We start from the raw sequence: 55,366 nt of genomic DNA, 5'->3' as shown, positions 1-55,366 counted from the left end.
TGCCTGCCCTCGACCAGCACATAGGCGCGGTCGCCGATGGCGAGCGCCGCCCTGGCATTCTGCTCGACCAGCAGGATGGTCATGCCCGCTTGGCGAATCTCGCTCAGCATCGCGAAGACCATGGACACCAGCTTTGGTGAGAGGCCTGCCGAGGGCTCGTCCAGCACCAGCAGCTTCGGCTCGACGATCAGGGCACGGGCGACGGCGAGCATCTGCCGCTGGCCACCCGACAGATTGCCGGCGCTGGTGCGGCGGAAGCTCCTCAGGTCGGGGAACGTCTCGTACATGCGCTCGATACGCTCAGCGGCGATCTTCGGCTTCAGGATTCCGCCGGCCGTGCGGAGATTGTCCTCGACGCTCATCTGCGGAAAGATGTTTTCGGTCTGCGGCACGAACGCAAGGCCCCGGCGCACCATCTGGTGGGCGGGCAACGTGGTGATGTCATCGCCATCGAGAAGGACCGTGCCGCCAGAGACCGGAACGAGGCCGGCGATCGCCTTGATGAAGCTCGATTTGCCGGCGCCGTTCGGGCCAAGCACGACGACGATCTCGCCGCTTTCAACACGGATCGACGCGCCGCGCACGATCGGCACGCCCGGCTCGTAGCCGGCGACCAGGTTGGAGACTTCGAGGACGGGCCTGGTCATGCCGCGCCTCCGAGATAGGCCTCGATGACGCGCGGGTCGCGGGCGACCTCGCTCGCCGTCCCCTCGCAGATCAATTGCCCGCTCGCCATGACCAGCACGCGGTGGCAGAGGCGTGTGACCATGTCGATATTGTGCTCGATGAGAAGGAAGGTGACGCCGCGGGCATTGATCTCGCGGATGCGGTCGATGATCACTTCGAGCAGCGTGGCGTTGACGCCCGCCGCGGGCTCGTCGAGAAGGATGATATCAGGGTCGGCCATCATCACGCGCGCCAGTTCAAGCAGCTTACGCTGCCCGCCGGAGAGCACACGCGCCGGCTCGTGGGCGAGACGCGAAAGCAACAGGAGATCGAGCAGTTCCATCGCCTTCTGCTCGGCCGCCCGCTCTTCGGCGGCGACGCGGAAGGGGTTGAGGAAATTGGCGAGCAGTTTCTCCCCGGCCTGGTTCTGCGCGGCAAGCATGACATTTTCGACCAGTGTCAGATTGGGAAGAGGCCGCGGGATCTGGAATGTCCGTCCAAGCCCGCGGCCGATCCGGCGGTGTGGCATCTCGCGCGACACGTCGACGCCGTTGAGTGCAATATGGCCCGATGTCGGCGGCAGGCTGCCGGCGAGCAGGTCGAACATCGTGGTCTTACCAGCACCGTTGGGGCCGATCAGGCCGAGGATTTCGCCCTGGCGGACATCGAAGCTGACGTCGTTGACGGCGTGAAGACCGCCGAATCGCTTCACGACGTTCCTTGCGCTCAGCACGGCGGAAGCCGGCGGCTCCACCTTGGTCGCTTGCCCTGACCTCATCTAACCCTCTGTCCGAAGCGTTGGTCGCTTCGTGATTTTTGATTTGTGATCACACTTGCATTGATCACAATATTAAGCTTAAAATAATTGGCAAGGGAAAAATCGCGAGGGACAAGGGACGCGATGCGAACAGCCGCAGCCGACAAGGGACACGACCTCTCCTCCGCGCAGTTGATGCCGGTGGGGCGCGAGACCGTGCAGGACCGCGTCTATTCCGAGCTGCGTCGCGCGCTGATCGGCGGGATGTTCGAGCCGAGCCAGGTGCTGACGATTCGTGGCCTCGCCGATGCGCTCGCCACCAGCACCATGCCGGTGCGCGAGGCCGTCGGCCGGCTGATCACCGAAAAGGCGCTGGAGGCTCTACCGAACCGCTCCGCCCGCGTGCCGCCGATCACGATCGAGCGCATGGCCGATCTTCTGCGCACCCGCATCCTGATCGAGGGTGAAGCGATCGCGCTCGCGACCGAACGCATGACCGGCCCGGATTTCGCCCGCATCGAGGCGATCCTGCATGAATGGGACGAGATGCGCGCGCTGAAGCAGCCCAAGGACGTCGACCGCGAAGTGACGCTGAACCAGAAGTTCCACTTCGAGATCTACAACTCCTGCGGCTCGTCGGTGCTGATGCCGATGATCGAGAGCCTGTGGCTGCAATCCGGCCCCTGCATCCGCGTGGCGATCTATGCCTTCTCGGAGGCGGGCGAGGTCGATACCGCGCAATATCATCGCCGCATCGTCAGCGCGCTCGCCACCAAGGATGTCGATGCCGCGCGCGAGGCACTGGCCGGCGATATTTCCCGGCCGTTCGAATATCTGCGCACCAAGATGCTCGCCGAAGAGACGGCAGGGAAGGAAGGAAAGTCATGACCCGCGCGATTCTGATCGAGGAATCGAGATCCGGCCTCTCTGTCAAGGCGCAGCTGCTCGACGGCAAGGCGCCCGACAATGCCGCCTTCCTGTGGGACTATCTCGCCGAACCTCGCATCGTCGGCGGCATCCATGCGATGTGGACCGGCCCCGAAATATCCTGCCCGATCCCGCCTGACCATCTCGAGGGCGCGGGTTATGCCAAGCCGCTGCCACCAGAGAACGCGACACTCAATCCGCAGCCCGGCGATATCGTGCTCGCCTATGTGCCGCCGCGCATGTGGGGCGGCAATCCGAACCCGATCTTCGATATCGGCCTCTTCTATGGCGCGGGCGCGCGGATGCTGTTTCCAATCGGCTGGCTTGCGGGCAGCGTGGTTGCCCAGGTGCCGCCGGATGAGCGAGACCATTTCGCCACGGCCTGCGGTGTGATCCGCCGCAACGGCGCCTGCGAGGTCACCTTCAGCCGGACGGAGGCATGAGATGAGTGCTGTCGATGACGCATTCGAGCTCTACGACCTCAGGGTCGAGGCGGTGATCCCCGACGGCAAGCCGATCTATTGCGGCGCCAAGCCGGGCGACCATTTCGAGCTGCGCGGCGAGATGCTGTCGATGCCACCTGGCCAGGGCTTCTCCATCTATTCGATCTCGGCGGTGCTGCCGCTCCTCGCCGCCAAGCAGCGCGAGACGCATCCGAACGACTGGATGACCTCGGATGCCGAGATCGCCTGCCCGGACCCCAATTGCGCCAGCCGCCTCCGGATCGTGCGGCTGGGCAAACGGCGGTTCAGCCATGCCGAGACAACGGCGGTGCCATTGCCCAGTGAAAGCAAATGACATGACTAAAATTGGGACCAGGACCTTCGAACTCTCCCCCGGCTATTCGATTTCCCGCGTCATTCGCGGCGGGTGGCAGCTTGCGGGCGGACACGGCGCGATCGACCGGGCGCAGGCCGTGGATGACCTCATCGCCGCCTTCGATGCCGGGATCAGGACCTATGACTGCGCCGACATCTATACCGGCGTCGAGGAACTGATCGGCGCGGCGCGGCTCAAGCTCGCCTCCGAACGCGGGCTGGATGTCGCCGCCCACATGAAGGTGCATACCAAGCTGGTGCCGGATCTCGAAATCCTGCCACGCATCAGCCGCGACTATATCAGGGGTATCGTCGAACAGTCGCTGCGGCGCTTGAAGACCGAGCGGCTCGACCTCGTCCAGTTTCATTGGTGGGATTACACCTACAACGGCTATGTCGATGCCATGGGCTGGCTCGACGAGATGCGCACTGAGGGCAAGGTGCGCAATCTCGGGACCACCAATTTCGATGCGCCGCGACTGGCCGAGATCGTCGGGGCGGGCGTGCCGCTGGTGAGCCAGCAGCTGCAATATTCGGTGCTCGATCAGCGGCCCACGCGCCACGTGGCTGCGCTCGCTGCCCGCCACGGTTTCAAGTTCCTGTGCTACGGCTCGGTTGCCGGCGGCTTCCTCAGCGACCGGTGGCTCGGCCAACCGGAGCCGGAGATGAATCTCGAGAACCGTTCGCTCGTCAAATATAAGCTCATCATCGACGATTTCGGCGGTTGGGAGCTCTTCCAGGAACTGCTGCGGACGCTCCGAGGCGTGGCCGACCATCACGGCGTCGACGTCGCTACGATCGCCAGCGCCTGGGTGCTGACCCGCGAGCATGTCGCCGCCGTCATCGTCGGCGCCCGCAACCAGAGCCATGCGCTGGCCAATGCCGGCATCATGGACATCGGGCTGTCCGCCGAGGATCTCGCCGATATCGACGCCATCATCGACCGGAGCATCGGGCCGGAAGGCGACGTCTATACGCTCGAGCGAGACCGCACCGGCCGCCACGGCTCAATCATGCACTACAACCTCAATGCGGGGAAGAAATGAGCCCGTCACCCCTCTTCATCCGCGCCCGCGACGAGGTCGTGTCGCTGCATGAATTCTTCGTCGCCTGGTACGACAGGAACACTGCTGACGCTGTGGATTTCGACCGTTTCGACAAGGTCATGGGACCAGGCGTGCAGATGATCCCGCCGAGCGGCGACATGCTCGATCGTGAGGCGGTCGTCTCCTATGTCCGCAACAACCGCGCGACCTTCGATGGCGATTACGCGATCGAGATCGCCGATGTCAGGCCCGCCTGGGAATCCGGCAACGCTGTCGTCGTCACCTATATCGAAAAACAGGAGCGCCGTGGCGTGAAGACCGCGCGGCGTGCCTCGGCACTTTTCGTCAAAAGTTCATCGGCGCCCAACGGCGTCGAATGGCGCCATCTGCATGAAACCTGGATGCAGACGGCTGAATAGAACGGGTTTGAAGACTGGGAATAAATCAAACAAAGAGGGAACCACGATGAAGAAGACACTGATCCAACTGACTGCCGCATTGCTACTGTCAGGCACTGCCGGCATCGCCAACGCCGCCGACTGCAAGGTCACCGTCGGTCTGGTGATGGAACTGACGGGTCCTGCCGGCGAATATGGCCAGGCCGGCGCCAAGTCCGTCGAGATGGCCTTCCGCGACATCAACGATGCCGGCGGCGTGCTGGGCTGCGATCTCATTACCGACACGCGCGACAGCCAGAGCGCGGGCAACATCGCGGTCGATGCCGCGACGCAGCTGGTCCAGGTCAAGAAGGTGCCGCTCCTGATCGGGGGTATTATCTCGTCCGTGTCGATCCCGATCCTGACATCGGTCACCGGGCCTGCCAAGATCGTGCAGATCTCGCCGGCCTCGTCCTCGCCGACGCTGACCGCGCTGGCCCGCGACGGCAAGACCAACGGCATCTTCTTCCGCACGATCACGTCGGATGCGCTGCAGGGCGTGGCCGCTGCAAAATACGCCATCGACAGCGGCTTCAAGAAGCTTGCTATCGTCCATGTCAACAACGACTTCGGCGTCAACATGGTCGCCGAGTTCTCGAGGGCTTACAAGGCGCTTGGGGGCACGATCGTCTCGGTCACACCCTATAACGAGAAGCAGTCGAGCTATGCTTCGGAAGTCACCGCCGCGATGGGCGGCGAGCCTGACGGTCTCTACCTCGTCAGCACACCGGTCGACGGCGCGACCATCGCGCGGACCTGGATCTCGCAGGGCGGGGTACAGAAATTCCTGCTCAATGACGGCATGAACAGCCCTGACTTCATCGAATCGGTCGGCGCCGAATACCTCAACGAGGCGCACGGCACGTCGTCGGGCACCAACCCGACGAAGTCGACCGACTATTTCATGAAGAACTACAAGGAGTTTTCGGGCATCGAACCGTCGAATCCGGCGGCCGACCGCTCCTATGATGCGGGCGCCATCGCCGGCCTGGCGATCGCCATTGCCGGCTCGCAGGACCCGGCCAAGATCAAGGACGCCGTCTCCAAGGTGGTCGATCCCGCGGGCACACCGATCTTCGCCGGCAAGGAGGAGTTCGCCAAGGCGCTCAAGCTGATCAGCGAAGGCAAGCCGATCAAGTATGAAGGCGTTATCGGCCCGGTCAGCTTTGACCAGTACGGCGACATCACCGGCCCGTTCCGCCTCTGGAAGATCAAGGACGGCAAGGTCGAGACCACAGGCGAAATGACCACCGAGCAGGTTGACGAACTGATGAAGAAGGTCAATTAAAACTGCATCGATATCGAGGGGTGCCCAGCGCCCCTCGATTTTTCAGCTGAAGACCCTGTCCGGGCCAGGTCGCATCGCTCTCCGAGCGTGGATTTCCCCACAGCGATGCAGTTTTTCGCGAGAGGTCGTCGACTCGCACGACGATCGCATTGATCGCGATTTCGTGAAGTTCGGTGGAAAGCAAACGCGTCGCCGGGCGCCTATATTGACCATGGAGTGGGGCCAAGGCGGTTTCCCAACTCCAAGTCAGATTTGGGCCGGGTTATTCGGTCTCAGCCAACCGCAGGAAAACGACATGAAAAAGGCACTGATCGCCCTTGTGGCCCTTGTCCTCGCAAGCCCAGCGCTCGCGCTTGAGCCTGTCCCCGGGAGCATCACCTACGGTGGTGGCCCCCACGCGAAACTTCAAAAGAGCCCCGTCGGAAGTACGCTGGTTCACCGGTTCCGTAGCGGCGGCGACGAATATGAAGAAAGGTATGTTCTCCAGCCTGATCGCAGCCTCAAGCTCATTTCCCGCGGCCGGCGGAGCGGTCGGTAGTCCTGGCAGATGACCAAGCGGCTTGCTGTGTGGTTCGCATGAGAGCGATCACTCGGCCGCAGCACGCATGGCGCAAGGCCCGGAGCGTCCGGGCCTTGGCATCGCGATCTGGTCAGGCCGTGCTCGGTTCCTTCTTCTCGATGCCGTCAAGCAGGGCGGAGACGGCGTTGTCGCCTTCGAAGCCGGCTTCCTTGAGAAGGCGGTCGACAATCGGCTTGTTGGCCTGATAGGCGAGAAGCTGGCCGGCAAGACCTTCGCCCATGCCGACGCCGCCGCCGCCTTCGCCCGAGCCACCACCGCGCCCGAGCATTCCGCCGGTGTCGAAGATGCGGATGTCGGAGATCTTCTCGATCGGCCTGACCGCCTCGGCCAGCGCCTGCGGGATAACGCGAATGCGCTCGCGGAGAATCTCGAACTCGATCATCGCCGTCGACAGCTTGTTGCGCGCCTCGTTCAGCAAGGCCTCGCTCTCGGCTGCGGCGCGGCCGCTTTCGAGAATGCCCTTGGCCTTGATGATCGCGGCATCCGCCTCGGCATTGGCCAGCGTCTTGATCGCATCGGCCTGGTCGGCCGCTGCCTGCTTTTCGGCCTCGGCGCCCACGGTGATGGCGGTCGCTTCGGTCTCGGCCCGCTTGCGGGCATCGATCACGGCGATCTGGCGCTCGCGTTCGGCGATTTCGACCGCCTTGGCAGTTCCGACCTTTTCCTCAGCCGCGATGGCGAGAGCGCGCGCGGCTTCGGCCTTGGCGCGGGCCTCGGATTCCTCCTGGCTCTTGGTCGCAACGGCGATGGCGCTGGCCTGGGCGACGATCTGTAGGTCGCGCTTGGCTTCGGTGTCACGCTGCTGCACGGCGCGGGCCGATTCGATATTGGCGCTTTCGCGCGCCTGCTTGGCCGCCGCTTCGCGCTCGGCGATCGCCTGTTCGGCGGTGATGCGGGCTTCTTCCTCGGCGCGCTTGGCCGCCTGTTCCTGCTGGGCGGCTTCGGCGCGGGTCGCGGCCGTCTTGTTGACGATGTCGCGTTCCTGGTTCAGTTCCGCCTCGCGCTTGGTGCGTTCGATCGCGAGCGATTGTTCGCGGGCCTCGAGGTCCTTCTTGGCGATCGCGACTTCGGTGTCGCGAACGATCTCGTTGCGCTCCTTCTTGCGCGCCTCGGTGATGCGGGTCAGCGTGGCAAGACCTTGGGCGTCGAAGAAATTGTTGGCGTTGAAATGCTTGATGTCGGTCTGGTCGAGACGGGTCAGCGACACCGATTCAAGTTCCAGACCGTTGGACTGCAAGTCGGCGCCGACGGCTTCCTGCACCCCTTTGACGAAATCCATGCGCTGTTCCTGAAGCGCATCGAGATTCATCGTGGCGGCGACAGAGCGCAAGCCGTCGACGAATTTCGCCTCGATCAGGATACGCAACTGCTCGGCATCGTTGGTGCGGTCGCCGAGCGTCTGGGCGGCGAGCGCAATCGAGGAGGCGTCGGGTTTGACGCGGACGTAGAATTCGGCGCCGATATCGACGCGCATGCGGTCCTTGGTGATCAGCGCGTCACCTTCGCCGCGGCGGACCTCGAGACGAAGCGTCTTCAGGTTGACGCGGGCGATCGACTGGAAGATCGGCAGCACGACTGAGCCGCCGTCGAGCACGACCTTCTGGCCGCCGAGGCCGGTGCGGACATAGGCCTCGTCGCGGCTCGAGCGCGTATAGAGCGAAGCGAGCACGAAGCCGATGCCGAAGATGAGGACAAGGCCAATGCCAACGGGCAAGAGGAGATCGTAAATCATGGCTGCTCCTGGGAAGAGGGATTGTCGAAAATGTCTGGGGATACCGGAATCGCGACGAAGATATCGCCTTGGTGGTCGACGATGAGCGCGGCGGCGCCGATGGCGATCGGTGGCTGGTCGGGCGCAGCCCGCGCCCTCAGCGTATGCCAGTTGCCGTGCTGGTCCTTGACCTTCAGGCGCCCGGGCAGTCCCTGATCGAGAGGGCCGACGGTCACTTCGCCGGTCCGGCCGACGAAATCGGACAGTTCGACCGCATAGGTCTCGTCCTTCGGCACGATGCGGGCCACGAATTCACTCGAGATCCGTACGGCCGGCAGCGAGACGACAAAGGCCGCAAAAGAAGCCGGCGCTGCGGGAATGAGCTTCCAGACGGTTTGGGCCACGCCCTGGATCACAAAGCCGGAAATGGCGAACATGCCGAGGGAAATCAGCAGGAGCACAAGAATCGGCACGCCACCGGCATTGAGCCAGTTGAACAGGCCTGTGCCGTCGTTGTGGCCGTCATATCCGCTCGCCTTGTCGATCGCCTCGCCGAGCGAGAAGCCGACCAGCAGGCACAGCATCTCGATCGCCGTCAGCGCGGCAAGCAGCGAGGCCGATATGGCGAAGGCGAGGCATTCCGGAGCGAGAAACAGCCCCATCGGTGCTAACCCCCCTCCGACTTGAAGCGGGCGAGCCGGGCGGCGATCGCCTGTTCGCGATGCAGCCGGTCGAGTTCATCGAGATCGGCGCTGGCGGCATTGCGGCCGGAGGGCACGCCGGTGACGCGTGTAACGGCGGCCGCGGCACGATTGGCATGCGCGGTGGCGCTGCCATGCTTGCGCCGCGAGGCGGGATCGTCCGGATGGTAATCGAGGCTCTTCTTGAGTTCCAGAAGGCGTGCCTCGGCCTCGCGGCGCGCGCCGAGAACCGCATGCAGCGCTTGCTGGCCTTCTTCTAGGTGCGAACGGGCATCGGCGAGAGCTTTGTCGAGCGCGGCAATCTGTGCTTCGAGATCGAGCTGACGCGCGACGCCGGCCTTGGCGAGATCATCACGGCCGGAGTCCAGCGCTGTGCGGATCTTCTCGTCGAGTTCGTTGATGCTGCGGCCGATTTCGTCGCGGCGCGTGGTGATGCGGTATTCCTCCGCGCGCGAGCGGCCGATATCGGCGCGTGCTTCTTCAGCGGCAGCGTCGATTTCGCGCAGCGCCTGCTCGACGACGGCAACCTTGTTGGTGTCCTCGATCCGGTCGATCGCGGCATTGGCGGCACCAGCGATCAGGCGGCCCATCCGCGAGAGTATGCCTTCCTGCGTCATCATCATGCTGTCCTCCATTCGATCCGAAACCTGGTTTACCGAGACATGCAATTCGTATTGGCCGTGATCAGAGACGAGTTCGGCGGCGAAGACATCGACCGTGCCGCGGCTGTAGCCCGCCACCTCGTAGGGCACAGAGACTCGGCCATGGATGGTGGCGATCGTGAGATCCGAAGGCCCCTTGATCGCGAAAAGCTTGTCATCGAGCGGCAGACGCCGAAGCTTGTCCGGATGGCTGCGGTTCGATGCATAGTGGCGAAGGCCGAGCGTCACGAGCCGCGCCGGCAGGCCGGTCCGCGACCTGACGGCCTCATAGGCAAGGTCATGCAGCGTGACGAGATTGGCCCCGCGCTTCTCGGCCAGGATTTCATCCATCAAGGCGAACATTGAATCGTAGGCCTGAAACGTCTCTTCCAAAGCAAGCCTCGCTTGCTCCGAAGGAGCGAGGCGATAGCAGATCACCGAATTCACGTTTCTGTTTGACATGTGCAAGATATAAAGCACTTCCTTAGTGCTTTCAAGAGGTGATTTCACCTGCCCGCCAAAAATCTCAACCATTGTCAAAAAGCGCGTGTCGGCGCGCAGGAAGATGCGCTGTGAAAAACCTTAGCGCAACAAAGCTGGAGGCCGGCAATTCAGCCTGATAGAACACCGGCGATGATCGCCCTCACAGAAATACGCAAACTCGAGATCTCTGCCGACGCTCGCGGCACGAAGCCTTCCCATTTGAGCGCTGCCAGCGGACTCATATGCGTCGGCTCAACGGCCTACGTCGTGGCCGATGACGAACTTCACCTGGGTGTGTTTTCCTCTTCCGGACTTGCGCCCGGCCATCTGATCCGCCTGTTCGATGGCGCGTTGCCCGACGACAAGGTTGAGCGAAAGCGGCAGAAGCCGGACCTCGAAGCCCTCGCCCTCGTTCCGGCTTTTGCGGATTTTCCGCATGGCGCCCTGCTGGCTCTCGGATCGGGATCGAGGCCGAACCGCAGACGCGGGGCTATTCTCGGCCTTGACTCGGTTGGCGCGATGCGCGGTTCGCCGCATGCGCTGGATATGTCACCCATTCTCGGGCCACTTCACGATGCGTTTGCCGAACTCAACATCGAGGGCGCGGTGATTGTCGGCGATGAATTGCGCCTGTTCCAGCGTGGCAACGGCAGCCGCCCCGATAATGCGATCATCCGCTACCCGCTTTCCCCCGTTCTCGACGCCATGCGCAGCGCGTGCGCCGATATCATCGCGCCAACAGCCATCGATCGGCTCGATCTTGGTTCGATCGACGACGTCCCCTTGTGCTTCACCGACGCATCGGCCTTGCCCAGCGGTGACATGGTGTTCTGCGCTGTCGCGGAAGACACTGACGACCCCTACCGCGACGGCCCCTGCGTCGGGGCGGCCATCGGGATCGTCGACAATAGGGGACATCTCGGCGCCTTGCAGCGACTTGAGCGGCCCTACAAGGTTGAGGGCATCAGTGCCCGGCAGGACGGCGATCGACTCGATCTGCTGCTGGTCACCGACGCCGACGACCCCTCGGTACCGGCGATGCTGCTGTCTGCATCGATTTCGAAGTAGGTCGGGCTTTCGGAGTTCCTGACCGACTTCGCCCGGATCTCAAAGACCGTCCAACACGTGCTCAAGCCGGATTGGGAATTGCCGCACCCGTTTTCCCGTCGCATGCCAGACGGCATTGGCGATCGCTCCCACGGTTCCGGTAATGCCGATCTCGCCGACGCCCTTCACCCCGATCGGATTGACATAGGGGTCGTCCTCCGGAATGAGCAAGGCCTCGAGCGGCGGTATGTCGGCATTGACGGGCACGTGGTACTCGGCAAGGTCGGCGTTCATGATCCGACCCGACCGGCGGTCTGCGATCGCCTCTTCATGCAGGGCAAACGAAACGCCCCAGATCATGCCGCCGAAATACTGGCTGCGGACCAGGCGCGGATTGATGATGCGGCCGGCGGCAAAGGAACCGACCAGACGCGTGGTCCGGATCTGGCCGAGATCAGGGTCGATCTTCACTTCGGCGAAGACGGCGCCATGGGAGTACATGGCATGGGCGGCCGCTACCGCCGGGTCACGGGCGGCCTTGGCTGTGCCGATCAATTCCGCTCTGCCGGCGCGGGCGAGGATATCAGTGTAGCTTTCGCTGCGTCCTTCGTCGTCCCGACGATGGAGCCAGCCACCCCGCGCCACCACGCCGACATTGCCGGCACCATAGAGCGGCGACGACGGATCGTTGGTGGCGAGGTCGGAAAGCTGCGCGATGACATCCTTGCCGGCATTGTTGAGCGCCAGACCGGCACTTGCCGTATGGCCGGAACCGCCGGCAATGCCGGCATCGGGCAGGGTAGACAGGCCGGAATGGAACTCGACCTGATCCGGATCGAGGCCGAGCGCCTCGGCCGCGATCTGGGCGAGCGCGGTCCAGGCTCCCTGACCCATGTCGGCCCCTGACGTTTCCACCAAAGCGGTCCCATCGGCGCGCAGGGTCGCGCGGGCTTCGGCCGGGAAATGCGGACAGTGGAACACGGCCGTGCCCATGCCCCAGCCGACCAGGAAGCCGTTCTCATCGCGCATCTGGCGCGGCGCGAGCGGTCGCTTGGACCAGCCGAAGCGGCTGGCGCCCTCGGCATAACATTCCCGCAGCGATTTGGAGGAGAAGGGCTTGCCGCTGCCCGGCTCGGTCTCGGCGTAGTTGGCGAGGCGGAAGGCGAGCGGATCCATGCAGCAGGCCTCTGCGGCTTCGTCCATCGCGACTTCGAGAGCCGCCGAACCACTGGCTACGCCGGGCGCCCGCATCGGGCCGGGCGTTCCGATGTCGAGCCTGAGACCCTTGTGTTCGACAAGGATCGCGGGGCTTGCATAGAGCGGCAGTGAGGCATTGGCGGCGGGTTCGATGAAGTCGTCGAATGAAGAGGTTGAGGCGACCGCCTGATGATGAAGCGTGGTCAGGCGCCCTTCGTCATCCATGCCGAGCCGCAACTTCTGCCAGGTGCTGCCGCGATGGCCCACCGGGCCGTACATCTGGCTGCGGGACAGCGCCAGTTTCACGGGCCGCTTCAACATTCGGGCCGCGAGAATGGCGAGGATCTGCGGGCCGTTGAGGATGGCCTTGGAGCCGAAGCCACCACCGAGGAAGGGCGAGCGGATCGTCACATTCTCCACGGGTATGCCGAAATAGGCGGCGTAGGAGGCGCAGCTCAAGGCGAGCGCCTGGTTCGGCATGTCGAGCATCACCCGGTCGCCATCCCATTCGGCCACGACGGCATGCGGCTCCATGGCATTGTGATATTGCGCAGGCGTGGTGTATTCGGCTTCGACGATCCGCGTCGCACGGCCGAAGCCGTCCTCGATGTCGCCAAAGGCCGTTCGCGGCGGTGCGCCGATGCCAATGCCTTTGGGATCATAGAGTTCGCCGGTGGTCCGGCTGGTTCTGGCGGGTTCAATTTCATAATGCGGATCGAGCAGGGCAGCGCCTTCGGCAGCGGCCTCCAGGGACTCCGCAATGACCATGGCGATCGGCTGGTGGACGTAGCGGACACGGTTGTCCTGTAGCACTTCGACGCGGAAGCCGAAGGGCGGCATCTTCTCATCCGGATTGTGGAACAGCGGCGGCCGGTTGGCTGGTGTCAGCACGTCCACCACGCCCGGATGCGCCTTTGCGGCCTCGACATCGAGAGACGTCACGCGGCCGCGGGCAATCTTGCTCACGGCCATGAAGGCATAGAGCAGGCCTTCGGGCTTGTTGTCGGCGGCATAGGTCGCGCGGCCCGTGACTTTCAGGACGCCGTCGCGTCGGGTCAAGGGCTGGCCGGCGTTCGAACCGTAGCGGGCGCTACGGAGAGGAATGGCTTCAGGCGACATGGCGATCTCCCGGAATTGTCGAGAAGGGTGAGCCGGGCAACGCCGGCATGGTCGCCGGCGTCCCCTCGGCTGCTAGGATGAGCGCGCGCGACAGGATGCGGCGCGCGAGCTCGATCTTGAAGGCATTGTCCCCCGATGGACGGGCGTCCGCGAGGGCCAGCCGTGCTGCCTCGGCGAAAGTCTCCGCGCAGGCCGGCTTGCCCACGAGGAACGCCTCCGCTTCACGGGCGCGCCAGGGCTTCGGCGCCACGGCGCCGAGGGCAAGGCCCGCGCGCACGATCGTACCATCCTCGATTTCGAGCATGGCAGCGGCGGAAACGACGGCGAAGGCATAGGAGGTGCGTTCGCGGAGCTTGAGGTAGCGGGAATTGCGGGCGAAGACGCCGCCCGCCGCTGGGATGCGGAGGGCGACGACGAGTTCGCCGGGGGAGAGGCTGGTTTCTTTCTCGGGGGTCTCTCCCGGCAGCCGATGCAGGGCATCGACGGGAATTTCGCGCCGGCCGTCCGGGCCTTCCACCTCCACCACGGCATCGAGTGCCGTCAGCGGAACGCAGAAATCGGACGGATGGGTCGCGATACAGTGATCGCTCCAGCCGAGCACCGCATGCAGCCTGTTTTCGCCATCCTTGGCGTCGCAGCCCGAGCCGGGCGCCCGGCGATTGCAGGCGCTGGCCGTGTCCTGGAAATAGGCGCAGCGCGTGCGCTGCATGAGGTTGCCGCCGACGGTGGCGGCATTGCGCAGCTGGGCGGACGCGCCGGATAGCAGCGCCTCGGCGACCGCCGGAAAGGTCGCGGCAAAGCGGTCGTCGTAGGCGAGATTCGCATTGCGAACCAGGGTGCCGATCCGCACGCTGCCGTCCTCTAGCCAGTCGACGCGGTCGAGATCGGGCAGGCGCGATATGTCGATCAGACGATCCGGTCGGGAGACGCCGATCTTCATCAGGTCGAGCTGGTTGGTACCGGCGGCGAGATAGGCGGAACCCGGGACGCTTGCCGCGGCGATCGCCTCCGCGATGGAGGTCGGGCGAATGAAGTCGAACCGGTTCATGCCGCATTCCTCCGCTTTTCTTCGCCCATGCTCTTCTGCGCCATTGCCACCGCTTCCGTGATGCCCTGATAGGCACCGCATCGACAGATATTGCCGCTCATCAGTTCGCGGATGCGTTCAGGATCGTCGCCGGCACGACCCTCGGCTATCAGTCCGACTGCACTCATGATCTGGCCGGGTGTGCAGTAGCCGCATTGAAGGCCGTCGCACTCGATGAAGGCGGTCTGGACGGGATGAAGCGCCTCGTTCTTGGCCAATCCCTCGATGGTGGTGATCACAGCACCGTCGAGGCTGGCGGCCAGCGTGAGACAGGAATTGATTCGCCGTCCATCGATCAGGACGGTGCAGGCGCCGCATTGGCCGCGGTCGCAGCCCTTCTTCGTTCCGGTCAGGTCCAGCCTGTCGCGGAGGAGATCGAGAAGCGTTATACGGGGATCGTCGAGCGCGATGGCGCGCGGCTCACCATTGATGGTGAGGCTGATGGAGAGTGACATTGGGGTACTCCATGCAGGGATATTGATGTAAGGATCGAACCGCGCTCGGCGGCAGATTGGCAGAATGCGGGTGGCGGCCCGCTGAAGCACCGCCGGGACTTCCTCGGAAGCCCGGACGCAGAAAACAATATACGGAGGCACCCTCCGTTTATCAAGAGGCAGGCCCTATATTAGTCTGATGGAACAGAAAACGAGCGCAACACCGAGGAAACTGCGGGCCGATTCCATCCGGAATCGCGAGCTGCTGCTCAATGCGGCTGCCAGCGTCTTTTCAGCCGGCGGCTCTCAAGCAAGCCTTGAAGCGGTCGCCCGCCAGGCCGGCGTCGGAATCGGCACCCTCTACCGACATTTCCCGACGCGCGAGGCACTGTTCGAGGCTGTCTATCGTCACGAAGTGGACCTGTTGGGCGATCTGGCCGAACAGCTCGTGAAGGAGCAGCAACCCGTCGGAGCACTCAAGACCTGGCTTCTGGCCAATGTCCGGCTGGTTGCCGCCAAGCGAGGCATGATCGAGGCGCTGCAACTTGCCGCGCACGGCTCTTCCGAGCTGAAGGCCTATACCTACGAACGCATGCTGGGCGCGATCAGGCTCCTTCTTGACAAGGCGGTGCAATCCGGCGAGATCCGCGACGACGTACCTGCCGAGGATCTGTGGCGCACATTGATCGGCATCTTCTACGCCCAGGGCACGCCCGACTGGCAGCCGGGAGCGCTCCGCATGGTCGAGATCTTCGTTGACGGCCTGCGCCGGCGCTGACAGCGACACCCTGTGGAATCAGCCTGAAGTCGCGTGTGCCGCACAGACGTGCGTTCACGCCTGAACGCCCTCCTCAACCAGACCTGGTTGCGATTCCCTGAATCATAATATTAGATTGTCGAACGGGCCGGTACTGAATAGTCTGTCCGAAGTTTCCGGAAAGACAGCCGCGCATCCATGGGATGACAGGGCCGCCGGAACTCCAAAAACAACGACCCGCAAAGGGTCGACAGGGGAACGTGGATGATGATCGAGATATTGAATCGACGTTTGCGAATCTTTGCCACTGCCGCTGCGTTTGGCGTTCTTCTCGCGGCGAATGGCCCCGCCCATGCCGAGACCCCGGCCGATACGCTGGTCGAGGCCTTTGCGATGGATGACATCATCTCGATGGATCCGGGCGAAGCCTTCGAGCTCTCGACCGCCGAGATAACCGCCAACACCTATAGCCTGCTCGTCCGGCTCGATATGACCGACACGTCCAAGGTCAAGGGTGACCTTGCCGAAAGCTGGACCGTCTCCGACGATGGCCTGACCTATACGTTCAAGCTCAAGCCCGGCGTGAAATTCGCGTCGGGCAATCCGGTCACCGCCGAGGATGTCTCCTGGTCGTTCGAGCGTGCCGTCAAGCTCGACAAGAGCCCGGCTTTCATACTGACCCAGTTCGGCCTCGATGGCGACAATGTCACCGAGAAGGCGAAGGCGATCGACGATACGACATTCGTTTTCACCGTCGACAAGGCCTATTCGCCGAGCTTCGTGCTCAACTGCCTCACGGCGACCGTCGCCTCCGTGGTCGACAAGAAGCTTGCGCTCGAGCATGTCGCAGCCGTCACGCCATCCGACACCTACAAATATGACAATGATTTCGGCAATGCCTGGCTGAAGACCGGCTTTGCCGGCTCCGGTCCTTTCAAGCTGCGGGAATGGCGCGCCAACGAGATCGTCGTCATGGAACGCAACGACAATTACTATGGTGAGAAGCCGAAGCTGGCCCGCGTCATCTATCGCCATATGAAGGAAAGCTCAGGTCAGCGGCTGGCGCTCGAGGCCGGGGATATCGATGTCGCCCGCAATCTCGAGCCGGGCGATCTCGATGCCATCAAGAACAATCCGGATCTCGCCACCACCCGCGCCACAAAGGCGACTGTCTATTACATCAGCCTCAACCAGAAGAATGCGAATCTCGCCAAGCCGGAAGTCCGCGAGGCGTTCAAATATCTCGTCGATTATGACGCGATAGGCACGACCCTGATCCGTGGCATCGGCGAGATCCACCAGACCTTCCTGCCGAAGGGCGTTCTCGGCGAACTCGATGAAAATCCCTATAAGCTGGATGTCGCCAAGGCCAAGGAACTGCTGGCAAAGGCCGGGCTGGCCGATGGCTTCACCGTGACCATGGACACACGCAACACACAGCCGGTGACGGGCATTGCCGAATCCTTCCAGCAGACGCTGGCCCAGGCCGGCATCACGCTGGAAATCATCCCCGGCGACGGCAAGCAGACGCTCACGAAATACCGGGCGCGCAATCACGACATGTATATCGGCGATTGGGGCATGGATTACTTCGATCCGCATTCCAACGCCGAGACCTTCACGTCGAACCCGGACAATTCCGACGCAACCAAGAGCAAGACGCTTGCCTGGCGCAATGCCTGGGATGTTCCGGACCTCACGAAGACGACCGCGGACGCGCTTGTCGAAAAGGATCCTGCCAAGCGCGCTGAAACCTACCGGCAATTGCAGAATACCGTGCTGAGCACCGGCCCTTTCATCGTCATCTATCAGAAGACGGAAGTCGCCGGCCTTCGCCGCAACGTCAATGGCCTCAAACTCGGTCCGAGCTTCGACACGAACTTCGTCGACCGCGTTTGGAAGAACTGACCTGGAGGCCGCCGGTTGACCATTGTCGAGATACCACCTCCAGCCCAGCGCAAGCGTCCTGGCGCCGGCAGCATGTCGCTTTCGATCCTGCGCTTTCTGGTCATTGTGGTGACGACCTATCTCGGCCTGCTCGCCGTCACCTTCTTCATCGGGCGGGTCATACCGATTGATCCCGTGCTGGCGGTGCTCGGCGACCGCGCGCCGGCCAGCGTGGTGGAGCGGACGCGCGAGGAGATGGGCCTCAATCTGCCGCTCTATCAACAGTTCTTCCACTATGTGAAGGCGGCCGCGACCGGCGATTTCGGCGTGTCCGTCCTGACGACCAATCCGGTCATGAAGGATATTGGCCGCGTCTTCCCCGCCACGATCGAACTCGCGACGCTGGGCACGCTGATCGGCGCGGCGATCGGAATTCCCTTCGGCGTCCTCGCAGCCGTCAAGCGCGGATCGCTCGTCGACCAGATCGTCCGCATCGTCGGTCTCGTCGGCTATTCTGTCCCAATCTACTGGCTCGGCCTGCTGTCTCTCGTCTTCTTCTACGCGCAACTGAGATGGGTGGCGTTTCCCGGACGCATCGATATCGTCCACGAATATAGCTTCACGCCGATCACGGGCTTCTATCTCATCGACAGCGCCTGGCAGGGGCAATGGGACGTCTTCCGGGATGTGTTCCGCCACATCATCCTGCCCGCCTGCCTGCTCGGCTATTTCTCGCTGGCCTATATCAGCCGCATGACCCGGAATTTCATGCTGAACGAACTCGGCCAGGAATATATCGTTGCCGCGCGGGCCAGGGGGCTCTCGGAAGCGCGGATCGTCTGGGGCCATGCGCTCCGCAACGCCGCCGTGCCGTTGATCACGGTGATTGCGCTGTCTTATGCCGGCCTCCTGGAAGGGTCGGTGCTGACGGAGACGGTTTTCGCCTGGCCGGGTCTCGGACTTTACATCACCAATTCATTGCAGAATGCCGATATGAATGCCGTTCTCGGCGGCACGATCGTGATCGGCGCGGTTTTCGTCGGCATCAATCTCGCATCCGACCTTCTTTACCGCACGCTTGACCCACGGACTCGTGCCCAATGACTGAAATGACTTCGAGCCGCATGACACGACGCGAATGGCTTTTGTCCGATCGCCCTCAATCGCGGATGCAGGCGCGCCTCGGCAAGGCCTATCTGACCTGGGCCCGCTTTTGCGCCAATCGTCTGGCTGTCGTGGGACTGGTGATCATCATTGCGCTGCTCCTGATTGCCGCCTTCGCCAATGTCCTCGCCCCCTACAGCCCCGTCATCGGCAATCTCGCCGGTGCCCGGCTGCTGCCGCCGGGAAGCGAAGGCTATCTGCTCGGAACCGATGATCAGGGCCGCGATATCCTCTCCCGCCTGATGTATGGCACGCGGCTGACGCTGACCGTGGTCCTTCTGGTTGCCGTCATCGCCGCGCCGGTCGGACTGGTCGTCGGCACGGTATCCGGCTATGCCGGTGGCTGGATCGATGCGATCCTCATGCGGATCACGGACATCTTCCTCGCCTTCCCCAAGCTGGTCCTCGCTTTGGCTTTCGTCGCCGCCGTGGGGCCTGGCATCGAGAATGCCGTCATCGCCATGGCGCTTACCTCCTGGCCGCCCTATGCGCGTATCGCGCGCGCAGAAACGCTCGCTTTGCGCAACTCCGATTACATCGCTGCCGTGCGGCTGATGGGCGCCTCGCCCTTCCGCATAGTCTTCCGGCATATCATGCCGATGTGCCTCTCCTCGGTCATTGTCCGCGTCACGCTCGATATGGCGGGCATCATCCTGACGGCGGCCGGTCTTGGCTTCCTCGGGCTGGGGGCGCAGCCGCCATTGCCGGAATGGGGTGCGATGATTGCCTCCGGCCGGCGCTTCATTCTCGATCAATGGTGGGTCGCGACCATGCCCGGCATTGCCATTCTCACCGTCAGCCTCGGTTTCAACCTGCTCGGCGACGGCCTGCGTGATGCGCTCGACCCGCGGGAGAGCAATCAGTGAACCTGCTTACCGTCGACGATCTCAGGATCACCTTTCCGAACCGCACCGGGCGGGTGGAGGCTGTGCGCGGCATATCCTTCGAACTCGGCCGCGAGAGACTCGGTATCGTCGGAGAAAGCGGTTCCGGAAAGTCCCAGACCGGCCGGGCCATTATCGGCCTCACGCCGCCGCATGCCGAGGTCACGGCCAGGGAACTGACCTTCGAGGGCATCGACCTGCTCACTGCGACGCCGAAGATGCGGCGCCAGCTTCGTGGCGAAGGCATCGCAATGATCTTGCAGGACGCGCGTTATTCCCTCAATCCGGTCATGAGCATCGGCCGGCAGATCGTCGAGACGCTCCGCTCGCGCCGCAGGATCAGCAAGGCCGAGGCGCGCGAGAGGGCACTCGCCATGCTCGAGGCCGTGCAGATCAGCGACCCGCGCCGCGTCTTCGATCTCCACGCGCATGAAGTCTCGGGCGGCATGGGCCAGCGTGCGATGATCGCCATGATGCTGATTTCCGAGCCGGAGCTGCTGATCGCCGACGAGCCGACATCGGCGCTCGACGTCACGATCCAGCTCGAAATCCTGCGCATCCTCGACCGCCTGGTCGGCGACCGGGGCATGGGCCTGATCCTTATCTCGCATGATCTCAGGCTCGTCTCATCCTTTTGCGATCGTGTCATTGTCATGTATGCCGGCAAGATCGTCGAGGAACTGAGGGCGTCGGAATTGTCGAAGGCGCGCCATCCCTACACGCAGGGGCTGCTAAAATGCCTGCCGTCGATCGGCTCGAGCCAGCACCCGCTTCCCGTGCTGGAACGCAAACCTGAATGGGCACTATGACCGAGGTCATCAGAATCGACGGCCTCTCGGTCAACTTCGGCGGCTTCAAGGCGTTGGACGACGTCAGCCTTTCCGTGGGTGAAGGCGAATCCTTCGGGCTCGTCGGCGAATCCGGTTCCGGCAAGTCGACCTTGCTGCGCGCCGTTGCCGGCCTTTCTCCCGTCAGCGCTGGCAAGATCACGGTCACCGGCACCCAGCTCGCAGCCAATCGACGCAACCGGGATTTTTACCGGCGCGTGCAGATGGTGTTCCAGGATCCCTATGGATCGCTCCATCCCCGCCAGACCGTCGACCGCCAGCTTCTTGAGCCGCTCGTTATTCATAGCATCGGCGATCAGGAGCTGCGCATCCGCCGGGCGCTCGACGAGGTCGGGTTGGGCTCGGGGTTTCGCTTCCGATATCCGCACCAGCTGTCGGGCGGGCAAAGGCAGCGCGTGGCGATCGCACGCGCGCTGATCGTCGAACCCTCGATCCTTTTGCTGGATGAGCCGACTTCGGCGCTCGACGCATCGGTGCAGGCGGAAGTTCTCAATCTTCTCGAGCAGATCCGCAATGAGCGCGAGCTGACCTTCATCATGGTCAGTCACGATCTCGGCGTCATCACCCATATGTGCCGGCGCCTGGCGGTCATGCAGAGCGGCCGCATCATCGAGCGCCTCACCGCCGCCGATCTTGTCGAAGGCCGGATATCGGAGAGCCATACGAGCAACCTCGTTCTGGCTAGCCAGGGGTTCACGCGCGGCTCGACAATCTAGCCAGCCCATACGTTTAGGCGTGCCCGATCAGAGCGACGTCGCTGTTCATCAGCCCCGCCGCGGTAAAAAATTCCTCGTCTTCCTGCACTGAAGGAAAAGCCATCGCTAAAATGCCTTCACTTTGCAAAAATAATAGTCTATATATTTTATAGACAATATGCGATCTTCCTTGCACTGTTTCGCTGCCGTACCGGCGAAGCCTGGTTGACGAAAATGGAGAGGGTCGATGACGAGACAGATCAAGCTTGGCGCATTCCTGCCCGGCGGCGGACAGCACATCGCGTCCTGGCGCCACCCGGACCAGCCGGTCGATGGTGCCACGAACTTCAAGTTCCATGTCGAGCTGGCGCAGACTGCCGAGCGCGGTCTCTTCGACGCCTACTTCCTGGCGGATGGCCTTGCGGTCGCCTTCGGCGGCGGCATCGAGGGTGGCAATGCACGGGTGGTCGGCTTCGAGCCCGTCACGCTGTTCTCTGCGCTCGCCCCTTTCACGAAGAATCTCGGCTTCATTGCGACTTCGTCGACGACCTATGAGGAACCCTATTCGGTCGCCCGCAAATTCGCCTCGCTCGATCTGATCTCCGACGGCCGCGCCGGCTGGAATGTCGTGACCACCGCGACAGAGGCCGCGGCGCGCAACTTCAATCGCGACCAGCAGCTGCCGCATGCGGCGCGCTATCGCCGCGCTGCCGAACATGTCGCCGTCGTCAAGAAGCTCTGGGAGAGCTTCGAGGACGACGCCTTCCTCCGCGACCGCGATAGTGGCGTCTACTTCGATGTCAGCAAGGTGCATCGCACCAACCACCGCGGCGAGCATTTCCAGGTCGAGGGTCCGCTCAACGTTTCCCGCTCGCCGCAGGGCCATCCCGTGATCGTCCAGGCCGGGCAATCCGACGATGGGCGCGACCTCGCGGCCGCCACGGCGGAAGTGATATTCACCGCACATCAGAAGCTCGACACCGCCCAGGAATTCTACCGCGATATCAAGAACCGCGCCCGCGGTCATGGGCGCGATCCCTCCCATGTCCTGATCATGCCCGGCGTTTCGCCTTTCGTCGGCCGGACCGAGGCCGAGGCGCGCGAGAAATATGAGCGCCTGACGAGCCTGATCGTCGAGGAAGACGGTCTCGCGCTGATCAACGCGCTGACCGGTGGCGAACTCGATCTCAAGGGTTTCGACCTCGATGGTCCCCTGCCACCCGTCACGCCGACGGAGGGAATGAAGAGTCGCCAGGAACTGATCCGCCGCATCGCCGACGAGAACAATTTCTCGATCCGCCAGCTCTACCAGTGGATCGCCTCCGCGCGCGGCCATTTCACCATCGTCGGCTCCGCTATCCAGATCGCCGACACACTGCAGGAATGGTTCGAGAATGAAGGTGCCGACGGCTTCAACATCCTCCCGCCCTGGCTGCCGACCGGTCTCAACGACTTCGTCGATCTCGTGATCCCGGAACTGCAGCGCCGCGGCCTGTTCCGCACGAAATACGAGGGAACGACGCTTCGCGAAAATCTCGGCCTGCCTTTCCCGCAGAACCGATGGAGCGCCGCCTACACCGAAGCCGCCGAATAATCGACACCGGAGAAGGGGATATCTCATGGCCATCGAGACCGAACAGCAAGTCATCCTGCCGAGCTATGGTGCCACGCCGTTCTGGCGGACCGGACCGGTGAAGGACGCGCTCACCCTGCTGCGCAATGTCATCTCGCGTTATGGACTGCTCATCGCCTTTGCCGTCCTCTGGCAGATATCGCCCGCGCTCGGTTGGACCAATCCGGCGGTGCTGCCGCCGCTCGATGCGATCTTCGTCGCGCTGTGGAATGGTGTCACGGTAGGCACCTTTGCCCATGACATCACCATCAGCCTGCAGCGCGCGGGCTTTGCCTTCGGCGCGGCTGTCGCCGTCGGCATCCCGCTCGGCCTTTTCATGGGCCAGATCAGGGTCATCGAGCGCAGCCTCGATCCGGTGCTGCAGCTCTTCCGGCAGACCTCGGCGCTCGCGCTCTATCCGGTCTTCATCCTGCTGCTCGGTCTCGGCGAGACCTCCAAGGTCTTCGTCATCTTCTGGGCGACACTGTTCCCGATCCTGCTCGCAACGATCGGCGGCGTGAAGCAGGTCGATCCGAAGCTGGTCGAAATGGCCCGCGTCTATGGGGCCAAACGGCTCACCGTGTTCCGCCGCGTCGTGCTGCCGGCCTCTCTGCCGCAGATTTTCGTCGGCCTGCGCCTCAGCGCCACGACCTCGCTGCTGCTGCTCATCGCCGCCGAGATGATTGGCGCCAATTCCGGCGTCGGCTTCCAGGTGATGAACGCACAGTACAATTTCCAGATCCCGCTGATGTTTGCGGCGATCCTGCTGCTCGCGTTACTCGGCCTTACCGCCAATTTCGTCCTGGAAAGCCTGCAGGCCCGGCTGTGCCGCTGGTCGAAGGTCAAGGACTGACGGCCGACGCCGACTTCACAATTCAATCTATCCAACCAACGGAGCTTTAAATGCTGATTTCCCGTCGTACTTTCGGCCGCGCTGCTGTCGCCGCCGGCCTGCTGCTTGCAGCCCCCGCCTTCGCCGCCGAACCGGAGCAGGTCGAGATCCGCTATCTCGCCAGCCAGGGCGGTCTTGCCGCTCACGAACTCGCCGACGCACTCGGCTACTTCAAGGATACCGGCATCACGCTCAAGAATGTCGGCTACGCCCAGGGTGGCCCGGCCTCGCTGTTTGCGCTGGCGTCGGGTGACGTCGAACTCGGCAGCGCGGCAACGGCCGCCGTGCTGAACTCGATCGCCGGCGGCAATGATTTCGTCGCTGCCTATGCCTCGAACGGCATCAACAAGTCGACCGAGAGCATCTTCTACACGCTCGAAGGCAGCCCCATCAAATCGATCAAGGACCTCGCCGGCAAGACCATCGCCGTCAATACGCTCGGCGCCCATTTGGATTACACGGTGCGCGAGGCGCTCCACTCGGTCGGCCTGCCGGAAAATGCCGCCAAGCTCGTTGTGGTGCCCGGTCCGCAGCTCGAGCAGGTCCTGCGCTCCAAGCAGGTCGACATCGCAGCATTCGGTTACTGGCAGAAGACCTTCGAGGGGGCTGCCCTGAAGAATGGCCCGCTGCAGAAGATCTTCGGCGACACCGATGTTCTCGGCGAGATCGCCGGCGGCTTCGTCGTGCTGCGCCGCGACTGGACCAAGGAACATCCGGCGGCGGCGAAGATCTTCGTCGAGAAGTCGCAGGCAGCACTGGAATATGCCCGCCTGCATCCGGAGGAGACCAAGGTCGTGCTTGCCAAGGCGCTCGCCGCCCGCAACGAAAACCCCGATATTGCGCAGTATTTCACCGGCTTCGGTGTGCGTGAAGGCGGCAAGGCCGTGCCGCGTGACCTGCAGTTCTGGATCGACATCCTCGCCCGTGGTGGCGTGCTGAAGCCCGGCCAGCTGAAGGCTGAGGACATTCTCTACGATCCCGCCAACTTCACAGTAGCCGGCAACTAAGGAGCGGACCGATGGCTGTCGCTGAATTGACCAACCGTGGAGAGGTCACGATCAGGAACCTCTCCAAGTCCTACTCGATCAATGGCCGCCATCTCAATGTGCTCCAGGGGGTCAGCAACCACGTTCAATCAGGCGAGATCCTCGCAATCGTCGGCGCCTCCGGCTCCGGCAAGACAACCCTGCTCAGGGTGCTTGCCGGGCTCGAGGATGCCGACCGCGGTGACGTGCTGATCGACGGCAGGCCCGTTCACGGTGTGGGCACGGACCGCGCCGTCATCTTCCAGGAGCCGCGGCTCCTGCCCTGGCTCACGGTGCTCGACAACGTCGCTTTCCCGCTCGAAAACCGTGGCCTTGGCAAGACCGAGGCGCGCAATCGCGCACGGCACTATGTCCAGCTCGTCGGCCTCGGTGAATTCTCCGAAGCCCTGCCGTCCCAGCTTTCGGGCGGCATGGCCCAGCGGGTCGGCATCGCCCGGGCGCTCGCCGTCAAGCCGGAGATCCTGCTGCTCGACGAGCCCTTCGGCGCGCTCGACGCCATGACCAAGATCACCATGCAGGAGGAACTCTCCCGCATCTGGCGCGAGGAGAAGGTGACGATGATCCTCGTCACCCACGACCTCGAGGAGGCGGTCTATCTCGCCGACCGCGTGCTGATCCTCTCCAAGGAAAAGGGCGGTCGCACCCGGGAGATCGACATCGACCTGCCGCGTCCGCGCAACAGAAGCGAGCAGCGCTTCGTCAAGTTCCGCGAACAGTTGTTGAATGAATTCGGGCTGCACTGAGCAGCGTCCGAAAAGGAGATTGAAATGGCCAAACGTGACGGTCAAATGAGCCTTGGTGCCTTCCTCCTCTTCACAGGCCACCATCTCGCCGCGTGGCGTCATCCGGGCGCCTCCGACAGCACCTGGTTTTCGGATTTTGCCCGCTTCGCCCGGATTGCCGAGGAAGCCAAGTTCGACGCAGTGTTCCTTGCCGATAGCGTGAGCGTGCGTGGGCAGAATGCGGATGCGGCAAGCCGCAAAGCCCATTCCGGCTTCTATCCATTCGAACCGATCACCCTGCTTTCGGCGCTTGCCACGGTGACGAGCCGGATCGGGCTCGTCGCGACGGCGTCGTCGAGCTTCTCGGATCCCTACAATCTCGCCCGGCAATTCGCCTCGCTCGACCATCTCTCGGATGGGCGCGCCGGCTGGAACCTCGTCACCTCGGCCGATCCGGGCGCCGCCTACAATTTCAGCCGCGATGCCATCATCGCCCATTCCGACCGCTACAAGCGGGCCGAGGAATTTGTGGATGTCGTGACCGGTCTTTGGGATACGAGCGATGACGACGCCTTCCTGCGCAACCGGGAGGCCGGGGCCTATTTCGATGCGGACAAGGTGCGTCCGCTCCATCATCGCGGCGCCTTCTTCCAGGTTCGCGGGCCGCTCAATATTCCCCGTCCGCCGCAGGGCCATCCCGTCGTGGTGCAGGCCGGTTCGTCCGAGCCGGGCAAGGAGCTCGCGGCGCGCACTGCCGAAGCGATCTTCACCGCCCAGCAGACGCTCGAAGGCTCCGTTGCCTTCTATGCCGACCTCAAGGGCCGGCTTGCCAGATATGGCCGCTCGGTCGACGACGTGAAGATCCTGCCCGGCGTCTCCCCCATCGTGGGCAGGACGCGGCAGGAGGCGGAGGACAAATTCGAACAGCTGCAGGCCCTGCTGGAGCCCTCGGTCGGTCTCGATATGCTGGCCGATCTTGCCGGTGTCGATGAAGTCAGGTCACTCCCCGTCGATGCCCTGATCTCGGACCTGCCGGAGACAGAAGGCGGCAAGAGCCGCCGCGCGCTCTTCCTCGAGCTTGCGGCCCGCGAAAACCTGACGCTTCGCCAGCTCTACCAGCGCGTCGCCGGCGCCCGTGGCCACTGGCAGGTCGTCGGCACGGCCGAGGATATTGCCGACCAGCTCGAAGAGCGCTTCGTCAATTACGGCGCCGACGGCTTCAATATCATGCCGCCAGTGCTGCCCTGGGGCCTCACGGATTTCGTCGAACTCGTCGTACCTGAGCTTCGTCGCCGCGATCTGTTCCGCACGGAGTATCAGGGATCGACGCTGCGCGAGCATCTCGGGCTTCAGCGGCCATCGCCCCGGAAACTGGACCGCGTCGAGGCGGCAGAATAATTCCGGAGGATGCCGAGCGTTGCTGCCTCAGGATGATGTCAAAATATCCATGAGGTGACGCCCGGCATCCGAGCTGGCAATCGCCAGGTCCCGCACACTGTCCATGTGGTTGCGGCCGGCAAGGTCCGAACGGGAGACTGTTAGCCGTTGCGACCTGAGCCTTTTTGTGAAGCGATCGGCAAGATCATGGAAGGGCGGCGTCTCGTCGGCGCCGACTAGCATTGTGACTTGTGTAGCCGGATCGTGCTCATGGGTCATCGGCGTGAAGGCCGCAACCTCCGCATCTGTGAGGCCGATCTCCGCCTGCAGGAACGACGAGCGTAGCGGCTCCAGTTCGTAGAGACCGCCGAGTAGCAGTGTCGCGCGAATGCGGCCCTGTGTCTGGTCGTGCGTGAACAGGAAGCTCGCGAGATGGGCGCCGGCGGAATGGCCGCTGACCGTGAGGCGCTCAGGATCGCCGCCATGCCGGGCGATGTTTGTCACGACCCAGTCCCGTGCGCGACGGACCTGATCGACGATAGTGTCCATCCGAACCAAAGGCATCAGCGCATAGTCGACGATGACGGCAATCCCGCCGGCAGCGGTGATCGTGTTGGCGATGCAGGAATAATCCCGCTTCGAAAACATCCGCCAATAGCCGCCATGGATGAACATATGCACCGGCATTGCCGGCCGACGCTCGGCGGGGGGGAAGAAGAGATCGACCGCCTCGCTCGGCCCCGTGCCATAGGCGACGTCTGCGACCATCGGCAGGGTCTCACGCGTCGCGGCACTGCGGGTGACGATGTCGTACACGATGGCGTCGAAATCAGCGACATGATCACGGATACGGAACGGGTCGCTCAACAATGCCTCCAATGTCAAAAGCTGGTGGCGATATACTTCGCTTCCATGAACTCCGCGATGCCGTGGTGCTGTCCGCCCTCACGGCCGAGTCCGCTCTGCTTGACGCCGCCGAAGGGCGCTGCGGGGTCGGACACCAGTCCACGATTGAGGCCGATCATGCCGGATTCCACCTTCGAAGCGACGCGCATGCCCTTGGAAATATCCTTCGTATAGATATAGGCGGCGAGACCATATTCGGTGTCGTTGGCGCGGTCGATCGCCTCGGCTTCGGTGTCGAAGGCAGAGAGTGGCGCCACCGGTCCGAAGATTTCCTCGTGCGCCATCCGGGCATCCGCTGGCACCTTCACCAGCACGGTCGGCAGGTAGTAAAAACCCTTGCCATGAGCCCGCGCGCCGCCGCAACGGATCTCGGCGCCGCGGCCGATCGCGTCCTGCACCAACGCTTCGATCTTCGCCACCGCTTTACTTGTAATCATCGGCCCGCATTCCGTCTCCGGATCGATGCCTTGTCCAACCTTGAGCGCCGCCATGCGCCTGGCAAGCCCTTCGGCGAAGGCATCGTGGATGCCGGACTGGACATAGATCCGGTTGGCAGCCGTGCAAGCCTCGCCGGCATTGCGCATCTTGGCGATCATCACGCCGTCGAGTGCGGCTTCCAGATCGGCATCGTCGAAGACGATGAAGGGTGCATTGCCGCCGAGCTCCATCGAGCAGGAGATGACATGCTTTGCAGCTTCCGCGAGCAGCGTGCGGCCGACGCCGGTGGACCCGGTAAAGGACAGCTTTCGCACGCGCGGGTCGGCGAGGATGGTCGAGGTGACAGCGCCGGGATTGGTCGTCGTCAGCACATTGACGACGCCGGGCGGCACGCCGGCTTCCTCGTAGAGCGCCGCCAATGCATAAGCTGTCAGCGGTGTCTCGGTCGCCGGCTTGAGGATGACGGTGCAGCCCGCGGCCAGCGCCGGCGCGATCTTGCGCGTCGCCATGGCGGCTGGGAAGTTCCACGGCGTGATGAGAAAGCAGATACCGATGGGCTGGTAATCGACGACGATGCGATTGGTGCCGCCAGGCGCGATGCCGAATTCGCCCGTGATGCGGACAGCCTCCTCGGCATTCCAGCGGAAGAACTCGGCGGCATAGGCGACCTCGCCGCGGGCGTCGCGCAGGGCCTTGCCGTTTTCGAGCGAGATCAGGGTGGCGAGCGTTTCCGATCGTTCGACCATCAGCTCATAGCAGCGCCGCAGGATTTCCGAGCGCTTGCGGGGCGGCGTGTTGCGCCAACTTTCGGCAGCCGCGGCCGCAGCATTTACGGCGTCGGTGGCATCTTCGATGGTGGCGTCGGGCACCGCGGCGATTACGCACTCGGTCGAGGGGTCGACGACCTGGATCTGCCGGCCGCTCCGCGCCTGGACCCATTTGCCGCCGATATAGAGGCCGTGCGAAAAGCTCTGGAAATCCACCTCGTCCTCCTCGGGATCAATGCTTTGCTGGATCATGTTCATCGTCGTGTTCCCATGGATTCAAAGTGCGGACGCGGCGAGATCGCCGTCATAGGCCGCCTGCACGAGACGGCGCATCGCGGCGAGGTCGAAGGTCCGGGGATTGTTCTTGATCAGCCGGTCGATGCCGAGCGCCTGTTCCGCGGTCCAGTCGAGCCGGTCGGCGGCGAGGCCAAGGCCTGCCAGCGTCGGTATGATGCCAATCGCGGCGAAGAGGCGGCTGATCTCGCCGATGGCTGCACCGGCGGCGGCGCGTGTGTCCATGCCGGCGCTATCGATGCCAAGCGCCCCGGCGATCTCTGCCATCTCCGCGGTCGAGGTCGAGACGTTATAGTTCATCACATAAGGCATCATCGTCGCGACACCGAGGCCGTGTGCCGTATGAGTCAGCGCGCCGACCGGATACTGAATGGCGTGGGCTGCGGCCGTCCCTGCCGTGCCGAAAGCGCAGCCGGCCGCCAGCGCGCCCATCATCACGTCGGAGCGGGCCTCTTCGTCGGTGCCGTCCTTGCAGGCCTTCTCCAGGCTGCGGCCGATGAGCTTGATGGCGAGCAGCGCGAAATGGTCGGTCAGGTCGCTCTTGCCGATGAACACGTGTTGCTGTGGCAGTTCATGACCGGTTCCGCGCCGGGCGGCGGTGAAGGCCTCGATGGCGTGGGTCAGCGCGTCGGCGCCGGCAATCGCGGTCAGGCCGGGTGGGCAGGTCATGGTGAGCTCGGGATCGCAGAGCGCCACAGCCGCGATCAGATGTGGGCTCGAAATGCCGACCTTCAGCGTCCGGTCCGGATCGGAAATGACGGCGACCGGCGTGGCTTCCGAACCGGTGCCGGCAGTCGTCGGCACGGCGATGACGGGCAGCGTCGGGCCGGGGACTTTGAACTCGCCGTAATAATCCTGCAGCTTGCCGGCATGGCTGAGCAGCAGGGCCGAGCACTTCGCCATGTCGAGACAACTGCCGCCGCCGATGCCGATCACCAGATCGGGCGCAAAGGCGCGGGCTTCCTCGACGCAGACGGCAACCGTGTCCCGCGGCACATCCGGCAGCGTGCGGTCATGGACATGCACGGCGAGGCCGGCAGCGGTGAGTGCCGCATGGATCTCCCTGAAGGCCTCAGTCGCGGCGAAACGCTCGTCCGTACAGACCAGCGCGCGCTTGCCGTGCCGAATGGCCACCGTCGGCAAGGCGTGTCGCTGGCCTTTGCCGAACAGAATCTCCCGGGGCAGCCGGAGGGCAGCGAAATGGGTCATGCGTCTCGGTTCCCCCCGACGGACTGCGGCTTGCTCACATGAGAAAGACGCTCGCAAGCTTTTCCTATATAAAATCCTATAGGATATAGGATTGCAATGGCCGGAGCATCATGTTAGCGCTGAGATCTGTCAAGAGACAAAAGAAGCGCCGATGAATTCGATCACCCCAGACGCCGAAACGAGCTCGCCGATACAGCGCGCGAACAGCTTGTCGGGCGATGTCTACGAGGCGATCTTCGCCCAGCTCATGTCACTCAAGATCCCGCCCGGCGCGCGGATCACCGTGGATAGCCTGGTCAAGGAATTCAACGTGTCCCAGACCCCGATCCGGGAGGCACTCGGGCGTCTGGAGGGTGAAGGGCTGGTGCTGAAGCAGCATCTCATCGGCTTTCGCGCTGCGCCCCAGATCAACCGCCGCCGCTTCGACGAACTCTATGAACTTCGCCTATTGCTGGAACCGCATGCCGCCCGCTGCGCCGTCGCTACGCTAGACCCCGAAAAGCTGGCGCAGCTCGACGACGCCGCCGGCGTGATGGCGCGCCGCGAAGGCAAGGATGATCGTACGCGCTATTCCAGTTTCGCCCGCCAGGACGCAGCCTTCCACGACATGATCCTCGCCTTTGCGGGCAACGAGTTGATCCGCCAGACCCTGACATTCCAGCATACGCATTTTCACATCTTCCGCCTGATGTTCCATTCGCGGGTAACGGAAGAGGCGCTCGACGAGCACGAGGCGATCCTCGCGGCTTTCGCGGCAGCCGATCCCGATGCGGCGGAGAAGGCAATGCGCATTCATATCGAGCATTCGCGTGACCGGCTGTTGCCGGCATTCGAGTGACGAAGCGATCGGCCGGCGCCCTGGGAGGGGCGGGGCACACGACACGGCATGAGGAGGACCAGATATGCCAGGCAAGAAGATTCTGATGCTGACCGGCGATTTCACCGAGGAATACGAGATCTTCGTGTTCCAGCAGGCGATGGAGGCCGTGGGCCACAAGGTGCATGTCGTCTGCCCCGACAAGAAGGCCGGCGACATCCTGCGCACCTCGCTGCACGATTTCGAGGGCGACCAGACCTATACCGAAAAGCTCGGCCACAACTTCGTCATCAACAAGACCTTTTCGGATGCCGAGAAGAAGCTCGACAGCTACGACGCCGTCTACTGCGCCGGCGGCCGCGGCCCGGAATATATCCGCACCGACAAGCGCGTGCAGGCGATGGTCCGCCATTTCCATGAGACCAAGAAGCCGATCTTCACCATCTGCCACGGCGTGCAGATCCTGATCGCCGTCGACGGCGTGGTGCGTGGCAAGAAGGTCGGCGCGCTCGGTGCCTGCGAGCCCGAAGTGACTTTGGCCGGCGGCACCTATATCGATCTGTCGCCGACCGAAGCCTATGTCGACGGCACCATGGTATCGGCCAAAGGCTGGACCGCGCTTGCCGCCTTCATCCGCGAATGCCTCAAGGTGCTCGGCACCGAAATCAGGCACGCCTGATAGAAGCAGAAATCCGGCGCGTCTGAGGCGCGCCGGATCTCCGATGAAGGCCGACCAGCCGCCTCAGGCCGCCTTCTTCCAACCGTTCCTGATATGCTTGAAGCCGTCGCGGTAGACTTCTTCCGGCGTATCCGAAAAATCCCGCCAGACCTTGGTTGCCGCCGCGAGATCCTTGAGTGAGCGGCCAAAGGCCTCGATCGTCAGCCAGTCGTCATAGCCGCTCTTGCGGATCGCCTTGAAGGTCTCGGCCCAGGGGATGTTGCCCCGGCCCGGCACGCCGCGATCATTCTCCGAAATATGGATATGCACGATCCGGTCGCGATATTTTGTATAGGCCGCGATCGGATCGGCTTCCTCGATATTGCAATGGAACGTGTCGTACATCGCCTTGATGTTCGGGTGGCCGATCGCATCGATATGAGCCGCGAGATCAGCCATCGTGTTGACCAGATAGCATTCGAAGCGGTTCAGCGCCTCGAGCCCGATCGTCACGCCATGCTTGCCAGCATGGTCGCCGATGGCGCGTTGTGAGGAAACGGAGCGCTTGAGTTCTGCCGATGTCGGGCCATTGCCCGAAAACTGGCCGAGTGTCGAATGCAACGGCCCGCTCAACCTGTCGGCACCGAGCGCCTCGGCGCAATCGATCGCCCATTTCATGTAGTCGACGCCACGTTTTCGAGTGGCCGGGTCTGATGAAATCAGGTTCATCCCGGGATCACCCATTGCGGATACTGCGGTCCGTTCCAGCCCGATCTTGTCGAGCATCGCGCCGAGCCGGCGATAGTCTTCCGGGCTTCCTTCGAAGATCGGTATCTCCACACCGTCGAAACCGGTCTGCTTGATGTCGACGAGCAGCTTCTCGTGCTTCTTGGTGACCGAGGTCGTCCACAAGAACATGCACATGCCGATCTTCATATTTCCCCTCCCCGACGCGCCGGCGATAGCAAGAACTGCGAGTCCTGTAATCCCATTCTGGTCATACCAAATCTGAAAATCTGGTCAAGCCAGATGGCGTCGCTGTCAAAATGTCGATGTAAACGATTGCAGTGCCTATTTCACCGTAATATCTGAAAGATAAGGAGAAATCTCATTTTTTCCTCGGCCTTGCAGAGCGCAAAGATTTGCGTTACAGCTTTCCAAAATGGAAATTGGCCAAACCAGATTGACCTGATATGGCCTGTTGACGAGGACGCGGGACCAACCCATGGCCCGCGCGCATTTTGGTCTGGGAGGACTTCATGCATCTTTCTACGCACAATTGGATGCGGGCGGAGCCGCTTGCCGTCACGCTGAAGCGTATCAAGCAGTTCGGCTATGAAAGCATCGAGATTTCGGGCGAGCCGACGCAATACGACACCAAGGAAACTCGCGCGCTGCTCAAGGAGCATGGCATCCGCTGCTGGGGCGCGGTGACCCTGACGCTCGGCGAGCGCAACCTCGCGGCCAAGGACGAAGGCCAGCGCGCCCGTTCTGTCGATTACGTGAAAAGCGTCATCACTATGGTCAGCGAGCTCGAAGGCGAGATCATCACGCTGGTGCCGGCAACCGTCGGCAAGGTCGTGCCCGATGGCACCGAAGAGGAAGAATGGAAGTGGGTCGTGGATGCGACCAAGGAATGCTTCGCCCATGCCCAGAAGAAGGGTGTCCGCATCGCCGTCGAGCCGCTCAACCGCTTCGAGACCTATTTCTTCAACCGTGCCGCCCAGGCCCTGGCGCTTGCCGAGGCTGTGCATCCCGATTGCGGCGTCTGCCTCGATGCCTTCCACCTCAATATCGAGGAAGAGAACATGTATGACGCGATCCGGCTCGCCGGAAAGCGCCTGTTCGACTTCCACATCGCCGACAACAACCGTTTCGCCGCTGGCCTCGGCCAGCTCGATTGGCCGAAGATCATCGGCACCTTGAAGGAGATCGGCTATGACGGCGCCGTGACCAACGAGTTCGTGGCACCCGTCGACCGTACGCCGGCCGCGAAATACCCCGAAATGGTCGAGCGTAACCCGGTCGATATCCCGCCGGAGCAGCTCAAGTTCATCCAGGACCATGGATCGAGCCTGCTGACCGAGAAGTTCTACTCGGACCAGATGCGCATCACGGCAGAGACGATCCTGCCGCTTATCAAGTGAAGCCAATGACGATGTGGCCCTTGCGGAGAGGAAGCTCCGCGAGGGAGGGGGTCGACGATGCGCATAAAGAGTGTTCAAGCCTGGTGGGTCCGCATACCGATCGAGGCCAGCCGCCAGCATCGCAGCGATTTCGGCCGGCTGACGACCTTCGACGCGGCGATCCTGCGCATCGAGACAGATGATGGTCTGGTCGGCTGGGGCGAGGGCAAGAATGCGGCCGGGAGCTCCGGCACCTATGCCGGGCTCGCTCATATCCTCAATCACGAAGTTGCGCCGCGACTGATCGGCCGCGATCCGACAGATATCTCGGGGATCTGGGAAATGCTCTACAACGGCGTGCGCCATGAATCCGCGGCCAAGGCGGGTCATGCCATGCCGGAACTCTCGCGTCGCGGCCTGTCGGTCGCGGCGATCAGCGCAGTCGACATCGCGCTTTGGGACATACTCGGCAAATCGCTCGGCGTGCCTGTCTGGAAGCTGCTCGGTGGCCGCAAGGCTGACCGGCTCCCCGCCTATGCCTCTGGCGGATGGGCGGATGCGGCGAAGATCGGCGAGCAGCTCAATTCCTATATCGATGCCGGCGGCTTCAAATCGGTGAAGATGCGGGTGGGCGCCATGGATGGCGCACCGCTGGTCTCGGCAGAGCGGGTCAAGGCGGCACGCAAGGGCATCGGGCCGGCGGTGGACCTGATGGTCGATGCGCATGGCACCTACACCGTGGCCGACGCGAAGCGCTTCATCGAACTGGTGCGCGACTGCGACCTCGCCTGGTTCGAGGAGCCCGTTGTTGGAGACGACAAGCCGGGGATGGCCGAGGTCCGTGCGGCGGGAAATGTGCCAATTGCCGCAGGCGAGAGCGAGGCGACGCGATTCGACTTCCGCGATCTTGCCATGCTCAAGGCGGTCGATATATTCCAGCCCGATCCGGCCTTTTGCGGCGGCATCACGGAGGCCATGCGCATCTCGGCACTTGCCAGCGCCTTCAATCTCCGTTTCGCGCCGCATCTCTGGGCGGGAGCCCCATGCTTCTTCTCGGGCCTGCATCTCTGCGCGGCATCGCCCGCGAGTTTCGTCATCGAATACTCGCTCGGTGCCAATCCGATGATCCATGACCTTGTCGAAGACACGATTTCCGTTAAGGACGGCATGATCGAGATCCCGGACAGGCCCGGGCTCGGCTTTACGATGAATGAGCGCTTTCTGGAGGCCCACGCGCAAAGACCGTGACGATGAAAGAAAACACCATACTCTCCGACCTTGCGGCCTATCTGTTCTCGAATTCGAGCGTGAACGGCCGCACGCCCTCGGAACGCGAACTCGCCGAGCATTTCGGCATCAGCCGCGGCCAGATCCGGGAGGCTCTCGCGATCCTTGAGGCCATGCGCATCGTCGAGCGCCGGGCAAAGTCGGGCATCTACCTCACGACGACCGAGGCGAGCGTCGAAGCCATGGCGTTGTTCGCCCGCGCCGGCGTGCCGCTCGATCCGGTGCTGATCTACGAGACGGTGGAGCTCCGCAAGATCCACGAGATCAAGGCGGCCGAACTGGCTTGCCAGCGGGCGACCGAGGAGAATTACGAGCGGCTGCGCGAGATACTGGCGGCTTCGGAAGTCAGGCTCGCCGCCGGCGAGGGCCTTGCCAAGGAGGACCGCGAATTTCACCTCGAAATCGTTCGCGCCACCAAGAACAGCGTTTTCTACCGCGTCTGCAGTGTCTACTACACGATGGGCGAAAAGCGGCTGCCGATCTATTTCAGCGACATCGCCCGCAGCCGCCGCTCGCATGAGGAACATATAAGAATCTACGAGGCGCTGGTGGCACGCGACGGCAATCTCGCCCAGGCATTGATGAACGCCCATCTGCAGGGTGTGGAGAGCTACTGGAAGGGCCTGATCGGCAACCTGCATACCGCGGCAAGCTGATTTCCAGAGGCGCTGGCCCGGATCGGTTGGGAGGCCGGATGAGCATTATTTTCTCGACCCACGCGCTGCATCCCATGGCGACCGAAATGCTGGCGCCCGTTGCCGAACTGCGCATTGCCTCGGCGCCAGATGGAGAGGCCATCCTGCGGGAGGGGCAGGGCGCCGATATCCTGATCGTGCGCGCACCGATCCCGCCATCCTATCTGTCGGACAATGCCCGGCTTCGCGCCGCCATCCGCCATGGCGCCGGGGTCGACATGATCCCCTATGATGCAGCGGCGGCCGCGGGCGTATTGATCGCCAATGTCCCCGGGGTCAATGCGCCGACCGTCGCCGAGCATGTCTTCATGGTCACGCTCGCGCTGCTGCGCCGCTTCCGTTCCGTGGATCGCGATCTGCGTGGGACGGGCTGGTTTGCCGGCCGGGCGCATTCGGACCACGGCAACGATCTCGGCGGCCGGACGCTCGGCATTGTCGGTATGGGCAATATCGGCAAGGCGATTTTCCGCATCGCCCATCACGGCTTCGGTCTCGACGTCGCCGCCCACACGCGCTCTCCGGCGAGCGTGCCCGAAGGCGCGCGCTATCTGCCGCTCGATGAGCTTGTCGCGACGGCGGATGTCATCGTGCTCTGCTGCCCGCTGACTCCGGAGACGACGGGGCTCATGTCTCGCGACCGGATCTTCCGGATGAAGCCCGGTGCGCTGCTGGTCAATGTCTCGCGCGGGCCGGTGGTGGATGACGACGCCCTGATCGAGGCGCTGCGAGCGGGCCGCATGGGCGGCGCAGCTCTCGACGTCTTCACGACCCAGCCGCTGCCGCCGGATCATCCTTATCTGCAGCTCGACAACGTGATCGTCACGCCGCATATGGCCGGGATCACGGATGAGAGCATGATGCGGATGGGCGTCGGCGCGGCCGCCGAGGCGATCCGGATTTTGAATGGTGAACTGCCCGTCAATCTCAGGAATCCGGAAGTGGTCGAGCACTACAGGCGGCGGTTCGCTGGTTGAATGCCGCAACCAAGGCTAGCTGGAAATTTCGAATAAGAACGTCCCCATCGCCGCCAGACTCGGCCGCCAAACGACCGGTGGGTTGGTGCTTCTGGCGTTGGCCGCCGGCAACAAAAGTGCTGTCTACGGTTGAGTTGAGTCCGTCACCGTCTATCGTCTGTCATGACGATTTGTTAATGCTCCAGGATCGAAAGCAGGGAGGGATTCCAAATGGCTACCGTTACAGACAAACCCGTAGTCGCCAACACGATTGTCGACTCAATTACAGCTGACACCATTTGGGGAGAAACCAATCTCCAGTATTTCTTCGGCGGCGCAGATGCACTTTCGCTCGACAGTGAATTCGCCGATGCATTCAATTCCGATTTCAACGGCAGTCCCGATGCCGTGTTCGCGTTCAAGGATATTGCTGGGTCTGCCTACGCTTCGCTGGCCAACATATCCGGTCTCATTCTGACCGAGACGACCGACACCAGCATTGCAGACCTGGTCGCAGTCAGTTCGCCCAAAGACAAGTCTGGCGATCTTGAAGGATTCTTCTACTTTCCCGACACCTCGCATCGTGATGATGATCCGACCGACTCCTGGCAGATCGGTGCCTTCAACTCGGGTATGAAGTCGCTCACGGCCAAGGCGGAACTGGGCGGCGGGCAATACGGCAACTGGACGATTTTCCACGAGATCGGCCATTCGATGGGCCTCATGCACACGCATCAAGAGGTCAAGGGTCTTCCGGCTCTTGAAACCATTGGCGCAGCTATGAACAATGAGCGCTATTCGGTCATGAGCTACAATGGCGCGTCCGCCAGCAACAATTTCGGCCATGCCGTGACCTACATGGCCCTCGACGTTGCAGCCCTGCAGGCTCTATACGGTGTGAGCACCTATGCAACGGGCGATTCCTCTTACACCCTCATGGACGCCAGGGGCGGCGCGCTTTCGCTGGTCGAAGGTGATTGGGCTATCGGTCGCGCTCTGGCGACAATTTGGGACAGCGGCGGCACCGACACCATTGACTATGGCGGCTCCGCAGGCCGGTCCATGATCAACCTCAACGCGGCCACGCTGGACACGTCCGGCAACGCCGAAAGCCTTGCCGAAATCATTGCCGATGTTCGGGCCACTGACTTTTTCTCCAGCCTCGCCAAGTCGGTTCGCGCCGACATTGTCAGCCCGTGGCACAACGCCGGGGGATCTTGGTCGTCGGTCCTCGTGAATTCGAACAAGGGCCTCGTGGGCAACCATGGCGGCTATACCATTGCGAACGGTGCTGAGATCGAGAACGCGACGGGCGGGCTCAAAGCCGACCTTCTCATCGGCAACGCGCTAGCCAACGTGCTCACTGGCGGCGCTGGCAAGGATACCTTGCTCGGTGGCGACGGTGACGACGTGCTTGATGGCGGCCTTGGCTTTGACGTGCTCATTGGCGGGGATGGCGCCGATCAGTTCGTCTATAGTGGCGGCAATGACGTCATCCAGGATTTCAATGCAGACGAAGGCGATACACGGGTTGGCGATTGGCCCGTCTGAAGCCTTGGCTGTAACAAGATCACGAGCCCGGTTAGCGCCGGGCTTTTCTGTGTCGAGGGCAAACAGGGGCAGCCCGCACGATGTAGTGATCAGGAACGCCTGCCGTCATCCCGCGTGACGCAGGCTGACGCCGCTCCCGCCATCGAACAGCACGACCTTGTCCGAATTCCAGCCGAACCGCACCTGCTCGTCGAGCTTGAGCTCGACGCGCGCCGGAACCGTGGCATGGATGAGTTTCTCGCCTGATCTCAGCGTCACGATCTTCTCGACGCCGTGGTTTTCCACGTCATGGACGCGCGCCGCTGCTGGCGCGCCGCTTTCGAGCACGACATCTTCCGGGCGGATTCCGAACGTCAGCGGGCGGCCTTCCGCCGTTGTGCCGGCCGGTGCGGTCAGTGGAAGCTTCAGTCCCTCAAGCGTGATCGCCTCGCTGCCAAGGAGCTTGCCGTCAAGCAAGTTCATCGGCGGTGAGCCGACGGCGCGCGCGACGAATGTGTTCTTCGGGTTGGTGTAGATCTCATGCGGCGTGCCGACCTGGACAAGCTGACCGTTGTTCAGCACACCGATCTTGTCGCCCATCGACATGGCTTCTATCTGGTCATGGGTCACGAACAGGAACGTCGCGCCAAGGTTCATCTGCAGGTTCTTGAGCTCGGTGCGCAGCGCCTCGCGCAGCTTGGCGTCGAGCGCCGACAGCGGCTCGTCCATCAGGAAGACGCGCGGCTTGCGCACGATGGCACGGCCGATCGACACGCGCTGCATCTCGCCGCCCGAGAGACGGTCTGTCTTGCGGTCGAGCAGGTGTTCGATGCGCAGCGTCTTGGAAACGCGATCGACGCGCTCCTTGATCTCAGCCGCTTCCACGCGCCGGCTCGGCGACTTCAGCGGGAATTCGAGATTTTCCCGCACCGTATAGCGCGGGTAGAGAGAATATTGCTGCAGCACCAGCGCCACGTCGCGTTCGGCCGCACCCCAGTCGGTCATGTCCTGGCCATCGATGATCACCCGGCCGGCACTCGGCTTTTCGAGGCCCGCAATGACGCGCAACGTCGTGGTCTTGCCGGCTCCGGTCTGGCCGAGCAGCACGAAGAATTCGCCGTCCGCGATCTCGAGATCGAGATCTTTCAGCGCAGTGTGTTTGCCGAAGGCCTTGCTGATACCTTTGAGTTCGATATGCGCCATCAGAGTCTGATCCCCAGCGACAAGCCCGTCACCGTGTTGAAGAAATGTGCCTGGGCCGGGTCGATCCGGGCCCAGACCGGCTGACCGGGGCCCGGTACGAAACCGCTCTTGGTGCGGGCGCGCAGCATTGCATTGCCGACCCTGAGGTCGACGATGTCATGCGAGCCGAGCGGTTCGATGATATGCGCTTCGACCGGCATGAAACCGTCCTGCTGGTCGCGCGAGACCAGCACGCCTTCGGGCCGGACGCCGAGCGTCAGGCTTCCATTCTGGCCGCCGGCCGAAGACAACTTGTCGCCGACGAGAGCCGGAAATTCGAAGCCATGGCTCACGCCGCCGATACCGACACGAATCTGGCCCGCGCTGTCGGCGACATTGGCCTCGGCCATGTTCATGACCGGGCTGCCGACGAATTGCGCGACGAAGGTGTTGGAGGGATAGGAATAGACCTCGGACGGGCTGCCGACCTGCTGGAGGATGCCCTCATGCATGATGACGATGCGGTCGGCGAGCGCCATGGCCTCGACCTGGTCATGCGTCACATAGATGGTGGTCGAGCCCTGCTTGATGTGGAGCCGCTTGATCTCGGCCCGCATTTCTTCGCGGAGTTTCGCGTCGAGCGCACCGATCGGCTCGTCCATCAGCATCGCCTTGGGGCGGCGGACCAGCGCTCGGCCGATCGCGACGCGCTGCATGTCGCCGCCCGAAAGAGCAGATGGTTTCCGATCGAGGAACTCGGTGATGCGCAACACGCGGGCGATCTCGCGCACGGCAGTGTCGACATCGGCCTTGCTCATCCGGGTGGCGCGAAGCGGAAAGGCGATGTTCTCGTAGACCGTCATGTGCGGATAGAGCGAAAAGGACTGGAACACCATGGCGATGTCACGATCCGAGCACTTCTTGTGCTGCACCGCTTCGCCATCGATGAGAATGTCGCCCTGGTCGACCGTCTCGAGGCCGGCGATGGCACGCAGCGTCGTGGTCTTGCCGCATCCCGACTGGCCGAGCAGCACGATGAATTCATTGTCCGCGACGGCGAGGTTGAGGTTCTTGATGACCTGGACGGGGCCGAAGAATTTCTCGATCCCGCGAAGTTCGATCTGTGTCATGTGTCGAGGTTCTCGTCTGCTTTTTCGTCGCGCGGAATTTTTGTGGTGATCATGAAGCCGACGAGGCCGATCAGCGTGATCGTCAGTCCGTAGCGGTGCAGCAACATGTTCCACGGCTGGCAGAGGGCAACAATGCCCAGGATCATCAGGTACTGCGCCAGCGGCTCAAGATACTTTTCGTTGATCGCACGGAAACTCATTTGCGGATCGCTCCGAAGCTCATGCCGCGCAGGAGATGGTTCCTGAGCAGGAAGGTGAAGATTGCAACCGGAAGCAGGAAGAGAAACGTGCCCGACGCGATCACCGTCCAGTCCGACAGGCCGGAACCGACCTGGCTCGGAATGAAGGGCGGCGCGGTCTGCGCACGGCGATTGGTCATGATCAGCGCGAAGGCATATTCGTTCCAGGCGGTGATGAAGCAGAACACGGCAGTCGCCGCGATGCCCGTCGCCGCTTCGGGAATGACAATCTTGAAGAAGGCCTGCATGCGGGTATAGCCGTCGACCAGTGCCGCCTCTTCATACTCTTTCGGAATTTCGTCGATGAAGCCCTTCATCAGCCAGACCGAGAAGGAGAGATTGAAGGCGGTATAGAGGATGATCAGGCCCCAATGCGTGTCATTCAGCCCGACAACCCGATACATCAGGAACATCGGGATGGCGACAACGACGGGCGGCAGCATGCGTGTCGACAATATGAAGAAGAGTAGGTCTGCTTCACCCGCTATCCTGAAGCGCGAGAACCCATAGGCGGTGAAGGTTCCCATGCCGACCGCGAGGATCGTCGAGGTGATTGCGACGATCAGCGAATTCATGAAGCGGTTCGGATAGCCCGAAAGCTGCACCTCGCCGCGGCCCGAACGCACCACCTTCTCGCCGCCGTCGAAGACCAGCCGCTCCCACCAGGGTGCCGCTTCGTATTCTTCCGGCGTGGCGGGCGCGCGCAACTGCGAACGCTTGGTGAAGAGCTTGACGAAAGGCGAGACTTCCGGCTGGAAGAGAACCGTCGGCGGGATCGTGGTCGACAGATTGCGCGGCTTGAAGGCCGTGGACGTGATCCAGTAGATCGGCGCCAGGAAGATGAGCGTGATGATGAGCACGGCAGCGATCGCCGCCTTGTTCAATGCGCGTTCGGAGCGGGTCGTGACGGCTGCCATCTTAGCGCTCCTTCACCTTGTTGAGGTACTTGACGTAGATGTTGGTGATGGCGAGCACCATGATCAGGACGATATAGGCGAGCGCGCAGGAGCGGCCGGTCTGCCATTCCTGGAACGCCATCTTGTAGAGCCGGATCGAGATGACCTCGGTGGTCGGTTGGCTGGTCAGAATGTAGGCGAGGTCGAAGGTCTTGAACGCCTCCATGGTGCGGAAGATGATCGCAATCATTAGGATCGGCGCCACCAGCGGCAGGGTGATCCGGAAGAACGTGTAGAAGGGTCCCGCGCGGTCGATCGCTGCAGCCTCATAGAGATGCTTCGGAACCGCCGAAAGACCGGCAAGCGAAAGCAGCATCACGAAGGGCGACCACATCCATATGTCGGTGATGGCGACCGCATAGAGCGCCATGTTGGGATTGGAGAGCCATTCGAAGGTTCCGAGGCCCAGGGCATAGTTGATGATGCCGAAGCTGGGGTCGTAGAGCAGCTTCCAGAAGAGGCCGACGACGGCCATCGAAAGCATCATCGGCAGCAGCAACAGCGTGGTCAGCAGGCCCTTGAACGGAATGTCGCGGTTGAGCAGCATCGCGGTGCCGAAACCAACGAAGACCTGGCCGGCGACCGAGACGATCACGTATTTCGCCGTGATGGCGAAGTTGTTCCAGATGAAGGGATCGTTCAGCAGCTCGCGATAGTTCTGCAACCCGACGAAATTCGCCGGCGCATTGCCCGAGGCGCGGAAGTCGGTGAACGAATAGCCAAGCGAATAGATCAGCGGGAAAATGTTGAAGACGATGAGAAACAGGATTGTCGGGATAATGAAGAGGTTGCGAATTTTGATATCGCTCATGCCTCGCGCGGCAGCGCGGGACCCTGTATCCAGCGACGACATGACTGTGGTGGCCAATGCGGTATTCCTTCGAGAGCCGACGCAGGCAGCCGGTGCGGCGACATCCTGCTGATATCCGTGATGGATGGCACCGCAAAAAAGCGCGGCGCCCCATTGTCGTGACGGAAGCGGAGGCGGATTTCTCCGCCTCCGCATGGTCGATTACTTGAAGCGATTGTACTTCTTGAACGTGGCGTTCCAGTCGGCAGCGAGGGAGTCGAGAACCTCCTTCGCCGAGCCTTCGCCCGCCGTGATGAAGGGATAGACGCGCTGGTTCATCTGGATCAGCAGTTCGGCATATTCCGGGGTCGCCCAGAAGTCCTTCACCTTGAACATGGTTTCATAGAAAGCCTTGTTGTAGGGCGTGGCATTCTGGAATTCCGCGGATTCGAGCACTGCCTTGTTGCAGGTGTAGCCGCCGAGCGCAGCCCACTTCTTCTGGGTTTCGTCCTTCACGAACCATTCGAGGAACTTGAATGCCTCTTCCTGGTTCTGCGAGTAGGAGACGATCGAGATGCCCTGACCGCCGAGCGCGGCGAACTGCGCTCCACCAGGGCCGGCCGGATTGGCGAAGAAGCCGGTGTTCTTGGCATTCGGGTTGGACGCCTCGTTCACGAGAGCGGGGAAGAAGGCGAAGTAGTTCATGCTCATCGCCGCCAGGTTTTCGGTGATCGCCTGGTTGTCCTCGACGAAAAACGACTTTGCCCAGCCAGGAGGCGTGAAGCCGTAAAGCTCGCGATAGGCTTCCAGCGCCTTCACGTTCTGCTCGGAGTTGATGATGCCATCGACCTTGTAGGTCGAGTAGTCACCAAGCTCGCCGCCGAAGGAGAAGATCGCGTTCTCGACGCCCATCACGAGGGCGTCATAGGAATTGTCGGTGTAGATTGCGGCGCCGTAGCGCTTCTGGTCCGGACGATGGAAGAATTCGGCGATGTCGCGCAGCTCCTTCCAGGTCTTCGGCGGAGCCAGGTCATAGCCGTACTTCGCCTTGAAGGCTTCCATTTCCTTGGGGTCTTCGAACCAGTCCTTGCGGTAGGACCAGCCGACTGCGTCACCTTCTGCGGGGATCGACCAGTACTTGCCGGAGTTTGCCGGATATTCCGAATAGTATTTGACCGTGGCCGGAGCCATCGTCTCGGTCAGCTTGTGCTTGTTGAAGAAGTCGGTGAGATCGACATAGTGGCCCGCCTCGGATGCGGCGCCGATCCACTGCGAGTCCCCGACCACCATGTCGTAGGCCGAGCCCTTCGCGTTGAATTCGGTGAAGGCCTTGGTCTGGAAATCGGACCAGGGCGTCGTTTCGACGGTGACCTTGACCCCGGTTTCCTTTTCATACTCGTTGGCGAGTTCCTGAAGATAGTTGGCCGGATCCCATTCCGCCCAGAAGATCGTCAGTTCTTGCGCCTGGACGGATGTGCCGCCCGCGACCATCAAGGCTATTCCGGCTAGTAGGCCGGCAATACTTTTGCGCATAGTGTTTCCTCCCAGTTATGCACACACCCGCCATACGCGGGATCTAAGCCTGACTGACGAGTTCCAACTCCCATTGCCGGCGGCAAACTCCCATTTGCGCAAGCCTGGAACCTGAGCCAGGTATCCGTACATCCATGATCTGGTATTACCAAATTCAGGGCAAGTCAAGTCACGCAAGAGTCCGTCTTGGAAGCCTCGAAATGGCTGGCTTTTGCAGCCATTTCATGTGTTTCCCGCGCGAAAACGTGTTACAGCCCCCAGCCAAAGCCGGGTTGACGACCCAAAACACGATCATGTTACTCAAAAATTGGTCTAACCAGATTAAGCATTTTTTGTACTGGCTTCATTCAAGGTCGCGTCCATAAGCGCAGCGGCCGCCCATTCGGCGACGCCCTGAGCCTCGGAGGCTGTCAGCCCCCAGATATCCTTGAGCACAACCAGCACTTCGACGCCAAAGACCAGCGACAAAGCCTGTTCCAGCCGCTCGCGTTTGCCGGGGCTGATCTTGCCCTTCAGGGGCGCGGTCACATCCCTGAGAAGGTCGACGCGATGGCCGCGGGTGAAGCGTGGCTCACTGCCCAAAGTGCCCGCCTGGCGCTGCGCCCACTGGTCGAGCGAGAGTTTCAGTGCTGCCTTGAACGTCGCCTCGAACTCGTCGATGCGGGGCATGGAGGTCGCGAGCAGATCCTTGATCCGGTTTTGCGGATCCGGATCGTCCGATTTCCATTTGAGGATCGGGCCGAGCGCCTCGTCGACCACGGCCTGCACCAATGCGGCCTGGCTCGGGAAGTAGCGATAGGCGGTGGCGCGCGACACTTCCGCCGCTTCCGCCACCTCGGTCACCGAGGGCGTGATGCCCGACTGCATCAGCTGAATGGCCGCCTGCAGCATGAGCTTTCGCGTCCGTGCTTTCGGGCCGCGTTCGCTGGTGGTGGTTTCGGCTGGTTGACCTGAGACTAGCATATCGCTATGATACTCGCGTCTCATAAATATTCAAGAGCTGAACAGCCAGCCAAATGCCGCCGAGGAGCGGAACAGCGCGACCGGCGGGCCGCGCGGGAGGGTGCATGAAGCGTGTCTATGTTGTCGGCACTGCCGACACGAAAGGGGAAGAGCTCGCCTACCTGGCGGACCGCATCAAGGCGGTAGGCGGCTCTCCTCTCCGGGTCGATGTCGGCACACATGCGCCGACGGTGCCGGTCGATGTGAAGGCGGAAGAGGTTGCGGACTTTCATCCTGACGGCGCGGACGCTGCCCTCGGAACGAAAGATCGCGGCACGGCCGTTGCGGCCATGGGTGAGGCGTTTCGACATTTTGTTCTCTCGCGCAAGGATATCGGCGCAATCATCGGGATTGGCGGCGGCGGCGGTACATCGATCGTTACGGCCGGCATGCGCGAACTGCCGCTCGGCCTGCCGAAGATCATGGTCTCGACCCTCGCGTCAGGCGATGTCGCACCCTATGTCGGCGTTTCCGACATCATGATGATGCCGTCGGTAACCGACATGGCCGGCCTCAACCGCCTGAGCCGCGTGATCCTCGACAATGCCGCGATTGCGATCGCGGCTATGGCAAATCGGCCGGCCGTCGAGACGGAATCTCGCCCGGCGCTCGGTCTCACCATGTTCGGCGTCACGACGACCTGCGTCACGAATGTCGTCGCTCAGCTCAAGGATCAGTACGATTGCATGGTGTTTCATGCGACCGGCACCGGCGGCCGCTCGATGGAGAAACTCGCCGACAGCGGCATGCTGGAAGGCGTGATCGACGTGACGACGACAGAGGTCTGCGACCTGCTCTTCGGTGGCGTGCTGCCAGCGACGGGGGATCGCTTCGGTGCGATCATCCGGACGAAGCTGCCCTATGTCTGCTCCGTCGGCGCTCTCGACATGGTGAACTTCTGGGCAGAGGATACTGTGCCGGCTAAGTATTCTGGGCGAAAGCTCTACAGGCACAATCCGAATGTGACGCTGATGCGCACGACGGCGCAGGAATGCGATGCCATCGGTCGCTGGATCGGCGAGAAGTTGAATTTCTGCGACGGTCCGGTGCGGCTGCTGATCCCGGAAAAGGGCGTCTCCGCGCTCGACAAGGAAGGTGCCGCCTTCTTCGACCCCGAGGCAGATACGGCACTCTTCGCCGCGCTCGAAGCCACAGTGAGACCGACAGCTAACCGGCGGATCGTTCGCCTTCCCCATCACATCAACGACCCCGAATTCGCCGATGCGCTCACCGCAGCCTATCGCGAAATCGCCAAAGCCTGAGAAAGACCGACATGCCTGCCATTCCACGCAAGACCATCCTCGACAAATTCCATGCCATGGTTGCCGCTGGCAAGCCGATCGTCGGCGGCGGCGCGGGTACCGGCATCTCGGCCAAGGCGGAGGAGGCAGGCGGCATCGACCTGATCATCATCTACAATTCCGGCCGCTACCGCATGGCGGGCCGCGGCTCGGCGGCAGGGCTGCTCGCCTATGGCAATGCCAACCAGATCGTCAAGGAAATGGCGGTCGAGGTACTGCCGGTGGTCAAGCACACGCCGGTGCTCGCCGGCGTCAACGGCACCGACCCCTTCATCCTGATGCCGCATTTCCTCGCCGAACTCAAATCGATGGGCTTCTCCGGCGTGCAGAACTTCCCGACCATTGGGTTGTTCGATGGCCAGATGCGCCAGAGTTTCGAGGATACCGGCATGAGCTACAACCTCGAGGTCGACATGATCGCGGAGGCGAACAGGCTCGATCTGCTGACCACGCCCTATGTTTTCAACGGCGACGAAGCGATTGCCATGACCAAGGCCGGCGCCGACATCATCGTCGCCCATATGGGCGTCACGACCGGCGGCTCGATCGGCGCGACTTCGGCCAAGACGCTCGAATCCTGCGTCGGCGAGATCGAGGCGATCGCGGCCGCGGCACGGTCCGTGCGCAAGGATGTCATCGTGCTCTGCCATGGTGGGCCGATTTCGATGCCGGATGATGCACGCTTCATTCTCGACCATGCCAAGGGCGTACACGGCTTCTATGGCGCAAGCTCCATGGAGCGCCTGCCCGCTGAGGCTGCGATCCGCAGGCAGACCGAGGATTTCAAATCGCTGGCGGTCCGCACCGCCTGAACCGCCAATTGGGAGGAGAGGATAATGAAAGGAAATTTTGTCTATCCAAAGGATGTGGATTCCTTCGGCTTCGACTGGGGCCGGCTGGCGCTGACCGTGGCGCCTGAGGTCAATGGCGCCAAGACATTTTCCGGCGGCGTCGTCGACCTGCCCAGCGGCCAGGGCCATTCGCGCCACAACCATCCGGGCTCCGAGGAGATCATCTTCGTGGTCTCGGGCAATGGCGAACAGATGGTGGAGGACGAACAGGGCAATCCGGTGGTACAACAGGTCGGTCCCGGCTGCACCGTGTTCGTACCCGACAGCCGGTTCCACTCGACATTGAATACGGGTTCCGGCCCGATGCAGCTCTTCGTCGTCTATTCGCCCGCAGGTCCCGAGCTCGGCCTGCGAGACTTGCCTGATTTCCGCATCATTCCGGCCGGCCAATAGCTGGTCTTCATCGTTTCGGGAGGAGACCATGAATATCAATTCGCCGCATGTCCGTACCACCGGGCCACTCTTCGACACGGCCAAGCTCGACCGTCTCCTGGACGAGGCGGGTATCGATGTCCTGCTTGCAACATCCAAGCACAACACGGCCTATCTGCTCGGCGGCTACAAGTTCATCTTCTTCGCCGCCATGGATGCCATTGGTCACAGCCGCTACCTGCCCTTCGTGATCTACGAGAAGGGCAGCCTGGATCACGCCGCCTATATCGGCAACAAGATGGAAGGCGCCGAGCACGCCAACAATCCATTCTGGACTCCGACCGTGCAGCCGGCGACCTGGGGCACTCTGGATGCTGCGAAACTCGCGGTCGAACATCTCCGGAAGATCGGCAAGTCCGGCGCCCGCATCGGCATCGAACCCGGCTTCCTCCCCTCGGATGCCCGCGATCTGCTCGCTGCCGGCCTTGAAGGCGCACGTTTCGTCGATGCAACGCATGCGATGGAACGACTGCGCATGATCAAGGCGCCGCATGAACTCGACCAGCTTCGGCTGGCCTCGGAACTGATCACCGATTCGATGCTGGCGACGATTTCGGCGGCCCGCGAAGGCTCGACCAAGACAGAGATGATCGAACAGCTGCGCCGGGAAGAGACCAATCGCGGCCTGCATTTCGAATATTGCCTGCTGACGCTCGGCTCGAGCCACAACCGCGCCGCCTCGCCTCAGGCCTGGGCGAAAGGCGAAGTCCTGTCGATCGACTCGGGCGGCAACTATCACGGCTATATCGGCGACCTCTGCCGCATGGGCATTCTAGGTGAGCCGGATGCCGAGCTTGAGGATCTGCTGGCCGAGATCGAAGCCATTCAGCAAGCGGCCTTCTCCAAGGTCAAGGCCGGCGCGCCGGGCGCCGAAATGATCGAGGCAGCGGAGAGCCTGCTGAAGCGCTCGCCATCAGCCACCTTCACCGATTTCTTCTGCCACGGCATGGGCCTGATAACCCATGAGGCGCCGTTCCTCATGACCAACCATCCGGTGGCCTATGAGGGCATCGACGCGGGTCATCCGCTGGAAGCCGGCATGGTGATTTCGGTCGAGACGACGATGCTGCATCCGAAGCGGGGCTTCATCAAGCTCGAGGATACGCTGGCGATCACGGCTGGCGGGTATGAGATGTTTGGTGAGCGCGGAAGGGGATGGAACAGGGGCGGGAAGGGCTGAAGACAGCCTTCGCCCCTCATCCGCCTGCCGGCACCTTCTCCCCGTTCTGACGGGGAGAAGGGATATGCGGCACCGCTTTCGCCTCGAACATCCCCTCTCCCCGCCTGCGGGGAGAGGGCAGGGTGAGGGGCGAGGCTCCAAGTGCCGACGATAGAGCGTTGTGGGGCGATTAAGCCGGCCGATACACCCTCGCCGCCGTATCATGAATCACATCCGCCACGGCCTTTGCCCCATGCTTCCCGACTGCCGCCTTGTGCGCCGCGAGCACCTCGGCATAAGTCGTCCACAATTTCTCGATCGGAAAATTCGACCCGAAAGTCAGCCGATCACTCCCCAATATCTCCATCCCGCCATCAACGATCAGCGAAATCAGCGCCGGATCGTTTCGATGCCCGAATGTGCCCAGGCCCGACAGCTTGGCATAGAGGTTCGGCAGATTGGCGAAATGCGATAGCCCCGCCTTCCACGCCGCCACCGTCTCGGGCCTGTCATCAACAAGCATGCCGCAATGGGTCAGGATGAAATCCGTGTCGGGATTGTCCGCCACGAGTTCGGCGCCTGACCGCATCTGGGCCGGGAAGAGCTGCAGGTCGAACGAGTAGCCATAGTCCTTCAACCGCGCAACATTCTTGCGGACGGTGGGGTCGAGCACCTGGTCCGGCCCCGGCGCGAAGCGGTATTCCGGGATCTCATGCCAGTGTAGCTGCATGCGCACACCGCGCAGCAGCGGATATTTCTTAAGGCGATCAAGATGAGGCCGCACGTCGTCGACGGTCATGTCGGCATAGCCGACAATGGCATGCGGCCAGCCGGTTTCCTTGGCGGTGTCGCTGACCCAGGCGACCTCCCTCTCAAAATCGCTCTTGGCCCAATTGGTCTGCACATAGACGGCCTTGGCGACATCGAGCCCATCGAGCTCGCCGACATAGTCCTCGATCGGATAGTCGCGGCGGATCGGCTCGTAGGGGCCGAAGATCCGCGGCACCATCGGGCCATTGAGCCAGGGCAGGTCCTCACGGCGCCAGATGTGGAAATGGGAATCAATGACGGAGACCATGGGCCTTCTCCTTCCAGACATCGGAAGCGCGCGGCGCCTCCCGGCCGAGGGTGAGCATGAAGCGGGCGATTGCCTGTGCCGATGAGCCATCGATGAGGTCGTCGAGCCAGGGCAGCACGGCCGCCAGTGCGGCCGTCTGCGGCCGGAACCTGATATCGCCGGCGAGCGGCGTGGCGAGCGAGAGCCGGTGCGACAGGCCGGCAAGCCTCAGCATCGCGCTTTCGAATTCGTCGTGGCCGCCGCGTTCGAGCCCGTCTGAGGCAATCACCACCAGCGCGCCACGCGCCATGGCGGTAAAGCGCGGGACAGCGAGGAAGGCCTTCAATGCGGGGCCAATGCGTGTACCGCCATTCCAGTCGTCGACGGCATCGGCAGCCCGGCCAAGCGCCGTGTCCCGATCGCGAAGGCGAAGCGCCGTCGTGATGCGGCTGAGCCTTGTGCCGATGGTGAAGACCTCGGTACTGGGCACGGCCTGCACGGTTACATGGGCGAGCGCCAGAAGCTCATCGGTGTGCCCGCTCATCGAGCCGGAAATGTCGATGAACAGCAACGGCCGCCGTACCACTTCCTGCCGCCGGCGCAGATGCGGGGTGGGCAGGTCGCCGTCGGCACGAACGATCTCCCTGAGCGACCGGCGGAGGTCGATCGCGCCATTGCTGTGGACGCGAAGATGCCGAAACGCGCGGCGGCGGGGCAGGGCATCGGTCAGCTTGCGCTGGAACGCAGACAGCGTCAGCTCCGCCTGGTCGACATCGCGCGTCGAGAGACGTTCGACGGCGGAGGCCCTGGCGCCGCCCTGTTCCTGCTCCAATGGTGTCTCGCCCTGCTGTTCGTTGCCGCTGCGGTCGTTGACCACAGTCTCGTCTTCATCCACGTGGGGCAATCCGGCGACCTGTGCCTCGCCGTAGAAGATCGCGCGGAACAAGGTTTCAAAGACACCCATCCGGTCGACCGGTGGCGCGAGCGTAGCGATCCCGGCGCGGCGGATATGCTCCATGCTGCCGGGGCCGAGCAGGGTGATGGCGGAGAGGAATGTCTCGGTCTGGTCGGGCGAGACGGAGAAGCCGTGGCGGCGCAGGGCGTGGACGAAGTCGAGGAAGGGGGCACATTCGCGGGGTGGGAGGGTGAGTGTCATGTCGAAGCCTGCCTCACCTCTTCGTCGAGGACGGAGTAGACCCGCCTGAGGTTAGGCGCGAAAGGAGCGGCTCGCTCCCGCTTCTCCCCTTGGGGAGAAGGTGGTCCGCAGGACCGGATGAGGGGTTCCCTCATCCACAGAATCTGCCGCTGAGAACCCCTCATCTGCCCTTCGGGCATCTTCTCCCCAAGGGGAGAAGCGGGGGCGAGCCCAACCGCCGTCCCGCCAGTGAAAACGGTCCCGCCGCTTGGCAAGAGAAAGTGCTTCTCATCCCGCCGGCTCATACCAACGCCTCTTCCAGAATGCGCGGCAGCTCGCCCCGCATCAGTGCCAGATCTTCCTCATCCTTGATCAGCACCCCGATGGCCCGCCGAAACGCTTCGGGCCACGGACTGCCGCCCTTCTCCAGCACAGTCGCGGCATTGGCCCATTCGACCGATTCGGAAATGCCAGGCGGCTTGGCGAGCGGCCGGGCACGGATGGCGCTGACGGCGCGGGCGACCGCGGCGGCCGTGGCCTCCGCCACACCCGGCGCACGCGCAGCAATGATCACGGCTTCTCTGATCGCGTCCGGATAGGGGATCCAGTGATAGACACAGCGGCGGCGCAGCGCCTCGGCGAGTTCGCGGGTGCGGTTGGAGGTGAGAATGACGATGGGCGGTTGGCGCGCGATGATCGTGCCACGCTCTGGGATCGAGATCTGGAAATCCGAGAGATATTCGAGCAAGAGCGCCTCGAATTCATGGTCAGAACGATCGATCTCGTCGACCAGCAGCACCGTGCGTTCCGGATTGCGCAACGAACGTAGCAAAGGCCGCTCGATTAGGAAGCGGTCGTCATAGATGTCGATGTCGCCGTGCTCGGCCTGACGGATGGCCAGTAGCTGGCGCTGGTAGTTCCACTCATAGAGCGCATGCTGGGCATCGACGCCCTCGTAGCATTGCAGCCGGATCAGATCTCGGCCGAGGATTTCGGCCACCGCCTTGGCGGCCTCCGTCTTGCCGACGCCCGGCATGCCTTCGATCAGCAGCGGCTTGCCAAGTCGGATCGCCAGGAACACAGCGGTTGCGAGTGGTTCGTCCGCGATATAGCGGCAGGCCGCAAAATGTTCGGCCACCGCCTCGGGCGAGGTGAAGATATCGGTGGCCGCGGCTTGGGTCATGACAGCCCTCAATGGCTCGCGCGGTTTTCCATCAGAGCGCGCAGGATCCGTTCGGGCGTGATCGGCAGCGTGTCGATCCGCACGCCCACAGCGTCGAAGATCGCATTGGCAATGGCCGGGATCTGCGGATTAGCGCACATCTCGCCGGGACCCTTGGCGCCATAGGGGCCGTCGGCCGCCGGGCGCTCCAGCACCACGATCTCGGTCTCGGCGAGGTCGCCGGGTCCGGGCATCAGATATTCGTTGAAGTCGCGCCCGCCATGTTCGCGGCTCGGATAATAGGGTTCCGTCGTCTCGTAGAGCGCATGGCTGATACCCATCCAGGAACCGCCAACGAGCTGCTGCTCGACCATCTTCGGATTGAGCGCCCGGCCGATCTCGAAGACGTTCTTGATCGACAGCACGTTGACCTCGCCGGTCTCATCGTCGACCTCGACATCGGCGACGGTGCAGGCATGGGCATAGCAGGTCGAGGGCTTCATTGCGCCGGTCGCGGCCTCAGGATAGGAGCGCGGGACCAGGAACATGCCGCGGCCTGATATCGACCGGCCGCGCTTGAAATGGGCGACAAGGGCCGTGTCGAAGATCGAGATCGAGCGCTGCGGGGCACCTTTTACATGGATATTGCCCTTGCCGTCGGTATCGAGGTCGGCGGCGTCCGTTTCCAGCTCCTCGGCCGCGACCTCCAGCATCACCTGCCGCGCTTCCATGGCCGCCTGGATCACGGCATTGCCGGCGCGATGAGTCCCGCGGGAGGCGAAAGTGCCCATGCAATGCGGGCCGGTATCGGTGTCGGCGGTGTCGATAATGACACGATCGACCGGCACACCGATCGTCTCGGCACAGATCTGGCTCATGATCTGCTTCATGCCCTGGCCGAGATCGACCGAGGACAGCGAGACCATGAAATTGCCCGTCGGCGTCGAATGGACCAGCGCCTGGGTCGGGTCGCCGCCGAGATTCATGCCGGTGGGATAATTGACGGCGGAGACGCCGCGGCCCTTGCAGATCGCCATGGTTCAGCCCTCCCGCTTCATGGACGACATCGCGAAATATTTGTCCGCGATCGACCAGTTGGCAATCTTCGCCGCCTCCTGCATGCATTCGATCAGCGCCGCGCCCTCGGTCGGCTGGCGATGGGCCTTCATGTCGCCGTCGCGATAGGCATTGATGAAGCGGAATTCGAGCGGATCCATGCCGATCAGCCGGGCGAGCTTATCCATCTGCACTTCAAGCGCAAAGTCGCCGATCGTGACGCCGAAGCCGCGCATCGCGCTCGACGGCGTGCGGTTGGTATAGACGCAGTAGCTGTCGACGAAGACATTCGGCACCGTATAGGGGCCGGGGAAATGCGCCGCCGATTTCTGCGCGCCATAGGGCGAGTGGCGGGAATAGGCGCCGGCGTCGATATAGGCCTTCACATAGCGTGCGACGATGCGGCCGTCTTTCATCACGCCATCCTTGATGACGAGCTTTTCGGCCGCACGGGGTGAGGAGATCTGCATCTCCTCCTCGCGGGAATAGATGAACGAGACCGGCCGGCCGGTGAGCTTGGCGCCAAGGATGGCGATCGGCTCAGTGGTCACGTCGACCTTGCCGCCGAAGCCGCCGCCGACGGTGCCGCCGACCATATGCAGTTTCGAACCCTCCATCTGCAGGATGATCGAGGTGTTGTCGAGCGTGAAGAACATGGCCTGCGTGTTGGTGTAGCAGGTGAAGCGGCCATTGCCTTCGGGCATGACGATGCAGCCGGTGGTCTCGGTCGGCGCATGCTCGATCGGGCCGGAGGCATAGGTCTGTTCGAGAATGTGGTCGGCCTGGGCGAAGCCGGCATCGATATCGCCGAATCGTACCTTGCGACACTCGCCGCTGTCATATTGGTAGTGGTTCTGACCGTGATACTCGTTGACAACAGGTGCGCCCGGCTTCAGGGCATCATCGATGCTCAACACCGATTCCAGCACCTCATAATCGACCTTGACCTTGGCGGCCGCTTCGCTTGCGGCACGCTCGCTGTCGGCCAGGATCGCGACGACGGCCTCGCCCTTCCAGCGCACCTTGTCGGTAGCGAGCACCGTCTCGTCCTCCGGTCCGACCTGGATCAGGATCAGGATCGTATAGACATTGTGCGGCACGTCGGCGGCCGTGAGGATACGGACGACGCCTGAGTGTTTTTCCGCCTCCGATAGGTCGATGTTCTTGATGCGGGCATGGTGATGCGGACTGCGGACCATCTTGAGATGGAGCAGGCCGGGGAAATTGCGGTCGGCGAAGTAGTTGGTCGTGCCGGTGACATGGCCGAGCGCATCGACCCGCAGGCTCGGCTTGCCGATCTCGTGCAGGTCATCTTTTCGTTCGTCGGCGAAATAAGACTTTCGGACGTCCATCATGTCCTCCTCAGGCCGCGTTGACGGAATTGGCGCGCGATGCCGTCAGGATCGCCTGCACGATCGGCTCGTAGCCGGTGCAGCGGCAGATATTGCCTGATATCGCATCGATCACGTCCTCGCGGCTTGGCGAGGGGTTGCGGTCGAGCAGCGCCTTGGCTGCCATCAGCATGCCGGGCGTGCAGAAGCCGCATTGCGTGGCGAAGCCCTCGTTGAAGGCGCGCTGCAGCGGATGGAGCACGCCGGCCTGGGCCAAGCCCGCCGTCGTTCGAATGTCGGTGCCGCCGCAGGTCTCGGCCAGCGTGAGACAGGACAGCCTGATCTCGCCGTCGATCAGGACTGAACAGCTGCCGCAGGTGCCCTGCTGGCAACCACCTTTGACCGACATGTCGCCGATCTTCTCGCGGAGCGCCCTGAGCAGTGTCGCACCGCTCTCGACGAACTCCGCCTTCTCCTCGCCGTTCAGCGTGAACTGTACCGGAACCTTGGCCATGATGTCCTCCCTCGTTCCATCAAGCCAGCAAAA

At 62.7% G+C, this 55,366-nt stretch carries 55 protein-coding genes (2 of these 55 only partly in view); 29 read left to right on the top strand and 26 right to left on the bottom strand.

From position 1 onward, the window contains the following. Nucleotides 1–647 carry the 5' portion of an ABC transporter ATP-binding protein gene (locus tag AC2YI2_RS24065; protein WP_487389041.1) on the bottom strand. It extends 100 nt beyond the left edge of the window, so 647 of the gene's 747 nt are visible here — the first part of the coding sequence; the start codon lies at nucleotides 645–647; the stop codon falls past the left edge of the window. Continuing rightward, nucleotides 644–1,444 (bottom strand): ABC transporter ATP-binding protein, encoded by an 801-nt coding sequence (locus tag AC2YI2_RS24060; RefSeq protein WP_487389040.1) that lies wholly within the window; start codon nucleotides 1,442–1,444, stop codon nucleotides 644–646. The genes AC2YI2_RS24065 and AC2YI2_RS24060 overlap by 4 nt, the downstream gene beginning before the upstream one ends. Before the next feature lie 123 nt (nucleotides 1,445–1,567). On the opposite strand from AC2YI2_RS24060, the gene AC2YI2_RS24055 reads away from it, so the two are divergent. Genes AC2YI2_RS24055 through AC2YI2_RS24030 form a run of 6 tightly spaced genes read left to right on the top strand, consistent with a single transcriptional unit; the run spans nucleotide 1,568 to nucleotide 5,939 of the window. Then, a complete protein-coding gene (locus AC2YI2_RS24055) occupies nucleotides 1,568–2,311 on the top strand; it encodes a GntR family transcriptional regulator (protein WP_487389039.1) in 744 nt (247 codons plus the stop codon). Beyond that, on the top strand, nucleotides 2,308–2,793 hold the full coding sequence (locus tag AC2YI2_RS24050) for a DUF3830 family protein (RefSeq protein ID WP_487389038.1): 486 nt from the start codon (nucleotides 2,308–2,310) through the stop codon (nucleotides 2,791–2,793). The genes AC2YI2_RS24055 and AC2YI2_RS24050 overlap by 4 nt, the downstream gene beginning before the upstream one ends. A 1-nt stretch (nucleotide 2,794) precedes the next feature. Further along, nucleotides 2,795–3,148, top strand: coding sequence for a TIGR04076 family protein (locus AC2YI2_RS24045; RefSeq protein WP_487389037.1), 354 nt, complete (start codon nucleotides 2,795–2,797; stop codon nucleotides 3,146–3,148). Between the two features lie 10 nt (nucleotides 3,149–3,158). Then, nucleotides 3,159–4,214 carry an aldo/keto reductase gene (locus tag AC2YI2_RS24040; protein WP_487389091.1) on the top strand — a complete coding sequence of 352 codons (1,056 nt, stop codon included), beginning with the start codon at nucleotides 3,159–3,161 and terminating at the stop codon, nucleotides 4,212–4,214. Next, the gene (locus AC2YI2_RS24035) at nucleotides 4,211–4,633 is read left to right on the top strand and encodes a DUF4440 domain-containing protein (RefSeq protein WP_487389036.1); all 423 of its coding nucleotides are present in this window, start codon (nucleotides 4,211–4,213) and stop codon (nucleotides 4,631–4,633) included. The genes AC2YI2_RS24040 and AC2YI2_RS24035 overlap by 4 nt, the downstream gene beginning before the upstream one ends. Before the next feature lie 46 nt (nucleotides 4,634–4,679). Continuing rightward, nucleotides 4,680–5,939, top strand: coding sequence for an ABC transporter substrate-binding protein (locus tag AC2YI2_RS24030; RefSeq protein WP_487389035.1), 1,260 nt, complete (start codon nucleotides 4,680–4,682; stop codon nucleotides 5,937–5,939). Nucleotides 5,940–6,589: 650 nt separating this feature from the next. Here the strand turns inward: AC2YI2_RS24030 and AC2YI2_RS24025 are convergent. The 3 genes from AC2YI2_RS24025 to AC2YI2_RS24015 are packed head-to-tail and all read right to left on the bottom strand — an operon-like array spanning nucleotide 6,590 to nucleotide 10,034. Next, nucleotides 6,590–8,251 carry a flotillin family protein gene (locus tag AC2YI2_RS24025; protein ID WP_487389034.1) on the bottom strand — a complete coding sequence of 554 codons (1,662 nt, stop codon included), beginning with the start codon at nucleotides 8,249–8,251 and terminating at the stop codon, nucleotides 6,590–6,592. Beyond that, nucleotides 8,248–8,892, bottom strand: a complete 645-nt coding sequence (locus tag AC2YI2_RS24020) for an OB-fold-containig protein (RefSeq protein WP_487389033.1) — start codon at nucleotides 8,890–8,892, stop codon at nucleotides 8,248–8,250. Before AC2YI2_RS24020 ends, AC2YI2_RS24025 begins: the two co-directional genes overlap by 4 nt. A 5-nt stretch (nucleotides 8,893–8,897) precedes the next feature. Then, nucleotides 8,898–10,034: a PspA/IM30 family protein gene (locus AC2YI2_RS24015; protein ID WP_487389090.1), complete on the bottom strand. Its 1,137-nt coding sequence runs from the start codon at nucleotides 10,032–10,034 to the stop codon at nucleotides 8,898–8,900. A gap of 171 nt (nucleotides 10,035–10,205) precedes the next feature. Here AC2YI2_RS24015 and AC2YI2_RS24010 point away from each other — a divergent pair, with 171 nt between their 5' ends. Next, a complete protein-coding gene (locus AC2YI2_RS24010; protein ID WP_487389032.1) occupies nucleotides 10,206–11,123 on the top strand; it encodes a DUF6929 family protein in 918 nt (305 codons plus the stop codon). A 39-nt stretch (nucleotides 11,124–11,162) separates the two neighbouring features. Here the strand turns inward: AC2YI2_RS24010 and AC2YI2_RS24005 are convergent, their stop codons facing one another. Genes AC2YI2_RS24005 through AC2YI2_RS23995 form a run of 3 tightly spaced genes read right to left on the bottom strand, consistent with a single transcriptional unit; the run spans nucleotide 11,163 to nucleotide 14,960 of the window. Further along, complete coding sequence (locus tag AC2YI2_RS24005) at nucleotides 11,163–13,418, bottom strand: xanthine dehydrogenase family protein molybdopterin-binding subunit (RefSeq protein ID WP_487389031.1); 2,256 nt, start codon at nucleotides 13,416–13,418, stop codon at nucleotides 11,163–11,165. Beyond that, nucleotides 13,408–14,466, bottom strand: a complete 1,059-nt coding sequence (locus AC2YI2_RS24000; RefSeq protein ID WP_487389030.1) for an FAD binding domain-containing protein — start codon at nucleotides 14,464–14,466, stop codon at nucleotides 13,408–13,410. Before AC2YI2_RS24000 ends, AC2YI2_RS24005 begins: the two co-directional genes overlap by 11 nt. Further along, on the bottom strand, nucleotides 14,463–14,960 hold the full coding sequence (locus AC2YI2_RS23995) for a (2Fe-2S)-binding protein (RefSeq protein WP_487389029.1): 498 nt from the start codon (nucleotides 14,958–14,960) through the stop codon (nucleotides 14,463–14,465). Before AC2YI2_RS23995 ends, AC2YI2_RS24000 begins: the two co-directional genes overlap by 4 nt. A 178-nt stretch (nucleotides 14,961–15,138) precedes the next feature. Here AC2YI2_RS23995 and AC2YI2_RS23990 point away from each other — a divergent pair, with 178 nt between their 5' ends. The 11 genes from AC2YI2_RS23990 to AC2YI2_RS23940 all read left to right on the top strand — a co-directional run bounded on the left by AC2YI2_RS23990 (nucleotide 15,139) and on the right by AC2YI2_RS23940 (nucleotide 26,844). Beyond that, a complete protein-coding gene (locus tag AC2YI2_RS23990) occupies nucleotides 15,139–15,717 on the top strand; it encodes a TetR/AcrR family transcriptional regulator (protein ID WP_487389028.1) in 579 nt (192 codons plus the stop codon). A 246-nt stretch (nucleotides 15,718–15,963) separates the two neighbouring features. Next, nucleotides 15,964–17,604: an ABC transporter substrate-binding protein gene (locus AC2YI2_RS23985; protein ID WP_487389027.1), complete on the top strand. Its 1,641-nt coding sequence runs from the start codon at nucleotides 15,964–15,966 to the stop codon at nucleotides 17,602–17,604. Between the two features lie 72 nt (nucleotides 17,605–17,676). Beyond that, nucleotides 17,677–18,687, top strand: coding sequence for an ABC transporter permease (locus AC2YI2_RS23980; RefSeq protein ID WP_487389089.1), 1,011 nt, complete (start codon nucleotides 17,677–17,679; stop codon nucleotides 18,685–18,687). Beyond that, on the top strand, nucleotides 18,684–19,613 hold the full coding sequence (locus AC2YI2_RS23975) for an ABC transporter permease (RefSeq protein WP_487389026.1): 930 nt from the start codon (nucleotides 18,684–18,686) through the stop codon (nucleotides 19,611–19,613). Before AC2YI2_RS23980 ends, AC2YI2_RS23975 begins: the two co-directional genes overlap by 4 nt. Next, nucleotides 19,610–20,440 carry an ABC transporter ATP-binding protein gene (locus AC2YI2_RS23970; protein WP_487389025.1) on the top strand — a complete coding sequence of 277 codons (831 nt, stop codon included), beginning with the start codon at nucleotides 19,610–19,612 and terminating at the stop codon, nucleotides 20,438–20,440. The genes AC2YI2_RS23975 and AC2YI2_RS23970 overlap by 4 nt, the downstream gene beginning before the upstream one ends. Further along, a complete protein-coding gene (locus AC2YI2_RS23965; RefSeq protein ID WP_487389088.1) occupies nucleotides 20,437–21,195 on the top strand; it encodes an ABC transporter ATP-binding protein in 759 nt (252 codons plus the stop codon). The genes AC2YI2_RS23970 and AC2YI2_RS23965 overlap by 4 nt, the downstream gene beginning before the upstream one ends. Before the next feature lie 226 nt (nucleotides 21,196–21,421). Continuing rightward, a complete protein-coding gene (locus AC2YI2_RS23960) occupies nucleotides 21,422–22,768 on the top strand; it encodes an LLM class flavin-dependent oxidoreductase (RefSeq protein ID WP_487389024.1) in 1,347 nt (448 codons plus the stop codon). Between the two features lie 25 nt (nucleotides 22,769–22,793). Further along, complete coding sequence (locus tag AC2YI2_RS23955; RefSeq protein ID WP_487389023.1) at nucleotides 22,794–23,639, top strand: ABC transporter permease; 846 nt, start codon at nucleotides 22,794–22,796, stop codon at nucleotides 23,637–23,639. Between the two features lie 50 nt (nucleotides 23,640–23,689). Beyond that, nucleotides 23,690–24,685, top strand: a complete 996-nt coding sequence (locus tag AC2YI2_RS23950) for an ABC transporter substrate-binding protein (protein WP_487389022.1) — start codon at nucleotides 23,690–23,692, stop codon at nucleotides 24,683–24,685. A gap of 11 nt (nucleotides 24,686–24,696) precedes the next feature. Then, nucleotides 24,697–25,467: an ABC transporter ATP-binding protein gene (locus tag AC2YI2_RS23945; protein ID WP_487389021.1), complete on the top strand. Its 771-nt coding sequence runs from the start codon at nucleotides 24,697–24,699 to the stop codon at nucleotides 25,465–25,467. A gap of 24 nt (nucleotides 25,468–25,491) precedes the next feature. Further along, nucleotides 25,492–26,844, top strand: coding sequence for an LLM class flavin-dependent oxidoreductase (locus tag AC2YI2_RS23940; RefSeq protein WP_487389020.1), 1,353 nt, complete (start codon nucleotides 25,492–25,494; stop codon nucleotides 26,842–26,844). Nucleotides 26,845–26,871: 27 nt separating this feature from the next. On the opposite strand, the gene AC2YI2_RS23935 is transcribed toward AC2YI2_RS23940, so the two are convergent. The 3 genes from AC2YI2_RS23935 to AC2YI2_RS23925 are packed head-to-tail and all read right to left on the bottom strand — an operon-like array spanning nucleotide 26,872 to nucleotide 30,437. After that, nucleotides 26,872–27,690, bottom strand: coding sequence for an alpha/beta hydrolase (locus tag AC2YI2_RS23935; protein WP_487389019.1), 819 nt, complete (start codon nucleotides 27,688–27,690; stop codon nucleotides 26,872–26,874). Between the two features lie 14 nt (nucleotides 27,691–27,704). Further along, nucleotides 27,705–29,186, bottom strand: a complete 1,482-nt coding sequence (locus tag AC2YI2_RS23930) for an NAD-dependent succinate-semialdehyde dehydrogenase (RefSeq protein ID WP_487389087.1) — start codon at nucleotides 29,184–29,186, stop codon at nucleotides 27,705–27,707. Nucleotides 29,187–29,210: 24 nt separating this feature from the next. Next, complete coding sequence (locus tag AC2YI2_RS23925; RefSeq protein ID WP_487389018.1) at nucleotides 29,211–30,437, bottom strand: iron-containing alcohol dehydrogenase; 1,227 nt, start codon at nucleotides 30,435–30,437, stop codon at nucleotides 29,211–29,213. A 151-nt stretch (nucleotides 30,438–30,588) separates the two neighbouring features. Between AC2YI2_RS23925 and AC2YI2_RS23920 the strand changes: the two genes are divergently transcribed. Beyond that, a complete protein-coding gene (locus AC2YI2_RS23920; protein ID WP_487389017.1) occupies nucleotides 30,589–31,275 on the top strand; it encodes a GntR family transcriptional regulator in 687 nt (228 codons plus the stop codon). A gap of 64 nt (nucleotides 31,276–31,339) precedes the next feature. Then, nucleotides 31,340–31,933, top strand: a complete 594-nt coding sequence (locus tag AC2YI2_RS23915; RefSeq protein WP_487389016.1) for a DJ-1/PfpI family protein — start codon at nucleotides 31,340–31,342, stop codon at nucleotides 31,931–31,933. A gap of 63 nt (nucleotides 31,934–31,996) precedes the next feature. Here AC2YI2_RS23915 and AC2YI2_RS23910 read toward each other — a convergent pair whose 3' ends face one another. Beyond that, a complete protein-coding gene (locus AC2YI2_RS23910; RefSeq protein ID WP_487389015.1) occupies nucleotides 31,997–32,848 on the bottom strand; it encodes a sugar phosphate isomerase/epimerase family protein in 852 nt (283 codons plus the stop codon). A gap of 323 nt (nucleotides 32,849–33,171) precedes the next feature. On the opposite strand from AC2YI2_RS23910, the gene AC2YI2_RS23905 reads away from it, so the two are divergent. The 5 genes from AC2YI2_RS23905 (at nucleotide 33,172) to AC2YI2_RS23885 (ending at nucleotide 38,524) form a co-directional block, all read left to right on the top strand. Beyond that, complete coding sequence (locus AC2YI2_RS23905) at nucleotides 33,172–34,059, top strand: sugar phosphate isomerase/epimerase family protein (protein ID WP_487389014.1); 888 nt, start codon at nucleotides 33,172–33,174, stop codon at nucleotides 34,057–34,059. Nucleotides 34,060–34,116: 57 nt separating this feature from the next. Next, nucleotides 34,117–35,286 carry a mandelate racemase/muconate lactonizing enzyme family protein gene (locus tag AC2YI2_RS23900; RefSeq protein ID WP_487389013.1) on the top strand — a complete coding sequence of 390 codons (1,170 nt, stop codon included), beginning with the start codon at nucleotides 34,117–34,119 and terminating at the stop codon, nucleotides 35,284–35,286. A gap of 2 nt (nucleotides 35,287–35,288) precedes the next feature. Next, nucleotides 35,289–35,981 (top strand): FadR/GntR family transcriptional regulator, encoded by a 693-nt coding sequence (locus AC2YI2_RS23895; RefSeq protein WP_487389012.1) that lies wholly within the window; start codon nucleotides 35,289–35,291, stop codon nucleotides 35,979–35,981. A gap of 38 nt (nucleotides 35,982–36,019) precedes the next feature. Continuing rightward, nucleotides 36,020–36,994, top strand: a complete 975-nt coding sequence (locus tag AC2YI2_RS23890) for an NAD(P)-dependent oxidoreductase (RefSeq protein WP_487389011.1) — start codon at nucleotides 36,020–36,022, stop codon at nucleotides 36,992–36,994. A 210-nt stretch (nucleotides 36,995–37,204) separates the two neighbouring features. Further along, nucleotides 37,205–38,524, top strand: a complete 1,320-nt coding sequence (locus AC2YI2_RS23885) for a hypothetical protein (RefSeq protein WP_487389010.1) — start codon at nucleotides 37,205–37,207, stop codon at nucleotides 38,522–38,524. A 105-nt stretch (nucleotides 38,525–38,629) separates the two neighbouring features. Here AC2YI2_RS23885 and AC2YI2_RS23880 read toward each other — a convergent pair whose 3' ends face one another. From AC2YI2_RS23880 to AC2YI2_RS23850, 7 genes are all read right to left on the bottom strand, one after another. Then, nucleotides 38,630–39,706 carry an ABC transporter ATP-binding protein gene (locus AC2YI2_RS23880; protein WP_487389009.1) on the bottom strand — a complete coding sequence of 359 codons (1,077 nt, stop codon included), beginning with the start codon at nucleotides 39,704–39,706 and terminating at the stop codon, nucleotides 38,630–38,632. Further along, complete coding sequence (locus tag AC2YI2_RS23875; RefSeq protein WP_487389008.1) at nucleotides 39,706–40,815, bottom strand: ABC transporter ATP-binding protein; 1,110 nt, start codon at nucleotides 40,813–40,815, stop codon at nucleotides 39,706–39,708. Before AC2YI2_RS23875 ends, AC2YI2_RS23880 begins: the two co-directional genes overlap by 1 nt. Beyond that, nucleotides 40,812–41,015: a hypothetical protein gene (locus AC2YI2_RS23870; RefSeq protein ID WP_487389007.1), complete on the bottom strand. Its 204-nt coding sequence runs from the start codon at nucleotides 41,013–41,015 to the stop codon at nucleotides 40,812–40,814. Before AC2YI2_RS23870 ends, AC2YI2_RS23875 begins: the two co-directional genes overlap by 4 nt. Then, nucleotides 41,012–41,971 (bottom strand): carbohydrate ABC transporter permease, encoded by a 960-nt coding sequence (locus AC2YI2_RS23865; RefSeq protein WP_487389006.1) that lies wholly within the window; start codon nucleotides 41,969–41,971, stop codon nucleotides 41,012–41,014. The genes AC2YI2_RS23870 and AC2YI2_RS23865 overlap by 4 nt, the downstream gene beginning before the upstream one ends. A gap of 1 nt (nucleotide 41,972) precedes the next feature. Beyond that, nucleotides 41,973–42,878 (bottom strand): carbohydrate ABC transporter permease, encoded by a 906-nt coding sequence (locus AC2YI2_RS23860; protein ID WP_487389005.1) that lies wholly within the window; start codon nucleotides 42,876–42,878, stop codon nucleotides 41,973–41,975. A 144-nt stretch (nucleotides 42,879–43,022) separates the two neighbouring features. Continuing rightward, nucleotides 43,023–44,333: an ABC transporter substrate-binding protein gene (locus tag AC2YI2_RS23855; RefSeq protein ID WP_487389004.1), complete on the bottom strand. Its 1,311-nt coding sequence runs from the start codon at nucleotides 44,331–44,333 to the stop codon at nucleotides 43,023–43,025. A 321-nt stretch (nucleotides 44,334–44,654) separates the two neighbouring features. Next, nucleotides 44,655–45,296, bottom strand: coding sequence for a TetR/AcrR family transcriptional regulator (locus tag AC2YI2_RS23850; RefSeq protein WP_487389003.1), 642 nt, complete (start codon nucleotides 45,294–45,296; stop codon nucleotides 44,655–44,657). A gap of 104 nt (nucleotides 45,297–45,400) precedes the next feature. Here AC2YI2_RS23850 and AC2YI2_RS23845 point away from each other — a divergent pair, with 104 nt between their 5' ends. Genes AC2YI2_RS23845 through AC2YI2_RS23830 form a run of 4 tightly spaced genes read left to right on the top strand, consistent with a single transcriptional unit; the run spans nucleotide 45,401 to nucleotide 49,099 of the window. Then, complete coding sequence (locus AC2YI2_RS23845; RefSeq protein ID WP_487389002.1) at nucleotides 45,401–46,597, top strand: Tm-1-like ATP-binding domain-containing protein; 1,197 nt, start codon at nucleotides 45,401–45,403, stop codon at nucleotides 46,595–46,597. An 11-nt stretch (nucleotides 46,598–46,608) separates the two neighbouring features. Continuing rightward, nucleotides 46,609–47,448, top strand: coding sequence for a phosphoenolpyruvate hydrolase family protein (locus tag AC2YI2_RS23840; RefSeq protein WP_487389001.1), 840 nt, complete (start codon nucleotides 46,609–46,611; stop codon nucleotides 47,446–47,448). Between the two features lie 24 nt (nucleotides 47,449–47,472). Further along, nucleotides 47,473–47,880 (top strand): cupin domain-containing protein, encoded by a 408-nt coding sequence (locus AC2YI2_RS23835; RefSeq protein WP_487389000.1) that lies wholly within the window; start codon nucleotides 47,473–47,475, stop codon nucleotides 47,878–47,880. Nucleotides 47,881–47,908: 28 nt separating this feature from the next. Continuing rightward, a complete protein-coding gene (locus tag AC2YI2_RS23830; RefSeq protein WP_487388999.1) occupies nucleotides 47,909–49,099 on the top strand; it encodes a M24 family metallopeptidase in 1,191 nt (396 codons plus the stop codon). Nucleotides 49,100–49,268: 169 nt separating this feature from the next. On the opposite strand, the gene AC2YI2_RS23825 is transcribed toward AC2YI2_RS23830, so the two are convergent. The 7 genes from AC2YI2_RS23825 to AC2YI2_RS23795 form a co-directional block, all read right to left on the bottom strand. Further along, a complete protein-coding gene (locus tag AC2YI2_RS23825; RefSeq protein WP_487388998.1) occupies nucleotides 49,269–50,156 on the bottom strand; it encodes an amidohydrolase family protein in 888 nt (295 codons plus the stop codon). Further along, the gene (locus AC2YI2_RS23820) at nucleotides 50,140–51,291 is read right to left on the bottom strand and encodes a vWA domain-containing protein (protein ID WP_487388997.1); all 1,152 of its coding nucleotides are present in this window, start codon (nucleotides 51,289–51,291) and stop codon (nucleotides 50,140–50,142) included. The genes AC2YI2_RS23825 and AC2YI2_RS23820 overlap by 17 nt, the downstream gene beginning before the upstream one ends. 280 nt (nucleotides 51,292–51,571) lie before the next feature. Further along, a complete protein-coding gene (locus AC2YI2_RS23815) occupies nucleotides 51,572–52,453 on the bottom strand; it encodes an AAA family ATPase (RefSeq protein WP_487388996.1) in 882 nt (293 codons plus the stop codon). 8 nt (nucleotides 52,454–52,461) lie between these two features. Beyond that, nucleotides 52,462–53,469: a xanthine dehydrogenase family protein molybdopterin-binding subunit gene (locus AC2YI2_RS23810; RefSeq protein WP_487388995.1), complete on the bottom strand. Its 1,008-nt coding sequence runs from the start codon at nucleotides 53,467–53,469 to the stop codon at nucleotides 52,462–52,464. A gap of 3 nt (nucleotides 53,470–53,472) precedes the next feature. Further along, the gene (locus tag AC2YI2_RS23805) at nucleotides 53,473–54,840 is read right to left on the bottom strand and encodes a xanthine dehydrogenase family protein molybdopterin-binding subunit (RefSeq protein ID WP_487388994.1); all 1,368 of its coding nucleotides are present in this window, start codon (nucleotides 54,838–54,840) and stop codon (nucleotides 53,473–53,475) included. Between the two features lie 10 nt (nucleotides 54,841–54,850). After that, nucleotides 54,851–55,333 (bottom strand): (2Fe-2S)-binding protein, encoded by a 483-nt coding sequence (locus AC2YI2_RS23800; protein ID WP_487388993.1) that lies wholly within the window; start codon nucleotides 55,331–55,333, stop codon nucleotides 54,851–54,853. Nucleotides 55,334–55,352: 19 nt separating this feature from the next. Continuing rightward, on the bottom strand, nucleotides 55,353–55,366 hold the 3' portion of the coding sequence (locus AC2YI2_RS23795; protein ID WP_487388992.1) for an FAD binding domain-containing protein. The gene runs 787 nt beyond the window's last position; the window shows 14 of its 801 coding nt (coding positions 788–801); its start codon lies off the right edge, out of view — the gene reads right to left on this strand; it ends in the stop codon at nucleotides 55,353–55,355.

The organism is Rhizobium sp. SRI_017, from assembly GCF_057586295.1.
This window is presented reverse-complemented; position numbering and strand designations above follow the sequence as displayed.

Bases quoted from the DNA above. Each gene is read 5' to 3' on its own strand.
- AC2YI2_RS24060 (WP_487389040.1), bottom strand. From the start codon at position 1,444: ATGAGGTCAGGGCAAGCGACCAAGGTGGAGCCGCCGGCTTCCGCCGTG.
- AC2YI2_RS24055 (WP_487389039.1), top strand. From the start codon at position 1,568: ATGCGAACAGCCGCAGCCGACAAGGGACACGACCTCTCCTCCGCGCAG.
- AC2YI2_RS24050 (WP_487389038.1), top strand. From the start codon at position 2,308: ATGACCCGCGCGATTCTGATCGAGGAATCGAGATCCGGCCTCTCTGTC.
- AC2YI2_RS24045 (WP_487389037.1), top strand. From the start codon at position 2,795: ATGAGTGCTGTCGATGACGCATTCGAGCTCTACGACCTCAGGGTCGAG.
- AC2YI2_RS24035 (WP_487389036.1), top strand. From the start codon at position 4,211: ATGAGCCCGTCACCCCTCTTCATCCGCGCCCGCGACGAGGTCGTGTCG.
- AC2YI2_RS24030 (WP_487389035.1), top strand. From the start codon at position 4,680: ATGAAGAAGACACTGATCCAACTGACTGCCGCATTGCTACTGTCAGGC.
- AC2YI2_RS24025 (WP_487389034.1), bottom strand. From the start codon at position 8,251: ATGATTTACGATCTCCTCTTGCCCGTTGGCATTGGCCTTGTCCTCATC.
- AC2YI2_RS24020 (WP_487389033.1), bottom strand. From the start codon at position 8,892: ATGGGGCTGTTTCTCGCTCCGGAATGCCTCGCCTTCGCCATATCGGCC.
- AC2YI2_RS24015 (WP_487389090.1), bottom strand. From the start codon at position 10,034: ATGTCAAACAGAAACGTGAATTCGGTGATCTGCTATCGCCTCGCTCCT.
- AC2YI2_RS24010 (WP_487389032.1), top strand. From the start codon at position 10,206: ATGATCGCCCTCACAGAAATACGCAAACTCGAGATCTCTGCCGACGCT.
- AC2YI2_RS24005 (WP_487389031.1), bottom strand. From the start codon at position 13,418: ATGTCGCCTGAAGCCATTCCTCTCCGTAGCGCCCGCTACGGTTCGAAC.
- AC2YI2_RS24000 (WP_487389030.1), bottom strand. From the start codon at position 14,466: ATGAACCGGTTCGACTTCATTCGCCCGACCTCCATCGCGGAGGCGATC.
- AC2YI2_RS23995 (WP_487389029.1), bottom strand. From the start codon at position 14,960: ATGTCACTCTCCATCAGCCTCACCATCAATGGTGAGCCGCGCGCCATC.
- AC2YI2_RS23990 (WP_487389028.1), top strand. From the start codon at position 15,139: ATGGAACAGAAAACGAGCGCAACACCGAGGAAACTGCGGGCCGATTCC.
- AC2YI2_RS23985 (WP_487389027.1), top strand. From the start codon at position 15,964: ATGATCGAGATATTGAATCGACGTTTGCGAATCTTTGCCACTGCCGCT.
- AC2YI2_RS23980 (WP_487389089.1), top strand. From the start codon at position 17,677: ATGTCGCTTTCGATCCTGCGCTTTCTGGTCATTGTGGTGACGACCTAT.
- AC2YI2_RS23975 (WP_487389026.1), top strand. From the start codon at position 18,684: ATGACTGAAATGACTTCGAGCCGCATGACACGACGCGAATGGCTTTTG.
- AC2YI2_RS23965 (WP_487389088.1), top strand. From the start codon at position 20,437: ATGACCGAGGTCATCAGAATCGACGGCCTCTCGGTCAACTTCGGCGGC.
- AC2YI2_RS23960 (WP_487389024.1), top strand. From the start codon at position 21,422: ATGACGAGACAGATCAAGCTTGGCGCATTCCTGCCCGGCGGCGGACAG.
- AC2YI2_RS23955 (WP_487389023.1), top strand. From the start codon at position 22,794: ATGGCCATCGAGACCGAACAGCAAGTCATCCTGCCGAGCTATGGTGCC.
- AC2YI2_RS23950 (WP_487389022.1), top strand. From the start codon at position 23,690: ATGCTGATTTCCCGTCGTACTTTCGGCCGCGCTGCTGTCGCCGCCGGC.
- AC2YI2_RS23945 (WP_487389021.1), top strand. From the start codon at position 24,697: ATGGCTGTCGCTGAATTGACCAACCGTGGAGAGGTCACGATCAGGAAC.
- AC2YI2_RS23940 (WP_487389020.1), top strand. From the start codon at position 25,492: ATGGCCAAACGTGACGGTCAAATGAGCCTTGGTGCCTTCCTCCTCTTC.
- AC2YI2_RS23930 (WP_487389087.1), bottom strand. From the start codon at position 29,186: ATGATCCAGCAAAGCATTGATCCCGAGGAGGACGAGGTGGATTTCCAG.
- AC2YI2_RS23925 (WP_487389018.1), bottom strand. From the start codon at position 30,437: ATGACCCATTTCGCTGCCCTCCGGCTGCCCCGGGAGATTCTGTTCGGC.
- AC2YI2_RS23920 (WP_487389017.1), top strand. From the start codon at position 30,589: ATGAATTCGATCACCCCAGACGCCGAAACGAGCTCGCCGATACAGCGC.
- AC2YI2_RS23915 (WP_487389016.1), top strand. From the start codon at position 31,340: ATGCCAGGCAAGAAGATTCTGATGCTGACCGGCGATTTCACCGAGGAA.
- AC2YI2_RS23910 (WP_487389015.1), bottom strand. From the start codon at position 32,848: ATGAAGATCGGCATGTGCATGTTCTTGTGGACGACCTCGGTCACCAAG.
- AC2YI2_RS23905 (WP_487389014.1), top strand. From the start codon at position 33,172: ATGCATCTTTCTACGCACAATTGGATGCGGGCGGAGCCGCTTGCCGTC.
- AC2YI2_RS23900 (WP_487389013.1), top strand. From the start codon at position 34,117: ATGCGCATAAAGAGTGTTCAAGCCTGGTGGGTCCGCATACCGATCGAG.
- AC2YI2_RS23895 (WP_487389012.1), top strand. From the start codon at position 35,289: ATGAAAGAAAACACCATACTCTCCGACCTTGCGGCCTATCTGTTCTCG.
- AC2YI2_RS23890 (WP_487389011.1), top strand. From the start codon at position 36,020: ATGAGCATTATTTTCTCGACCCACGCGCTGCATCCCATGGCGACCGAA.
- AC2YI2_RS23885 (WP_487389010.1), top strand. From the start codon at position 37,205: ATGGCTACCGTTACAGACAAACCCGTAGTCGCCAACACGATTGTCGAC.
- AC2YI2_RS23880 (WP_487389009.1), bottom strand. From the start codon at position 39,706: ATGGCGCATATCGAACTCAAAGGTATCAGCAAGGCCTTCGGCAAACAC.
- AC2YI2_RS23875 (WP_487389008.1), bottom strand. From the start codon at position 40,815: ATGACACAGATCGAACTTCGCGGGATCGAGAAATTCTTCGGCCCCGTC.
- AC2YI2_RS23870 (WP_487389007.1), bottom strand. From the start codon at position 41,015: ATGAGTTTCCGTGCGATCAACGAAAAGTATCTTGAGCCGCTGGCGCAG.
- AC2YI2_RS23865 (WP_487389006.1), bottom strand. From the start codon at position 41,971: ATGGCAGCCGTCACGACCCGCTCCGAACGCGCATTGAACAAGGCGGCG.
- AC2YI2_RS23855 (WP_487389004.1), bottom strand. From the start codon at position 44,333: ATGCGCAAAAGTATTGCCGGCCTACTAGCCGGAATAGCCTTGATGGTC.
- AC2YI2_RS23850 (WP_487389003.1), bottom strand. From the start codon at position 45,296: ATGCTAGTCTCAGGTCAACCAGCCGAAACCACCACCAGCGAACGCGGC.
- AC2YI2_RS23845 (WP_487389002.1), top strand. From the start codon at position 45,401: ATGAAGCGTGTCTATGTTGTCGGCACTGCCGACACGAAAGGGGAAGAG.
- AC2YI2_RS23840 (WP_487389001.1), top strand. From the start codon at position 46,609: ATGCCTGCCATTCCACGCAAGACCATCCTCGACAAATTCCATGCCATG.
- AC2YI2_RS23835 (WP_487389000.1), top strand. From the start codon at position 47,473: ATGAAAGGAAATTTTGTCTATCCAAAGGATGTGGATTCCTTCGGCTTC.
- AC2YI2_RS23830 (WP_487388999.1), top strand. From the start codon at position 47,909: ATGAATATCAATTCGCCGCATGTCCGTACCACCGGGCCACTCTTCGAC.
- AC2YI2_RS23825 (WP_487388998.1), bottom strand. From the start codon at position 50,156: ATGGTCTCCGTCATTGATTCCCATTTCCACATCTGGCGCCGTGAGGAC.
- AC2YI2_RS23820 (WP_487388997.1), bottom strand. From the start codon at position 51,291: ATGACACTCACCCTCCCACCCCGCGAATGTGCCCCCTTCCTCGACTTC.
- AC2YI2_RS23815 (WP_487388996.1), bottom strand. From the start codon at position 52,453: ATGACCCAAGCCGCGGCCACCGATATCTTCACCTCGCCCGAGGCGGTG.
- AC2YI2_RS23810 (WP_487388995.1), bottom strand. From the start codon at position 53,469: ATGGCGATCTGCAAGGGCCGCGGCGTCTCCGCCGTCAATTATCCCACC.
- AC2YI2_RS23805 (WP_487388994.1), bottom strand. From the start codon at position 54,840: ATGGACGTCCGAAAGTCTTATTTCGCCGACGAACGAAAAGATGACCTG.
- AC2YI2_RS23800 (WP_487388993.1), bottom strand. From the start codon at position 55,333: ATGGCCAAGGTTCCGGTACAGTTCACGCTGAACGGCGAGGAGAAGGCG.